Source organism: Sinorhizobium sp. BG8, from assembly GCF_016864555.1.
Taxonomy (GTDB): Bacteria; Pseudomonadota; Alphaproteobacteria; order Rhizobiales; family Rhizobiaceae; genus BG8.
Window position 1 is genome coordinate 3,604,631 of sequence record NZ_CP044011.1, and the last position, 56,897, is coordinate 3,661,527.

Genomic DNA, 56,897 nt, shown 5'->3' on the forward strand with positions numbered 1-56,897 from the left:
CGACGGTGCTGCGCATCATGGCAGGCCTCGACAAGGAATTCACGGGCGAGGCCTGGGTGGCCGAAGGCGCAACGGTCGGCTACCTGCCGCAGGAGCCGCAACTCGATGCGTCGAAGACGGTCCTCGAGAACGTCATGGAGGGGGTAGCCAAGAAGAAGGCCATCCTCGACCGCTACAACGAACTGATGATGAACTATTCCGACGAGACCGCCGACGAAGGCGCAAAGCTCCAGGACATCATCGACAGCCAGAACCTCTGGGACCTCGAAAGCCAGGTGGAAATGGCGATGGACGCGCTTCGCTGCCCGCCCGGCGATTCCGGTGTCGAACAGCTTTCGGGTGGTGAGAAGCGCCGCGTGGCGCTCTGCAAGCTGCTCCTGTCGCAGCCCGACCTGCTGCTGCTCGACGAACCAACCAACCACCTCGACGCCGAGACGATCGCCTGGCTCGAAAAGCATCTGCGCGAGTATCCCGGCGCCGTGCTGATGATTACCCACGATCGCTACTTCCTCGACAACGTCACCGGCTGGATTCTCGAGCTCGACCGCGGTCGCGGCATCCCCTACGAGGGCAACTACTCCGCATATCTGCAGGCCAAGGCGAAGCGCATGGCCCAGGAAGGTCGCGAGGAAGCAAGCCGACAGAAGGCGCTTTCGCGCGAACAGGAGTGGATCGCTTCCAGCCCGAAGGCCCGCCAGGCAAAGTCCAAGGCCCGTATCCGCGCTTATGACGAGCTGGTGAAGGCAGCAGCCGACCGTCGCCCGGGCGATGCCCAGATCGTCATCCCGGTTGGCGAGCGCCTCGGACAGGTGGTCATCGAGGCAGAGAACCTCACCAAGGGCTATGGCGACACGGTTCTCATCGAGAACCTCACTTTCAAGCTGCCGCCCGGCGGCATCGTCGGCGTCATCGGTCCGAACGGCGCGGGTAAGACGACGCTCTTCCGCATGATCACCGGGCAGGAGAAGCCGGACAGCGGCGAAATCCGTGTCGGCGAGACGGTCGATCTCGGCTACGTCGACCAGAGCCGCGACGCGCTCGATGGCAACAAGACCGTCTGGGAGGAGATTTCCGGCGGCAACGACATCATCAAGCTCGGCAAGCACGAAGTGAACTCGCGCGCATACTGCGGCGCCTTCAATTTCAAGGGCGGCGACCAGCAGCAGAAGGTCGGCACGCTCTCGGGCGGCCAGCGCAACCGCGTCCACCTCGCCAAGATGCTGAAGGCCGGCGGCAACGTGATCCTGCTCGACGAACCGACCAACGACCTCGACACGGAGACGCTCGCCGCTCTGGAAGACGCGTTGGAAAACTTCGCCGGTTGCGCGGTCATCATCAGCCACGACCGCATGTTCCTGGACCGGCTCGCCACCCATATTCTCGCCTTCGAAGGCGATAGCCATGTCGAGTGGTTCGAAGGAAACTTCGAGGACTACGAGCAGGACAAGATCCGCCGCCTCGGCGCCGACTCGGTCAATCCGAAGCGTGTGACCTACAAGCGCCTGACGCGCTAACCCGCGACAGAAGCTTCCGCGGCCGCAACACGCAGGCCGCGGAAGTGAAAGCTATAGCTCCCACCGTGGACGCGAGTACGCACGCAAATTCTTCTCATCCATAGACAGAAGAAAGCCTGCGAACAGACGGTTATTATTCAATCTTCCGCAGTCACGAAACTAGATCAGCCGAACATGCTGGGCATTCCCCGTGCCGGGCACAGTCGAGCATCGCGGGCGATTAACCCATTGCCGCGGAATCGAAACGGCGGATGAATGCATCCGCCGTCTCTCACCAATTCAATTGATTGCTGACCTTTTCCGGCCGGATCAAGCCGCCCGGCGGTAGCCCGTTCCCGGTGCAGCCGAGGCTGCACCGCTGGTGCGGAATGCGCTGAGCTGGGTCGCGATCGAGGCGGCTTCCTGCGTCAGCGCCTGGCTTGCAGCATTGGCCTGCTCCACCATTGCCGCGTTCTGCTGGGTAATCTGGTCCATCGCGTTGACAGCCGTGTTGACGGCCTGGAGGCCTGTCGCCTGCTCTGCCGTGCTGGCGCGAATGGCGCTGAAAACGGAACTGACCTCTACGACCTGCGTCACGATGAGACGGAGCGAGTCCGCCACCTCGTTCACCGAGCGCACGCCGTCCTCGACCTGGCCATGCGACTTGGCGATGAGGTTCTGGATGTCCTTCGCCGCATCGGCGCAACGCTGGGCAAGCGCCCGGACTTCGGATGCGACGACGGCAAATCCGCGCCCGGCCTCGCCGGCACGCGCCGCCTCGATGCCGGCATTGAGCGCGAGCAGATTGGTCTGGAACGCAATTTCGTCGATGACGTCGATGATGTTCGCGATGCTTGCGGAGGACTGTTGTATCTCCTGCATTGCCGACATTGCCTCGGAGACGACTTCGCCGCTGCGTTCGGCGTTTTCGCGGGCGGCCGTGACGAGGGCGTCAGCCTCCTTGGCGCTCTGCGCCGTCTGGCGCACGGTCGTCGTCACTTCCTCAACGGCCGCTGCCGTCTCTTCGAGATTTGCCGCCTGGCGTTCGGTGCGTTTGGCGAGATTATCCGAAGCAGAAGCGATTTCCTGGGCACTGAGGTGGATCGCCCCGGCACCGGTGCTGATGCTGCCGATCGTCTGCGACAGTGCGGCGACGGCGTGGTTGAAGTTGTCCCGCAGCGTCAGATAGGCGTCAGGCAGATCGCCCTCGATCTGCGCCGTCAGGTCACCGGCGGCGATGCGTTGCAGGGCCGCACCGAAGCTGTCGCTCACGCGCTTGCGTTCTTCGGCGATGACTTCCGCCTGAACGGCCTGCTGCTTTGTCGCGTCGGACGCGTTCATGTAGACCGAGATGGACAGGTCCATATCGAGGAAGACCGCCTTGATGAGCGCGTTCAACTTGCTGGCCGCCATCTCCGCGGTCACTTCCTTCTTGGCGAACAGGCCGCCCTTCGGCCACATTTCCGCCAATGCCTTCGTCAAGAAGTGTTCGATGATCAGCGCATAGCCGCCGATGTACCAGCGCGGCTCAAGGCCGATCCGTTCGTGGATCCGGCCGATCGACAGGATCTTCGCAACATAGTCCGCGCTGAAGTTGCCCGCGGAAATATTCGCCCAGTGGCCGAGCTGCGCATTTTTCGCCCGCGCCATGTGATCGTTCGAGGAAAAAAGGTGACTGACCTCCGGCGTTGCCCGGACGATTCCGTAGAAGGTGTCGAGGGCGGCCGGCAGTTCGCGCTCGATGAAAGGTTTGAGGGAACGAAGTTCGCCGCGGGCGGCGGCATCGAGACCGATGTATTCCAGCCGGCGGTTGATATCCTGATCGGGGGCGGAAGGCGTGGTCACAGCATTCATCGGCGTTCCAGACACAAAAATGGGAATCGCACTTCAGGAAGTGAAGCGTTCGTTCGTGGGCATGGCCTTTACGGGAGTGTCCTCCCATCCAATGCCGGTCATCGGCTCGGGTCGACGCTTCATCCGCATCGACTGCTCGGCTCTATGATCGACAGGTAATACAGCTAGGGTAAACCGCGAGTTAAGACGCAACTCCAGTTTGCGGCGTGCCGGTCGGCGATCGCGGCGGACTGACGGTCAAGGCGCATGCCCCGGCCGTCCGCATTCAGGGGGTCAGGCTGCCCGCGAAATGGATCGGAAGACCGCGCGCGCGGCGGTCAGTCGCGCGTTGCGACAGGGCACCATGCTCAGGATTTCCGAGGCGAAGCTCTGGGCGTTTTCGCGCGCTTTTTCAAGGTTCGAGACCTTCGTGGGGTCCATGGTGTAGAGCGTGCCGCCGCTTTCGAAGATGTCGCGGAAAGCCACCCGCTCCACGATCGAGGTATCGAGCACGGCTACGCCTCTTTCCGCAAGTACCGCCTTGATCGCGGTCATCGCACGGGTGGTCACCAGGCTGTTCATCCGCGTCAGCACAACCGAATGGTTGACCCGTACACCGGCCTTGTCGGCGAGCTGGCGCAGAAGTTCGAGAATGAGCGCCCCACCCTTGGCATCCATGGCGCAGCCCTGGATGGGGATCAGCACATGGTCAGAAAGACCGATGGCAGTGGCGACGAGCGCGTCGCGCACGCCGGCGAGATCGATGATGTAGTAGTCTGTCGTGTCGCGGTTTTCGCGGATATGCGACTGGAGCGAGCCAACCGACACTTCCGAGATGACCTGGATATTGCGCTGCGCGCCGGAGACTTCGTGCCAGCTGGTGATCCAGCGCTGTGGATCGGCGTCGAGAATGGTGACGCGATACCCCTGCGCCGCCAGTTCCGTGGCGAGAATGAGGGCCGCGGTGGTCTTGCCTGCGCCGCCCTTTGCGTTGGCAAATGTGATAACCGGCATGTCTTCCTCTTTTCATGTCGAGCGAGCGTGGTCATCGCTCCCAAAGGGCAACCTGGGAAATGGCGCCCGGTTAACCAAACTTTACAGAAGATGGTTAACGAAAAGGAAACATCGCACTGGCGAAGATTAATGAGGCCCAACCCTCATTTTGCCCAAGCCGGCAAGAAAAGGCCCGGAAAACAGAGGTTTCCGAGCCTTCCGGGAGTATTAACAGGCGATGATCAGATGCATTCCGCAAAGAGCTTTTTTGCCGCCTCGAGCGTAAGCTCCACGGGATTTCCGCCCGCCGTCGGATCGACGATCGCCATCTCCGACATCTCGTCTATCCTGTCGGTGCCGACGCCGAGAGCGGAGAGCTTGTCAGGCACGCCAAGCTCCTCTCGCAGCTTCAGGACATACTCGTAAAAGCCATCGAACCCGCCGATGATTCCGAGATAGGAGGCAGCCCGGCCGATCCTTTCCTCGATCGCCGGACGGTTGAAGCGGAGGATCGGCGGCATCACCACGGCGTTGGTCATGCCGTGGTGCGTGTTGTAGAGCGCCCCGATGGGATGCGACAGGGAATGGATGGCGCCGAGCCCCTTCTGGAATGCCACCGCGCCCATGGCCGCGGCAGACATCATGTTGGCGCGCGCCTCGATGTCGGTCCCGTCCCTGTAGGCCCGCGGCAGGAATTCCTTGACGAGGCGCATGCCCTCGAGAGCAATCCCCTGCGACATCGGGTGGTAGAACGGCGAGCAATAGGCCTCCAGGCAATGGGCGAAAGCGTCCATACCGGTACCCGCCGTGATCACCTTCGGCATGCCGACGGTCAGTTCCGGATCGCAGATCGTCACCGAAGGCAGGAATTTCGGATGAAAGATCACCTTCTTCGTATGCGTCTGCGAATTGGTGATGACGCTCGCGCGGCCGACCTCCGAGCCGGTACCGGCCGTGGTCGGCACCGCAACGATGGGAGCGATCCCATCGGAATTGGCACGCGTCCACCAGTCGCCGATATCCTCGAAATCCCATACGGGCCGCGTCTGCCCTGCCATGAAGGCCACGGCCTTGCCGAGATCGAGTCCCGAGCCGCCTCCGAAGGCGACCACGCCGTCATGACCGCCGGCCTTGAATGCTGCCACGCCGGCGTCAAGGTTTCTGTCGTTCGGGTTCGGGTCGACGTCGGCGAAGATCGCCCTGCCGAGACCGGCCGCATCGAGAATGTCGAGCGCGTTCTGCGTAATCGCCATGGGCGCGAGGCCTCGGTCGGTGACCAGAAGCGGCTTCCTGATGCCGACCGCCTTGCAGTGATCGGCCAGTTCCTTGATACGCCCTGCCCCGAACTTGATGGCGGTCGGGTAGCTCCAGTTGGCAGTGATGGTCATGCGAGTGCTTTCCTGAGATGGTAGGACTTCGGACGTGTGAGGTTGTGGAATCCGATGACGGAGAGCGATCCGCCGCGACCGGTTTCCTTGACGCCGGTCCAGCAGAGCGCCGGGTCGAGATAGTCGGCGCGGTTCATGAACACCGTGCCGGTTTCGAGATCGCGGCCGAGCCGGGCCGCACGCTCGGCGTCCTTCGTCCACAGCGACACCGTCAGCCCGTACTGGCAGTCGTTCATCAACGCCAGTGCTTGCGTATCGTCCTTGACCTTCATGATGCCGACGGCCGGGCCGAAGGTTTCCTCGCGCATGAACGCCATCGAGTGGTCGACGTCGACCAGCACCTGCGGCGCGAGGTAGGCGCCGCCGTCGTCCTGCGGGAACAGCTTCGGATCGACCAGTGCCTTCGCGCCCCTGGCCACCGCATCGGCGATCTGCTCGCGCACGCTTGCCGCAAACCGCCGGCTGGCCATCGGCCCCAGCGTCGTTTCCGGATCGAGCGGGTTGCCGAGCCGGTAGTTCGAGACCCAGGCGACCGACTTCTCCACGAAGGCGTCGTAGAGCGATTCATGGACATAGATCCGCTCGATGCCGCAGCAGCACTGGCCGGAATTGTAGGTGGCCCCGTCCATCAGCGTGTCGACGGCCGCATCGAGGTCGGCATCCTCCATCACATAGCCCGGATCCTTGCCGCCGAGCTCGAGGCCGAGCGGCGTGAACGTCCCGGCCGCCGCCCGTTCGATCGACCGTCCTCCTTCCACCGATCCGGTGAAGTTGACAAAGTCGAAGCTCTTCGCCGCAATCAGCGCCGCGGTCGTCTCGTGGTCGAGGAAGACGTTCTGGAACACCTCCTCCGGCACCCCGGCCTCGACGAAGGCCCGGACCATCCGCTCGCCGACCAGGATCGTCTGGCTGGCATGCTTGATGATCACCGTGTTGCCGGCCATCAGCGCCGGCGCCACCGTGTTGATCGCCGTCATGTAGGGATAGTTCCACGGCGCGATGACGAACACCACGCCATGCGGCTCGCGCTCGATGCGCCGCTCGAAGCGGTCGCTCTCCTCGATGACGATCGGCTTCAGCGAGTCCGCCGCAATCGCCGCGACATAGTTCGACCGCTCGTTGAAGCCCTTGAACTCGCCACCGTAGCGCACCGGCCGGCCCATCTGCCAGGCGAGCTCCGGAACGACCTCGTCCACCATCTCGTTGAGCCGCGCCACCCCCTTCAGCACCAGCTGCACGCGCTCCTCCAAAGGCCGCTTCGCCCACCCCTTCTGCGCCTGGCGCGCACGCGCGACAACACCCTTCGCCGCTTCAAGAGGCAGGGCCTGACGCTCGGCGTAAACCGAGCCGTCAACGGGGGATATGCATTTGATCATGGTCATGATCGTCTTCCTATCAGTTGCATCAAAATTCCAGTATCGCGACGGACGGTGCCCCCATCCACTGGCCAGGATCCGACGGACACGCGCAGGAGAGCGGACGCCCATCGCACCTTTTCCCGGCATCAATGATCTCGCATCGGCGCAACGGTTCCCAGGCCTCGCGGAGCCGAACCGGCGCACGAGGCCGAGGCGTCGGCAGTTTCATGCCCTCTCGAAACCGCGCGCCACCTCCCAGTCCGTTACACGGCGATCATACTCCTCCTGCTCCCACGCGGCAGCGCGCGTGTAGTGGTCGATGACGTCCTCGCCGAATGCTTCCCTGAGCATCTTCGAGCCCGTCATGAAGCCGGCGGCGTCCCGGAGCGTCTTGGGAATTTCACGCACGCCCTTTCCGCCATAGGCGTCGCCCACGAAGGGCGCTTCGAGTTCGAGCTTCTGCTCGATGCCGGAAATGCCGGCAGCGATCAGCGCTGCCATCGCGAGATAGGGATTGAGATCGGAGCCACCAACGCGGCATTCGATGCGGATCGCCTTGGTGTCTTCCCCGCAGAGGCGGTAGCCGGCCGTGCGGTTGTCCTTGCTCCAGATTGCCTTCGTGGGAGCGAACGTGCCCGCCATGAACCGCTTGTAGGAGTTGATGTAGGGCGCCAGGAAGTAGGTGATCTCGCTTGCATGAGTGAGCAAACCGGCAACATAGCTGCGCATCATGTCCGACATGCCATACTTGGCTTCGCTGTCATGGAACATCGGTGTCTTGCCGTCCGCGCTCCATAGCGACTGATGGATGTGGGACGACGAGCCGGCGGCGGCATAGTTCCACTTTGCAAGAAACGTGATCGCCTTGCCGCGCGACCAGGCGATCTCCTTGCAGCCGTTCTTGATGATGGCATGGCGGTCGGCCATGGTGAGCGCGTCGGCATAGCGGACGTTGATCTCCTCCTGCCCGGCAGAGGCCTCGCCCTTGGAATTCTCGACCGGTATTCCCGCGCCCTGGAGGCCGTTGCGGATCGCCCGCATCACGTCCTCTTCCTTGGTCGTCTGGAAGATGTGGTAGTCTTCGTTGTAGCCGCTGGCGAGGCGGAGGTCCTTGTAGCCGGTCTCACGCGCGTCGTCATAGCTCTGGTCGAAGAGGAAGAACTCGAGTTCGCTCGCCATGTACGCCTTCAGGCCCATGGCCTCCAGCCGCTTCACCTGTTTTTTCAGGATGGCGCGCGGCGAGTGTGGCACCTCCTCGTGGGTGTGATGGTCGAGGACGTCGCAGAGCACGAGCGCCGTGCCCTCGAGCCACGGAATGCGGCGCAGCGTCGAGAGATCCGGCTTCATCGTATAGTCGCCGTAACCTGCCTCCCAGCTCGTCGACTTGTAGCCGGAGACGGTTTCCATCTCCATGTCGGTCGCCAGCAGATAGTTGCAGCTATGGGTCTCGTGGTAGGCGGATTCGACGAAATATTCGGCATGGAACCGCTTGCCCATCAGCCGGCCCTGCATGTCGACCTGGCAGGCGAGCACGGTATCGATGCGCCCTTCGGCAACATCCTTCTTCAGATCGTCGAACGAATAGCTTGCGCTCATGGTTTTTGTCCTGTGATTGGAGGGGCAGGCTATCTGTGTGCCGCCAAAGGAAAGAAGCGGAGGCCGGACGAGGCCTCCGCCCTGGATCGCCGGCTCAGGTTTCCCCGACCGCCCTTTCGGCGGCTGCAATCTCTGCCTGGCGGCGCGCGACTTCATCGCCGATCGGCGGACCGCGGAAGCGGCGCTTCTCGAAGCCGAACCAGATGATACCGGTCAGGACCAGGAAGCCGACGGTGATGTAGAGCGCCCAGTCGTTCGGCGGCTGGATGCCGAGAACGAAGATCAGGATCATCGCGATGATGGAAAGCACCGCAAAGAGCTTGAACACGCCCTGGCCGAGGTCAAACGGTCCCATCTTGTCCCACTTCGAGGTACCCCAGGCGAAAAGGCCGAGCGTGATCGGAATCGCGAAGGAGAAGAAGAGGAAGATGACGGTGCAGGACACGACGATCGTGTACACCGGCGTCTCGCCGATGGAGACCAGCGACGAACCCCAGACGAACAGGACCGAGAGGATCGAACCCGTCCAGATCGCGGCAACCGGCGTGCGGTAGGCGGGGCTGACCTTCGAGAGCGCCTTGGAAGCCGGCAGTCCGCCGTCGCGCGAGAACGCGAAGATCATGCGCGACACCGAGGTAACGGTCGCAAGGCCGCACAGCCACTGGCTGATGAAGATCGCGAGATAGAGCAGGTCCTTGATCGCGGGATTGACCTGCGCATCCATGGCCCAGAAGAACACGTTCCAGCCCTGGCCTGCTGCTTCGTCCATGTTCGGGATCATCAGCACGAAAGAGCACAGCATGATGTAGCCGAACAGTGCCGACCACAGCACCGACGAAATCATCGCGCGCGGAACCGAATGGGCCGCCTTGAGGGTTTCCTCGGAGGTGTGCGCCGAGGCGTCGTACCCGGTGATCGTGTAGATCGGCAGCAAGAGACCGAGCAGGAAGACCCACGTTCCCGAGGTTTCAGGCCACACGCCGCCGCCCGCATCACCGGAATAGTTCGAGAAAGTGAACAGGCGGCCGATCTCGAAGCTGTCTGCCGCGAGAAGGCAGACGATCGCCAGAAGTATGGAGGTTACGAAGATCAGGTAGCCGGAAAAGTCAGTGAGCTTGGCGGTGAGACCGATGCCCATGTGGTTCACCAGCGCCTGGAGGCCGGTGATGATCGAGAGGAAGACGATCCGGGTGAGCGTCGTATCCTCGAGGCCGAAATAGGTCGCGCCAAAGGAACCCATGAAGAAATAGTAGGTGCCGACGTTGATTGCGCCGAGAACCGTGACAAGGCCGAGAAGGTTGAACCAGGCCGTCAGCCATCCGGTAAACCGGTTGCCGAGGATCGAGCCCCAGTGGTAGAGGCCGCCCGCCGTTGGATAGGCCGAGCTGATCTGCGCCATTGCGACCGCGAAGACGAGAGAGATGAAGCATCCGACCGGCCAGCCGATCCCGATCGCCGCCCCCCCGGCGCCGGCGGTGGCCTGTGCCAGCGAGTTGATGCCGCCGGAAAGGATGCAGATGATCGAGAAGGAGACCGCGAAGTTCGAGAACTGGCTCATTCGCCGCTCGAGCTCTTGGGCATACCCCATCGAATGCAGGACCTGCATGTCCTGCTTTTTGTCTGTATCTGTGTAGTCTGACATGTTTTTCCCCTGTTCTGACCTGTCTTCCAGCGGAATTGCCGGAAGTGACGTAAGCCAGCGCACGTGCAACCACGAGCGCCTCTCCGCGGACATGCCGCTCCCCGGGTCTTTTTATTTTTGCGACGATGCCGGCACGCTTTCGACAAGCAGGCCCGTCAGATAGTCGGCCATGACCCCTTGGCCGACGTCATCCCTTATGAGATCGTTTCTTATTTCAATCATGACATTGAGCAGGCCATTTGCCAGCCCATGTTCCTTCAACGTATGCGTGACGCCGTCTTCCGGACCATACGGTTCGTTGCGGCGAACATTGTAGAGCTCGTCCCCTGCCGCCGCCTCAAGCATCAGATCCGCCAGCCTGCGGTCCTCGTCGTGCAGGATGCCGATCTCCACGGCACGCGCCTTTCCGAAATAGACCGGCGTGAAGCTGTGGATGGTAACGACGATGGGCGCCCTTCCCGCGGCAATCCGTTCTCGAACCAAGTCCGCCAGTCGATCGCGAAAGGGAAAGTAGAGCGAGCGAGCGCGCTCTTGCCTGTCCGTTTCGCTCAGTCCGGCATTTCCGGGGATCTCGTAGACCTCGCTTGTCTCCGGCATGGCGCCGGGCGAGTCCGGCGGCCGGTTGCAATCGTACACGAGTCGCGAAAAACGTTGGTAGACAAGAGTGGCAGAAAGGCTCCTCGACATGCTGCGGGCGACCGCAAGCGCACCCGGATCCCAGGCGACATGGCTTTCGAGCGCCTCGGGAGAGAGCCCGAGCGTTCCAAGTTTGGCAGGCATCTGACGCGAGGCGTGTTCGCATACCAGGATGAACCGGCTGCTCGCCTCGGCATTCTCGACGGCGACGGGATCGCCCTCCTGCGTGCTCAGAATTCCCATGCCTGCGGCACCCCCCACGCTGCTAGCCAGAATTGCTGAAGAGAATTCTTCACCATTTTTCGTCTGTCAACAGATCATGAAAGTTTCTCTTCAAAAAATGATTTGACTCGAATTGTGACAGCGATGTTTAATTTCAGAAAATGCCGGCAAAGACCGGCAGCAGGGGAAGAATTTGACATCGACCACGACGTCCATGACGGTGTCCGACGTGATAAGTGCCCATTTCGATGCGCTTACGCGTGCCGAAAAGCAGTTGGCAGAATCACTTCTGGACAACTACCCGGTTTCGGGCCTCGGCAGCATCACGACTGTCGCCGAGAATGCGGGCGTGTCGACTCCGACCGTGGCCCGCATGGTGCAGAAGCTTGGCTTCCGCGGGTTCCCCGAATTCCAGGCGCGCCTGCACCACGAGTTGGAAGAGACCCTTTCGAATCCGATCGTCAAGCACGACCGCTGGGCGGCGAACGTGCCGGGGACGCACGTTCTCAATCGTTTCGCCGACGCCATCATGAACAACATGCGCCAGACGCTTTCTCACATAGAGACCGTGGATTTCGACGGCGCGGCTACCCTGATCGCCAACCGCAAGCGCAATGTCTACATCGTGGGCGGGCGCATCACCAAGGCGCTGGCCGACTACCTCTTCACGCACCTGCAGGTAATCCGCCCGGGCGTGACCCAGATCGCGTCCAATCCAAGCTCCTGGCCGCACTACGTGCTGAACATGAAGGCCGGCGACGTCCTGGTGATCTTCGACATTCGCCGCTACGAACAGGAGATGGAGACCTTGGCGCGGATCGCCCGGGAGCGCCAGGTGGAGATCGTGCTCTTCACCGATCAGTGGGCCTCGCCGGTCGCCAAGACAGCCTCGCATGTCTTCCGCGTCCACATCGAGGCGCCCTCGGCCTGGGATTCCTCCGTCGTCACCCTGTTCATCGTCGAGGCGCTCATCGAGGCCGTCCAGAGTTCCGCCTGGGACGAGACACGCGAGCGGATGAAAATCTTGGAAGGCCTGTTCGAGGCGAGCAAACTGTTTCACAAGCCGCGGGAGCCACATTCGGCACCGGAAAGCATTTCGTTAAAAAAACCTGTTTAAAAACTGTCACATAAGCTTCATCTAGCCCCAGTATCAGCTTCACCGAAGCTGACTGACACAAAAAGGAGAACACCCGCGATGTCACATGCCGAAAGACTTATTTCGCTTTCCACGGCCATCCTGATGGCGACGACGGCGATCGCTGCAGCGGAGCCTAGCGCCGAGCTGATCGCAGCTGCCAAGAAGGAAGGCAAGCTGACCACGATTGCCCTGCCCGCAACCTGGTGCGGCTATGGTGACATCATTGCCGGCTTCAAGGCCAAGTATCCGGAAATCACCGTCAACGAACTGAACCCGGATGCCGGTTCGGGCGACGAGATCGAAGCGATCAAGGCCAACAAGGGCAACACCGGCGACCAGGCTCCCGACGTAATCGACGTCGGCCTGTCCTTCGGTCCCTCCTCCAAGGCCGAAGGCCTGATCCAGCCCTACAAGGTCTCGACCTGGGACTCGATCCCCGACAGCGCCAAGGATGCCGAAGGCTACTGGTACGGTGACTACTACGGCGTGCTGTCCTTTGTCGTGAACACCGACATCGTCAAGGAAGTCCCGAAGGACTGGGCCGACCTGACCAAGGCTGACTACGCCAACGCCGTTGCGCTTGCAGGCGATCCGCGCACCTCGAACCAGGCCGTTCAGGCCGCCTACGCTGCCGGCCTCGCAAAGGGTGAAACCGATGCGGCCAAGGCAGGTGAAGCAGGCCTCGCGCACTTCGCCGAAATCAACAAGGCCGGCAACTTCGTTCCGGTCATCGGCAAGTCCGCTTCGCTCGCCCAGGGTTCGACCCCGATCGTGATCGCATGGGACTACAACGGTCTCGCATGGCGCGACACGCTTGCGGGCAACCCGCCGCTCGAAGTGGTCGTTCCGGCCACCGGCGTCGTCGCTGGCGTCTACGTCCAGGCGATTTCGGCCTACGCACCGCATCCGAATGCCGCAAAGCTGTGGATGGAGTACCTCTACTCCGACGAGGGCCAGCTCGGCTATCTGAAGGGCTATTGCCATCCGATCCGCTTCAACGATCTCGCCAAGAACGGCAAGATCCCGCAGGATATGCTCGCCAAGCTGCCGCCGGCAGAAGCCTATGAAAAGGCCGTCTTCCCGACGCTCGAAGAGCAGGCCGCCGGCAAGGAAGTCATCACCGGCAAGTGGGACAGCGTCGTCGGCGCCAACGTCCAGTAATCCGTCCGGACGCATTGCCCTCCCGCTTCACGGCGGGAGGGCATTTCATTCTTTTCGGCGGGCCGATCGCATGGGTTGCGCCTGTCTGATTTCCGCTTAAGCTCACATTTTTCAAATTCCTCTTTGCCGGACGATCCCAGTCTCATGAGCACTTCCGCCTTGATAGACCGCCGCACCGTGATCGATTGGCTCGGCATAGCGCCGTTCATGATCTTTGCGTTCCTGTTCCTGATCCTGCCGACGCTCTATTTGGTGACCGGTGCGTTCTTTACGCCCGAGGGGCAGTTCACCTTCAAGAACATCACGGACCTCTTCGAACCCAGTATCCTCAGTGCCTACTGGATCAGCATCAAGGTATCGTTCGCCTCCTCCCTTGGCGGCGCCGTGATCGGCTTTTTCCTTGCCTGGGCCATCGTGCTCGGCGGATTGCCGCGCTTCGTGCGCTCTGGCCTGCTTACCTTTTCCGGTGTGGCCTCGAACTTCGCGGGCGTGCCGCTGGCCTTCGCCTTCATCGCGACGCTCGGGCGGACCGGCCTCGTGACGATCCTGCTGCGCGACATGTTCGGCTTCAATCTCTATTCCACGGGCTTCAATCTGCTGTCCTTCTTCGGACTGACGATCACCTACATGTTCTTCCAGATCCCGCTGATGGTGCTGATCCTCACCCCGGCGCTCGACGGAATGAAGCGCGAGTGGCGGGAGGCCTCCGAAATCCTCGGCGCCTCCACCTGGCAATACTGGCGGATGATTGCGCTGCCGATCCTCTGGCCGAGCCTGCTCGGCACGACATTGCTGCTCTTCGCCAACGCCTTCGGCGCAATCGCGACCGCCTACGCCTTGACCGGTTCCTCGCTCAACATCGTGCCCATTCTTCTCTATGCGCAGATCCGCGGCGACGTCCTGCACAACCCTAACCTCGGCTACGCGCTGGCGCTCGGCATGATTGTCATCACCGGCCTTTCCAACGTCCTCTACATCTGGCTGCGTTCGCGCGCCGAACGGTGGCAGAAATGAGAGCAACCCGCTTCCTCGCCTGGCTCGCCATTGCCATCGGCGTCATCTACTTCGTCGTTCCCCTGATCGGCACCTTCGAGTTCTCGTTGCGCATGCGCCGCGGCGAGTATTCCTTCGACGCCTATCAGTCGGTCTTCTCGGACATGCAGTTCCGCGCGACCTTTGGCTTCTCCATGCTGATGGCGCTGTTCACGATCATCTTCGGGATGCTGCTCGTCGTACCCACGGCCTACTGGGTTCGCCTGCGCCTCCCGCGGATGCGTCCTGTCGTCGAATTCATCACGCTGCTGCCGCTCGTCATTCCGGCGATCGTCATCGTGTTCGGCTACCTCCGGCTCTACAACTCCTCTTCCTTCCTGCCGCTGACAAATTCGACCTCCGGCACGAACCTGCTGCTGGTGCTCTCCTACGTGACGCTGTCCCTGCCCTACATGTACCGTGCGGTGGATACCGCCATGCGCATGATCGACGTCGCTACGCTGACCGAGGCAGCCGAGAGTCTCGGCGCGAAATGGCCAACGATCATGTTCCGCTGCATTTTTCCGAACGTCATGAGCGGCGTGCTCTCCGGCGCCTTCATCACATTCGCCATCGTCATGGGCGAGTTCACCATGGCATCGCTTCTGAACCGTCCGGCCTTCGGCCCCTATCTGCAGCTCGTCGGAGCGAACAAGGCCTATGAGCCGTCCGCGCTGGCGATCATCGCGTTTGCGATAACATGGCTCAGCATGGGCCTGCTGCAGCTCGTTTCCCGTTTCCAGAAAACCGCGCCCGCCAAGGCCTGAGGACTTTTCCCTTATGACTTTTCTAACCCTGAGCAATATCCAGAAATCCTTCGGCCCCGTGCAGGTGGTGCGCGACTTCAACATGGGGATCGAGAAGGGAGAGTTCGTCTCGTTCCTCGGCCCGTCCGGCTGCGGCAAGACCACGGTGCTGCGCATGATCGCCGGCTTCGAGACGCCCTCGGGCGGAACGATCACCGTCAACGGCAAGAGCCAGGCGAACCTCAAGCCGAACCAGCGCAACATCGGCATGGTTTTCCAGGCCTATGCGCTCTTTCCGAACATGAACGTCTTCGACAACGTCGCCTTCGGCCTGAAGGTGGCCGGACGCCCGAAGGACGAGATCGAGGCGCGCGTGAAGGAAATGCTCGGGCTGATCAAGCTCGACCACCTCGCCGACCGCTTCCCCTACCAGATGTCCGGCGGCCAGCAGCAGCGTGTGGCGCTCGCCAGGGCCCTCGCGCCGAAGCCGCAGGTGCTCCTCCTCGACGAGCCGCTGTCGGCGCTCGACGCAAAGATCCGCGTTTCCCTGCGCGAAGAGATCCGCATGATCCAGCAGCAGCTCGGCATCACCACCGTCTTCGTGACGCACGACCAGGAAGAGGCGCTGTCGATCTCCGACCGCATCGTGGTGATGAACGCCGGCTGTGCCGACCAGATCGGAGCTCCATCGGAGATCTACAACCGCCCCGCCACCCGCTTCGTCGCCAATTTCGTCGGCACGCTGAACCTGATCGAGGCCAAGGTGATCGACCCCGCGGCGAACCGGGTGTCCATCGGCGACCAGGGCGTGACGCTGCGCGAACCACTGGGACCGGTCAAGGTCGGCGATACGGTTTCCCTGGCGCTTCGTCCCGAAGCCGGATCGATTGCCGAGGGGGCCAAGGGCGATACGGTGCTGACCGGCGAAGTCGTGTCCAGCAACTTCCTCGGTTCGGTCATCCGCACCCGAATGAAGGTCGGCGGCAACATCATTTCCTTCGACATGTTCAACAGTCCCGGCCTTACCCCGCCATCCGTCGGCGACATCGTGAACCTCAAGTTCATCGCCAGCGACCTCCTGATCATCCGGGAGTAGTTCTTTCGCGGACGGCAGCCCTTCCCGGAAAAAATGCCGCCGATTCGACAATCTTTGGCGGCCTCCTTATTGATCGGCCGCCGGAGAATGAATAATCTCCGGTTGTTCTCAGGGCGGGGCGGAATTCCCCACCGGCGGTATCGGGAGAAATCCCGGAGCCCGCGAGCGCTTCCCCAAAAGGGAAGGTCAGCAGATCCGGTGCGATGCCGGAGCCGACGGTCAATAGTCCGGATGAAAGAGAGCAAGCAGGCGGGCATCCCGACCAAGGGAGTTCCACGTCCACCTGCGTGTTCGCCCAAGGGGATCATTGAAAAATGGCTCAACCCTTGAAAGGCCTAGCATGAATATCAATGCCACTCCCTCCACCCGCATCGCCATCATTCGTGCGCGCTGGCACGCCGAGATCGTCGATCGCTGTGTCGACTCCTTCCGCGCCGAATGGGTCCGCCTCGGTGGGCTCGAGAGCGAAGTCGAGATCTTCGACGTCCCTGGCGCACTGGAAATTCCGCTGCACGCGCAGACGCTTGCGAAAACCGACCGCTTCAGTGCGATCCTTGGCACGGCCTTCGTGGTGGACGGCGGGATCTATCGTCACGACTTCGTCGCCGGCACCGTGCTCGACGCGATGATGCGCGTCCAGCTCGACATCGGTGTTCCCGTGCTTTCGGCCGTTCTCACCCCGCACCACTTCCAGGAGTCCGAGGCCCACATCGCATTCTTCCGCGATCACTTCGTTATCAAGGGCAAGGAAGCCGCCAATGCATGTCGGCAGATCCTCGATGCCCGCGCGCGCATCGCTCTGGTCAACGCCTGAGCCGCTTCCAGCGGGCCGCGTCTTTCCGCGACCCGCAACTTCTCCTTGTATCACCGCACGAAGAACCGGAATCCGTTTACCAACAATCGGGCGCAAGCCGCTGATCGGATTCAAAAAACCGAAGCGACAGCCCATCGACGCAAAACGCCCGGTGTTTCCACCGGGCGTTATCTTTACCTTCAGATCGAGGTTGGGCCCTGGATCAGGCCTTGCCCGCATCCAGCCGGTCGATTGCCTGGACGTTGCCGGCAGACGCGCCGTTGGGATCGAATTCCGACTCCAGCCACTTGTCGACGATGGCCTTGGCAAGCTCCGGGCCGATGACCCGCGCGCCCATGGTGATGATCTGCGCATTGTTGGACTTGGCAGCGCGCTCGGCGGAATAGGTATCGTGCGTCAGCGCCGCACGGATGCCCGGCACCTTGTTGGCCGAGATGCTGACGCCGATGCCGGTGCCGCAGATGAGAATGCCGCGCTCGTATTCGCCCTCGACGATCTTCTCAGCGAGGTTCTTCGACAGGTCCGCGTAGAAACCCGACTGGCTCAGGTTGCCGACGGTCACGTCGCTCTTGCCGGCAAGATGGGCTTCGATGATGTCGAGAAGCGGCTTGCCTGCGCTGTCTGCTCCGATTGCGATTTTCATGGGTCTTTCCTTTCTGGTCGATGGGTTCGTGGGCAGCGGTTAGATTGCCGCGGCAACTCGTTTGAGGATGTCGATATAGCCCGCCGGTTCCCAGGCGGAGCGTCCGATGAACAATCCGTCGATCGACGGCATGTTGATGAGTTCGGCGCAGTTGCCGGGGTTGACGCTGCCGCCGTAGAGAACGGGCACGCGCCGTCCGAGCACGCGCTCGGCAACTGATGCGATCTTGGCCTGCCGTGCATCCGCATAATCGGCCGTCGCGGGAATGCCGTTCACGCCGATCGCCCATACCGGTTCGTAGGCGAGCAGGATCTCGCTGTTTTTCTGGTCACCCTCGAGAAGCGAAAGCGCGCCTGTGACCTGCCGCTCGAGCACCGCATCCGCCTCGCCTGCCTCGCGTTCGGACAGCGTCTCGCCGATGCAGATCAGCGGGATCAGGCCGTGGCGCACGGCGGCGGCCGTCTTGAGGCCAACGGTCCGGTCCGTCTCGCCGAAATGCTCACGGCGCTCGCTATGGCCGAGTTCGACGATGTCGAGATTGCAGTCCTTGAGCATGAGCGGCGAGATTTCTCCCGTCCAGGCCCCGGCGTCGTCCCAGTGCATGTTCTGCGCGCCGACCTTCACGCTGGACTGGGCCAGCGTTTTCTTGACTTCCCTGACGGCGGTGAAAGGTGGAATGACGAAACGCTGGATCCGCGCATCCCGGTCGCCATCGGCGGCCGCGAGCGCCTCGGCAAAGGCCATCGCTTCGCCGAGCGTCTTGTTCATCTTCCAGCTCGTACCTACCCATAGGCCGGTCTTGCTCATGCTGAATTCTCCGATTCTTCACTGTGTGTCGAAATGAGTTTCACGTCGCCGTCGGCAAGTGCCGCCGAAGCCTCCGGCGTAATCTTGCCGCCGGTCAGGACCGCCTCGAAGAGGTCGAGGTCGGCAAGGAAATGCAGCGCCTGGCGGGAAAACTTGTCGTGATCGGCAAGCAGGTAGCTGCGCCGTGCCGAGCGGATCATCTGCCGCTTGATCTGGATGACTTCCTGGTCCTGGTGGAAGGCCTGCGTTCCCTCGATGGCGGAAGAGGACAGGAAGGCGATGTCGGCGCGCAGCGACTTCAACGCCTCGTCCGTCACGATCCCGAAGAAACCGTTGAATTTCTTGCTGTATGCGCCTCCGAGCGCGATCAGCTGGATGCCCGCGACACCCGACAGTGCGGTGATGGCCGAGAGATTGTTGGTAATGACGGTGAGAGGCCTCACCTCGGTCAGCAGCGACGCCATCGCGCCCGCGGTGGAGCTGTCGTCAAGAATGATGATCTGGCCGGGTTCGATGAGCGAGACTGCATGGCGGGCAATCGCACGCTTCTCGGCCGCTGCCATGCGCTCGCGATAACGGAAATCGCTTTCGAACTGGGGGCTCGACTCGATGGAGGCGCCACCGTGAACCTTGCGGAGCAACCCCGCCTGCTCGAGATCGTCGAGATCGCGATGCACCGTCATTTTGGAAACGGCGAAACTGTTGGCGAGGTCCTCGATCGAAGCACTGCCGGCCTCGAGCAGGATGTCCATGATTTTCTGACGTCTGTCCTCGGGTCTCATGTCGCTCGCGGCGTTCCGGCATCATGCCATCGCCGCTCTCCTCGCATTGCGGGTTCAGTTTCACCGCACGAGGAGAATGTAACATCAATTTGTGATATTTCAATGTTACATTTGCACAGGATGTGACATTCTCATGTGACACTTCCAGCGTGCACCCTGCCCGCTCACCGCTCCAGATTCTGCAGGTAAATGGAAAGGAGCTGGATCTGTGAAGAGATCCCGAGCTTGCGATAGACGTTGCGGCGATGGACCTTGACCGTGCCGGTGGATATCCCGAGCCTCAGCCCGATCGACTCCGAGGAATGTCCCTGGAGGACCAGTTCGATGATACCCGCCTCGCGTTCCGTCAGGTTGAGCTTGCGCCAGACCCTGTCGGCGGCGCTTGCCGGTTCGGCACGCCGCCCCCTGGCGCCTCCCCCCAGTGTTCCATCGAACTGGGCCCCGAGATTCGGCCAGGCACGCCGTGCGAACGCCGAGACGAGAGGCTGCGCGTAGCCGAGCATCGCGAATTCCCCTGCCGGGAACACTCCCGTGCCCTCTCTACGCATCAGCGAGAGAACGACGGTTATCCCGCCATCGAGCGGCACGAAGAAGCCGACCTCCTCGGAAAGCCGGGTCTGTGAATAGTAGCTGCGGAAATACTCGCTGGAAAAGAAGCGGTCCGGCGCGAGCTCGCGCATCCGGAACAGTCCCTCCCGGCCCTGCCGCGCCGTATGATAGAAAGGATCGAGAAGATAGGGGCCGGCCTGGTAGAGGCTGACGAAAACCTCGTGATCGCCGGCATCGAAGGTGCTGAAGAGGTCGAGCGGCCGTTCCTTGTCGCGATAGGCAAAGACGACCACATCGTCGAAGCGAACGACGGATTGCATCATCCGCAGGAAAACGCCGCCGGCGTCGGTTGCCGCCTGGAGATCGACCATTTCCGTGATGGCCGAAAACAATGGTGCAAAATCAACCCGCATGTCCCCTCCAGACCCCGTCTGCCATGCATTGGGCGGGTCCCCTACCTCTTGAGAGGCATACTCCTTCCACGCGCCATTCTCCGCAACTATACCACTCCCGGGGTATATACCACGAAGCACTTTCGCAACTAGCATCTCTGGCATACGGTGGCGGAGCGGCCGAGATCGCTCAAAGACCAGAAAAACCGTGGGGAACTGACGTGATTTCCGCTTCAACGAACGACATCGAGTTCCGTTCGGTGACCAAGCGCTATGGCGCCGTGACCGCCGTGTCGGACATCAATTTTGCCGTACCGAAGGGTGCATTCGTCGCCCTGCTCGGCCCGTCGGGATGCGGTAAGACCACGTGCCTCAGGATGATCGGCGGCTTCGAGCAGCCCACGGAAGGCGAAGTGCTGATCGGCGGCTCAGTGGCGAACGGCGTCCCGCCCTACCGGCGCCCCGTCAACATGGTCTTCCAGCAATATGCGCTCTTCCCCCATTTCGACGTCGAGGCGAACGTTGCCTACGGCCTGAAGCAGCTTCGACCGCGACTTGCCGCTGCAGAAATCTCGAAGCGCGTCGGTGAGGCATTGGAGATGGTCAGGCTCGGCGGATTTGCCAAGCGCCGCATACACGAAATGTCCGGCGGCCAGCAGCAACGGGTGGCCTTGGCACGCGCGCTGGTCAACAAGCCCTCGGTGCTTCTTCTCGATGAGCCGCTTGCCGCGCTGGACAAGAAGCTGCGCACTGCCATGCAGATCGAGCTCCAGACGCTTCAACGTGAACTCGGCATCACCTTCGTGCTCGTCACGCACGACCAGGAAGAAGCGCTGTCGATGAGCGATGTCGTCTGCGTCATGAACGCGGGCCGCATCATGCAGTTTGCGACCCCGCAGCAGGTCTACGACAACCCGGCAGATCTTTTCGTCGCCGATTTCGTTGGCAAGACCAATCGCGTTGCCGCGACCCTCGAACCGGGCTCCGTGGTGAGGCTTGCGAACGGCGCCGCACTTGCGGGCGCGCGGGCGGTCGAGCAAGCAGCCGGCGCGGTGACGGTTGCCCTCAGGCCAGAGGCTATTCGCCTGTCGCGAGCCGCTTCGGGCAAGACGTCCATACTTGAAGGCACCGTGACGCACCGCATCTTCCTCGGCTCATCGGCCGAGTATTCCGTCTCGGTCGCAGGACTTGGCGACATGCTCGTCACGGCCGAGCGCCACGGCCTTTCCGACAGAGACCTCGTCGAACCGGGCGAAAAGGTCATCCTGGAGTTTGATCCCGGCGCAGCGCACATCTTTCCCGCCTGAGGGAACAGGCACGACACAACCAAAAACAAGGGAACAGCGTTATGTCGAAATGGTACAGAGAGAATGCCCCGATCAGCGCCTCCGGCCTGATGGACGAACTGATGCGGCTGAAACGCGGCTCGGTTACGCGGCGCCACTTCCTCGGCGTCACCGGACTTGGTCTCGCAGCAGCGGTCCTCGCCCGCCAGCCGGGCCTCTTCAACTCCACCGCATATGCGGCGGATCTCGGCTCGACCATGTCTCTGGCCACGTGGCCCAACTACCACGATCCGGCAACCTTCGAGAACTTCACCGCAGCGACCGGCGTCGCCGTCGAGGTCAACGTCTTCGGTTCGAACGAGGAAATGCTGGCGAAGCTCCAGGCGGGCGGCACCGGATGGGACCTCTTCGTGCCCACCAACTACACGATCTCGACCTATGCCAAGCTCGGCCTGATCGACCCGATCGATCTCGCCCAGGTCCCGAACTTCGACCCGAAGTCTCAGAACATCCGTTTCACAGCGGAAGGCACTGTCGACGGCACCGTCTACGCCCTCCCGAAGAACTGGGGAACGACGGGCATCGCCTTCAACTCCGACAAGATCAAAGCGCCGGTCACCAGCTGGAAGGACTTCTTCGACGTCGCGATGGGCGAAGCCGATGGCCGTGCCATGGTGCACGACTACCAGCTGACCACCATTGGAAACGCCCTCGTTTCGCTCGGCTATTCCTTCAACTCGGTGCAGCCCGAAGAATTGGCCAAGGCCGAAGAGCTGCTGATCAAGGTCAAGCCGCACCTCTACGCCATCAACAGCGACTACCAGCCTTCCATGCGCGCGACCGACGCCTGGCTCACGATGTGCTGGACCAATGACGGCGCACAGCTCAACCGCGACATGCCGGAGATCAAGTTCGTGCTCGGCAAGGACGGCGGCGAGATCTGGTCCGACTTCTACGCCATACCGAAGAGCGCCGCCAACAAGCCGGCGGGCTATGCTCTGCTGAACTTCCTCATGGATCCGGCCAACGCGGTGAAGGAACACATCGCCAACGGGGCTCCGACCACTGACAGCCGCGTGCTGGCGCTGCTGCCGGCCGAGGTCACGAGCAACAAGATCGTCTATCCGGACGAGGCATCCCTCACGCCGCTCGAATTCGGCGCGGCGGTCACGCTGACCGATCCTGCCCGCGCCGAACTGATGGCACGCTTCAAGGCCGCCTGACGGCTGGCCAGTTCTCCCCTTGGGGGAGGAGCGGCCCGCAAGGGCCCGGTGAGGGGAATCGTCACGAGGAGATTCCCCTCATTGCCTCGCAGGCATCGGATGTTCGGCCTCCCAGCGGAAGACCTGATGACCGACTGGTACAACATTGAAAAGACGGGTTCCCTCCAGGGCACCGGAAACAGAAGCCTCAAGACAGCAGAAGACCTGTGCTTATGCCCCTGACGATGACCGCGAAGAGAAATCTCGTCACGACGTCGCTGCTTGCGCCGGCTGTACTGTGGCTGTTCATATTCCTGGTGCTGCCCTTCATCGCAATGCTGGTGTTTTCCTTCGGAGAGCGTGCGCCGGCAGGCGGATACCAGCCTGCCCTGACGCTTGCACAATACGCGAACCTCCCGGCCCGCGCCGCCGCCTTCTGGAACACGCTGTTGCTTGCCCCGGCAGGCGCCCTCCTTTGCCTGCTCGTCGCCTACCCCGCCGCCTACTACCTCGCGGTCAAGGCCAATCCGCGCTATCGGCTCCTGCTCGTCTCTCTCATCGTCGTGCCCTTCTGGACGAGCCTGCTGGTGCGCACCTATGCCTGGATGTACATCCTCGGCTCCCGCGGGTTGCCGCACCTTCTCGACCTGATCGGCATATCCGACGTGCGCCTGCTGAACACGCCTGGCGCCGTGCTGCTCGGCATCGTCTACGGCTACCTGCCGCTGATGATCATGCCGATCTATGTCAGCCTCGAGAAGCTCGACCGGCGCCTTCTCGAAGCCTCCGCCGATCTCGGCGCAAAACCCGTCTCGACCTTCCTCGGCGTGACACTGCCTCTCTCCCTTCCCGGCGTCATGACCGGTGTCGCACTCGTCACGATCCTGCTTCTCGGAGAATATCTGATCCCGCAGCTGCTCGGCGGCGGCAAGGTGTTCTTCATCGGCAATGCGCTCGTCGACCTCTTCCTCCAATCGCGCAACTGGCCCTTCGGCTCGGCGATCGCCGTCACCCTCGTCGTCATCGTTGTCATCGTGCTGACGATCGCGATGCGGATCGCCTGGAAGGTTTCCGGCAGCAGACAGGTGGATCTCGTCTGATGCGCGCCCTGATTTCCGCAGTCTATCTGTTCCTGTACGCTCCGATCGCGCTCGTGGTGCTGTTCTCGTTCAATGCCGGGCGCAACGCCAGCGAGTTCACGGCATTCTCGACCGTCTGGTATGCCAAGGCGCTGGGCAACACGTTCCTGACGACCGCCCTTGCCAACAGCCTGATCGTGGCCTTTTCCAGCGCCACCCTAGCCGCGATCTTCGGCACCATGGCGGCGCTCGGCATGCAGCGGTTGGGCGGCCGCATGCGCACGGCGCTGGACGGTCTCATGGCGGCCGCCATCGTCGTGCCGGGCGTGGTCATCGGCATTGCAACGCTGGTTGCGCTCGTGGAGGTCTTTGCCTTCGTCAATCCTGTCATCGCCGGGATCTGGCCGGGAGACAAACCACCGCAGCTCGGTCTCGGGTATGGTTCGATCATCGCCGCCCACGGGCTCTTCTCGATGGCGCTCGTCGCCATGATTGTGAAGGCGCGGATCGCCGGTCTCGGCCGGGACATCGTGGAAGCTTCGGCCGATCTCTATGCAACGCCCTGGACAACGTTCCACCAGATCGTGCTGCCGCAGATCCTTCCCTCGGTACTTGCGGGCTTCCTGCTCGCCTTCACCTTTTCATTCGACGATTTCATCGTCGCCTTCTTCGTGGCCGGCTCGAATACGACGCTGCCGATCTATGTCTTCGCCTCAATCCGACGCGGCGTAACGCCGGAAATCAATGCGATTGCCACGATGGTGCTGGTCGCCTCCTTGATCCTGATCCTCATCGCCCGCTTTCTCATGCGGGAGAAGAAACAGAAATCGCCTGCCGTGGAGTAAAGCCGATGATCCTGAAGGACCGTGTTGCCATCGTCACCGGAGCGGGCTCCGGTATCGGCCGGGCTGGAGCCGAAATCATGGCGCGCGAGGGAGCCCTCGTCTGCGTTCTCGACCGCGATTCCGCCGCGGCCACACAGACCGTGCATCTGATTGCGGATGCTGGCGGAGAAGCCGAGGCGCTCGTGCTCGACGTTACCGACGATGCGGCACTGGAAGCGGGAATAGGCTCCATCCTCTCCCGGCACGGCCGTATCGACATTCTGCACAATCACGCCGGCGCCCAGGTTTCCGGCGATCTCGAACACGTCGAGGTCGCAGGCTTCGACCGCTCGTGGGAACTGAACGTGCGCGCCCATTTTCTTGCCTCGCGGCTCGTCGTGCCCGCAATGAGGGCGCAGGGCTCCGGCGTCATTCTCAATACATCCTCCTCGTCAGGCGTCATCTACGACCGCGAGATGATTGCCTATACCACCACGAAACACGCCGTGATCGCGATGACACGGCAGATGGCCGGCGACTACGCCAGGTACGGGATTCGCGTGAACGCGCTTTGTCCGGGCTGGGTGGATACACCCTTCAATGCGCCCTTCATCGCCCAGATGGGAGGACGCAGCGAGATCGAAACCTATATTCGCAACAAGGTGCCCATGGGGCGATGGGCCGATGTCTGCGAAATCGCGGAACCGATCCTCTTCCTCGTCTCCGACCGCTCCTCCTACATGACCGGTCAGATCCTGGTCGTGGACGGCGGCGAATCGATCGTGTGAAGCTCACCCCTTCCCCGGCGTCTTCAGCCTTCGCCGTGTCTCGGTCGGGCTCTCGTGATAGTGCGCGCGATAGCTCCGGGAGAAGGCCGACGACGAATTGAAGCCGGTCATTGCGGCGATGTCGGCGAATTCGATCTTGGTCTCGATCACCTTCCGGCGCGCCGCGTTCAGCCTGAGTGCGAGGTAATGCTGGTGCGGAGCAACGCCCATCGTCTCATGGAACAGATCCTGGAGGTGGCGGGCGCTGATGCCGACGCGGCGTGCGAGGCGCGCAAGCGTTACCGGTGCCTCCACGGTCTCCTCCATAAGTCGCACCGCCTGGCTGACGCGCTGGTCGGCGACGCGCATGTTGCCGAGTGCCGGCACCTGCAGGAGACCGCCGGTGCGTTCGTGTTCGTAGATGAACAGGCGCGAGACCTCGAGTGCCAGTGAATAGCCCTGCCGGCGGCGGATGATCTCCAGCATCAGATCCAAGGTCGGCAGTGAACCTCCCGTGGTGATACGTTTGCCGTCGATGACGTAGCGCTCCCTCAACACGGAAATCTGCGGATAGGCAGCCGCGAAATCCTCCATGTCCTCCCAGTGGATCGTCACCGAGGAACCGTCGAGTAGGCTCGCTTCCGCCAGCAGCCAGCTCCCTGATTCGATCCCGGCCATCATCGTGCGGTAGCGAGCCGTGCGGGACAACTGCATCCGGAGTGCCGGCGTGGCGCTCAGCTTCCATTGGTAGCTCGACAGGATGAACAGTGGAAAGGTTTCCTTCTCCGGTCGAAAGGGACCGTCGACCGGCACCGGAATGCGGCTGCGGGTCTCGATCGGCGCCCCGTCCGGCGAGAAGATCTTCCAGCTGTAGAGATCCTGCCCGGAGATGCGATTGGCCGCGCGCAGCGGCTCGATGACCGATGCGACGAGGATCAGGTTGGTCTCCGGCAGCACCAGGATATCGAGATCGAGCGTCTCGGATGACGGATCAAGCACGACCGAAACTCCTCCAGCGATTTCCATCCTTGTAAAGAATGATGCCGATTTTGCAAAGCACGCGTGGCGTTATTGGCTCGTAATGGCTCCAGAAGAAAAATTCGGGAGAGACAGCATGCCCCTAGCCATGAACCGCGATGTCTTCATCACCTGCGCCGTTACCGGTTCGGGCGACACGGTGGCGAAATCCAAGCACGTGCCGATCACGCCGAAGCAGATCGCCGAATCCGCGATCGAGGCGGCAAAGGCTGGCGCAGCAATCGTTCACTGCCATGTGCGCGATCCGGAAACCGGTGCGCCGAGCCGCCGCAACGACCTCTACAAGGAGGTTACCGACCGCATCCGCCAGGCGGAAGTCGACGTGGTGCTGAACCTGACGGCCGGCATGGGCGGCGACATGATTTTCGGCAATGTCGAAAAGCCGCTTCCATTGAAGGAACAGGGCACCGACATGGCGGGCGCCACGGAGCGCGTGAGCCACGTTGCCGAATGTCTGCCGGAAATCTGCACGCTCGATTGCGGCACGATGAATTTTTCGCTCGGCGACTATGTGATGACGAACACGCCCTCCATGCTGCGTGCCATGGCGAAGCAGATGACCGATCTCGGCGTGCGCCCGGAAATCGAAGCCTTTGATACCGGTCATCTCTGGTTCGCCAAGCAGCTCGTCGAGGAAGGCCTGATCGAGGATCCGGTGCTGATCCAGCTCTGCATGGGAATTCCGTGGGGCGCTCCCGACGACCTCAACACCTACATGGCGATGGTCAACAACGTGCCGTCCAACTGGACCTTCTCGGCTTTCTCGATCGGCCGCAACGCCATGGCCTACCCGGCAGCGGCGGTCCTGGCCGGCGGCAACGTTCGCGTCGGCCTCGAAGACAACCTCTATATCGGCAAGGGTCAGCTCGCTACCAACGCGCAGCTCGTCGAGAAGGCAGTTTCCGTCATCGAGAACATGGGCGCCCGCGTCATCGGACCGGCAGAGGTACGCGAGAAGCTCAAGCTCAGGAAGCGTTGAGGACACGGATTGCGGATGGCGCGGCGAACGGCCATCCGGGCGAACTTCCCCCCAATTGAGGGAGAGGAAGGCAACCGGAGGGACCGCCTCGCCATCCAGGCAAGCAGGCATTCGGAACAAGAGCCGTAGCGGCAACCTCCTGCCTCTCTCCGTTGGGGAGACGGTGGCCCGAAGGGTCGGATGAGGGGCTACGGCACACCAACAAAGACGATGGGAACGACCATATGAACAAGATCAACAAGGCAGCCTGCATCGGCGGCGGCGTCATCGGCGGGGCCTGGGCCGCCCGTTTCGTGCTTGCCGGCATCGACGTCAAGATTTTCGATCCTCATCCGGAAGCAGAGCGCATCATCGGCGAGGTCATGGCGAACGCCGAGCGCGCCTATGGCATGCTGACCATGGCCCCGTTGCCGCCGAAGGGCAGGCTCACCTTCGCAAAGAGCATTGAAGAAGCGGTTCAAGACGCTGACTGGATTCAGGAAAGCGTGCCCGAGCGGCTGGAACTGAAGCGCGGCGTTCTCACCCAGATTGACGCCGCAGCACGTCCCGACGCACTGATCGGCTCCTCCACCTCGGGCCTGATGCCGACCGATCTGCAGCGCGACATGAAGCATCCCGAACGCATGTTCGTGGCGCACCCCTACAATCCGGTCTACCTGCTGCCGCTTGCCGAGCTCGTCGGCGGTGAGAAGACTGCCAGGTCGACCCTGGAAGAAGCCAAGGCCAAGCTGGCGCCGATCGGCATGAAGGGCGTGATTATCCAGAAGGAGATCGAAGCCTTCGTCGGCGATCGCCTGCTGGAGGCCGTCTGGCGCGAAGGCCTGTGGCTTATCAAGGACGACATCTGCGACACCGAAACGCTCGATGACGTGATCCGCTATTCGTTCGGCATCCGCTGGGCGCAGATGGGAATGTTCGAGACCTATCGCATCGCCGGCGGCGAGGCGGGCATGCGCCACTTCATCGCCCAGTTCGGTCCCTGCCTCTCCTGGCCGTGGACAAAGCTGACGGATGTGGTCGACCTGACCGACGAACTCGTCGACAAGATCGCCAACCAGTCGGATGCACAGTCCGGCGCGCGCGGCATCCGCGAACTCGAACGCATCCGCGACCAGAACCTCGTCGGCATCATGCAGGCGCTCAAGGCCGGCGACGACGGTCGTGGCTGGGGTGCAGGCAAGCTCCTGACAGAGTTCGAGGACCACCTCTGGGCAAACGCGAAGAAGCCGGAGGTGGACCTTGGCGACGCCAAGGCGCTGCACCTGGTGGACACCAAGGTCAGCGCCGCCTGGGTCGACTACAACGGACACATGACGGAGCACCGGTACCTGCAGGTGTTCGGCGACACCTCCGACGCCTTGCTGCGCCTGATCGGCGTCGATCTCGAATATGTCCGGGACGGCCACAGCTACTACACGGTAGAGACGCACATCCGAAACCTCGGAGAGGCCAAACTCGGCGATGCGCTCTACGCCACATGCCAGATCCTTTCATCGGATGAAAAGCGCCTGCACATCTTCAGCACGATCTACAATGCCGCGACGAAAGAGGCCCTCGCGACAGCCGAGCAGATGATGCTGCACGTCGACAGCAAGGCCGGCAAGGCAGTGACCGCACCGGAAAAGGTGCTGGCGAAACTACAGGCGATCACGGAGGCCCATGCGGCGCTGCCGAAGCCGGAGGGCGTTGGCCGCGCGGTCGGACAGAAGCGATAACCGAGTAACCGGGACCCAGTGTCCAGCCCCTGCCCGCCGTGTCGCTTCATTGCCCGACAAGGAGAGAGACCCGGAGCTGGACATGCCGGGTCCCGAAAAAGAGCGACGGCAGCGCTCTCGCGCGCTGGATGGCTGGAAGAGATATAGCGAGCAGGCGTTTGCTCGTTGCGGGGGAGATGCCGCGAGACGACGATGATGAAGCCCGCAGGACGGGCTTCTCTTGAAGAAATACGAGGGAGAACAACATGAATTTCGCACTCACAGACGAGCAGCAGATGATCGTCGACACGGTCCGCAGCTTCGTGGAGACCGAGATCTACCCGCACGAAAACGAGGTCGAGCGCACCGGCTTCGTGCCGCCGGAACTGGGCCAGGAAATTGCGCGCAAATGCAAGGAGATCGGCTTCTTCGGCTGCAACTTCCCGGAGGAAGTGGGCGGCGCAGGGCTCGACCACACGTCGTTCACTCTGGTGGAACGCGAACTCGGACGCGGCTCGATGGGCCTCACCGTCTTCTTCGGACGCCCTTCCGGCATCCTGATGGCCTGCAATGAGGAGCAGCGCGAGAAGTATCTCCTGCCGGCCGTGCGCGGCGACAAGTTCGATGCGCTGGCCATGACCGAGCCGGATGCGGGCTCGGATGTGCGCGGCATGAAGTGCTTTGCCCGGCCCGATGGCGACGACTGGATTGTCAACGGCACCAAGCACTTCATTTCCCACGCCAATATCGCCGACTTCGTCATCGTCTTCATCGCGACCGGCGAGGAGCAGACACCCCGCGGCCCGAAGAAGAAGATCACCTGCTTCCTCGTCGACCGCGGAACGCCCGGTTTCGAGATCCGTGAAGGCTACAACTCGGTCTCGCACCGCGGTTACAAGAACTGCATCCTGACGTTTGACGATTGCCGCCTCCCCTCCTCGCAGATCCTCGGCGAAGTACACAAAGGCTTCGACATCGCCAATGACTGGCTCTATGCGACGCGCCTGACTGTCGCCGCAACCTCCGTCGGCAGGGCGCGGCGCGCGTTCGACTATGCGCTTAGCTACGCTGCCGAGCGCAAGCAGTTCGGCAAGCCGATCGGCGCCAACCAGGGCGTTTCCTTCAAGCTCGCCGACATGATCACCGAGATCGACGCCGCCGACCTTCTGACGCTCTCGGCCGCATGGCGCCTCGATCAGGGCCTCCCGTCGAACCGCGAGATCGCCTCTGCGAAAGTCTTCGCCACCGAGATGCTCGCCCGCGTCACCGACGAGGCGATCCAGATCTACGGCGGCATGGGCCTGATGGACGACCTGCCGCTCGCGCGCTTCTGGCGCGACGCCCGCGTCGAGCGAATCTGGGACGGCACCTCCGAAATCCAGCGCCACATCATCAGCCGCGACCTGCTGCGGCCCCTTGGAGCGTGAACCTGACATGACACGTTCCCTCGACCGCCTGATCCGGCCCAGCTCCATCGCCGTCTTCGGCGGCAAGGAGGCGCGCCGGGTCATCGAGCAATGCGACAAGATGGGCTTTGCCGGAGAGATCTGGCCGGTCCACCCGAGAGAGGACGAGATCCTCGGCCGCAAGTGCTACCGCTCCGTCGCCGAACTGCCCGGTGCGCCGGATGCCTCCTTCGTTGGCGTCAACCGCCAGCTCACCATCGAGATCATCCGCGAACTCGCAGCCCGCGGTTCCGGCGGCGCAGTCTGCTATGCATCCGGCTTCCGCGAGGCCGTAACCGAACTCGCCGATGGTGACGACCTGCAGAAAGCGCTCGTCGAAGCGGCCGGGGACATGCCGATCCTGGGCCCCAACTGCTACGGCTTCATCAATATGCTGGACGGCGCGCTGCTGTGGCCCGACCAGCACGGCATGGTGCGTGTCGACCGCGGCGTCGCGATCCTCACCCAATCTTCGAACATCGCCTGCAACATATCGATGCAGATGCGCGGATTGCCGCTCGCCTACATCCTGACGGCCGGCAACCAGGCCCAGACGGGGCTCTCGGACCTCGCCTGCGCCGTGCTCCAGGATCCGCGCGTGACGAGCGTCGGCCTGCACATCGAGGGCTTCGACAATGTCGAAGCGCTTCAGAGACTGGCGCGCCTCGCCCGTGAACTGAAGAAGCCCGTCGTCACTCTCAAGGTTGGAAAGTCCGAACAGGCCCAGCTTGCCACCGTCTCGCACACCGCGTCGCTCGCCGGCAATGACGCCGTTTCCTCCGCGCTGCTGTCGCGCCTCGGCATCGGCCGGGTCGAGACGCTGCCTGAGCTGCTCGAAACGCTGAAGCTGCTGCACCTGAGCGGCCCGCTTGAAAGTTTCGACATATCCTCGATGAGCTGCTCGGGCGGCGAGGCCTCGCTGATGGCGGATGCCGGCGTCAAGCGCAAGATCGTCTATCGGGCACTTCGGGAAGAACAGCGCCAGCCCCTGCGCGAAAGTCTCGGACAGATGGTCACCATCTCCAATCCGCTCGACTACCACACCTTCGTCTGGGGCAATCGGGAAAAGCAGACCGCCGCGTTTACCGCCATGATGCGGGGCGACTATGCGCTGAACCTGGTCGTCCTCGACTTCCCGCGACAGGACCGCTGCGACGCCGCCGACTGGGTCACCACCTGCGATGCCGTTATCGACGCCTCGAAGGCGACCGGCGCCGTCGCCGGGATCGTCGCGAGCATGGGTGAGAACATGCCGGAGGAAACCGCGCTGTCGCTCATGGCCGCCGGGGTCGTGCCGTTCTCCGGGATCGAGGAAGCGCTCGCTGCCGCGGAGACGGCCGCCACGATCGGCGCGGCCTGGGCGAGGCCGATGGCTCAGCCGCTCGTGGCAGCCCCGGCAAACGGCGGCGAAACCGTGACGCTGACGGAACACGAAGCGAAGCTTGCCCTTGCTGCCTACGGTCTTTCCATCCCGGAGGGTCGGGTCGCCGAGACTGCCGAGGATGCCGCCAGGCAAGCCGAAAGGCTCGGGTTCCCGGTCGTGCTGAAGGGGCTGGGTGTCGCCCACAAGACGGAGGCAGGCGCGGTTAGGCTCAACCTCGCGGATGTGCCGGCCGTTCTCGAGGCCGCGAAGGCCATGGCCGGCGTCGCTTCCGGCTATCTCGTGGAAAAAATGGTGGGCAAGCCCGTCGCCGAGCTGATTGTCGGGGCGATGCGGGATCCGGTTGCCGGCCCCGTGCTCACAATCGGTGCGGGCGGAATCCTGGTGGAATTGCTGGAGGATTCGGCAATTCTGACGCTGCCGACAGATGAAAAGGCGATCCGCGAGGCCATTTCCGGCCTCAAGATCGCAAAACTCCTCGGAGGCTATCGCGGAGCGCCCGCGGGCGACGTCGACGCGCTCGTTGCCGCCGTCGCATCAGCGGCATCGTATGTCGTTTCAAACGCTTCAATAGTCGAAGAACTCGATATCAATCCTATCATGGTGCTTCCGCAAGGTGACGGTGTCGTCGCAGCTGATGCCCTGATCCGTCTGAGAAAGTGAGCCCATGTCCGGACCGATCCTGAAACGCCGCGAAGGCGGCATACTGGAAGTTACGATCGACAGGCCGAAGGCGAACGCCATCGACCTCGTGACCAGCCGCATCTTGGGCGAGATATTCCGTGATTTCCGCGACGACGAAACTTTGCGCGTTGCCATCATCACCGGCGCCGGCGAGAAATTTTTCTGTCCCGGATGGGACCTGAAGGCAGCGGCGGCCGGCGATGCGGTTGACGGCGACTATGGCGTCGGCGGCTTCGGTGGCATGCAGGAACTGCGCGACCTAAACAAGCCGATCATTGCAGCGGTGAATGGCATCTGCTGCGGCGGCGGATTGGAGATCGCTCTCTCCACAGACATGATCCTGGCAGCCGAGCACGCTACCTTTGCCCTGCCGGAAATCCGCTCGGGCACGGTTGCGGACGCGGCCTCGATCAAGCTGCCGAAGCGCATTCCCTACCACATCGCCATGGACATGCTGTTGACGGGCCGGTGGCTGGACGCGACGGAAGCGCACCGCTGGGGCTTCGTCAACGAGATCCTGCCCGCCAACAGGCTGCTCGATCGCGCCTGGGAACTGGCAAGGCTGCTCGAGAGCGGCCCGCCGCTTGTCTATGCGGCGATCAAGGAAGTGGTTCGCGCCGCCGAGGGCGAGACGTTCCAGACCACGATGAACAAGATTACGCGCAGACAATTCAAGACCGTGGACATACTCTACTCCAGCGAGGACCAGCTCGAGGGCGCCCGCGCCTTCGCGGAGAAGCGCGATCCCGTCTGGCAAGGGCGGTAACAGAAGACACGAGGGTGGCCACCGGCTGCCCGGATTACTCGGCCGAACCGCTCCGGCGGCCGGCCATCGGATCGAGGAACTGAAAGGACGACGGCAAGGGAACAATACCCGCAAGACTGGAAATGATGCGACCCCGAGGCTGCACGAAGGGTTGCCACAGACGACAAAAACAGAAATTCTGCCAATCACAACAATCGGCTACCAGCCAGAGATAAGGGAACAGGGGAATGACTGACTACAAGAACCATCTGATAAACCAGGTCATGAGCGGCAAAATGAACCGTCGCGAGTTCATGGGCCGTGCAGCTGCATTCGGCATCACGCTCGCCGCTGCAGGCACGATGTTCGACACCGCAGCCAAGGCACAGGAGCCCAAGCGCGGCGGTCATCTGAAGCTTGGACTTGAAGGCGCTGCCGCAACCGATTCAAAAGACCCGGCAAAAGCCCTTTCGCAGTTCATGTTCGTCGTCGGTCGCTGCTGGGGTGACATGCTCGTCGAATCCGAGCCGCTGACCGGTGGCCCCGTCCCCGCACTCGCAGAATCTTGGGAACCCTCTGCCGATGCCGCGACCTGGACCTTCAAGATCCGCAAGGGCGTCAAGTTCCACAACGGCAAGGAACTGACCCTCGACGACGTCATCAAGACGCTGCAGCGCCACACCGACGAGAAGTCGGAGTCCGGCGCGCTCGGCGTGATGAAGTCGATCAAGGAGATCAAGGCGGACGGAGACAATCTGGTTCTGGTCCTGACCGAAGGCAACGCCGACCTGCCGCTGCTCCTCACCGACTATCACCTCGTCATCCAGCCGAACGGCGGCCTGGACGATCCGAATGCCATGATCGGCACGGGTCCCTACAAGGTAGCGAGCTTCGAGCCCGGCGTGCGGGCGACCTTCGAGAAGAATGCGGACGACTGGCGCACCGATCGCGGCTTCGTGGATTCGGTCGAGCTCATCGCGATGAACGATGCCACCGCTCGTATCGCCGCCCTTTCGTCCGGCCAGGTCCACTACATCAACCGCGTCGATCCGAAGACGGTAGCGCTTCTCAAGCGCGCGCCGACGGTCGAGATCCTCAACACCTCGGGCCGCGGTCACTACGTCTTTATCATGCATTGCAACACGGCGCCGTTCGACAACAACGACCTGCGCCTGGCGCTGAAGTACGCAATGGACCGCGAAACCATGGTCCAGAAGATCCTTGGCGGCTACGGCAAGGTGGGCAACGACTTCCCGATCAACGAAACCTATGCGCTCTTCCCCGAGGGCATCGAGCAGCGTGCCTACGATCCCGACAAGGCGGCGTTCCACTACAAGAAGTCCGGTCATAGCGGTCCGGTTCTCCTGCGCACGTCCGATGTCGCCTTCCCGGGCGCCGTGGACGCGGCTGTTCTCTACCAGGAAAGTGCGAAGAAGGCGGGCATCGCCATCGACGTCAAGCGCGAGCCCGGCGACGGCTACTGGACGAACGTCTGGAACGTCCAGCCCTTCTCGACCTCCTACTGGGGCGGTCGCCCGACGCAGGACCAGATGTATTCGACGGCCTATCTTTCGACCGCCGACTGGAACGACACGCGCTTCCTGCGCCCGGACTTCGACAAGATCCTGCTCGAGGCCCGCTCCGAGCTGGATGAAGCCAAGCGCAAGGAAATGTACCGCTCCATGGCAATGATGGTGCGCGACGAAGGCGGCCTTATCCTGCCGATGTTCAACGACTTCGTGAACGCGGCCTCCAAGAAGGTCAAAGGTTACGTCCACGACATCGGCAACGACATGTCGAACGGCTATGTCGCAACCCGCGTCTGGCTCGAAGACTGATGGCCGGCGGACCGGCGCACGGTCCGGAGCTGACGACGCTTGGGGCTGCGGGTGAAGGCCCGCAGTCCGCAGGCATTGCCGGATCGGGTGCGTCCAGCGGCCAGTCCATGCTCGACGGTTCGGCACCGTCGGGCTGGGCGAAGTTCAGCAAGGGCAACCCGCTTGTTGCCCTCATCCTGCAGCGTCTCGCGCTCAGCGTCGCTCTGCTTTTCGCCGTATCGCTGTTGATCTTCGGCGGTGTCGAAGCCCTGCCGGGCGATTTTGCGACCACCTACCTCGGACAGTCGGCAACCCCGCAGGCGGTGGAGAACATCCGCAAGGACCTGGGGCTCGATCAGCCCGCCACGACCCGCTACATCAAATGGCTGGGCGGTGCGCTGCAGGGCGATTTTGGAACCTCCTGGGCTTCCAAGAACTCGGTCAGCGAGCAGATCGGTAACCGCCTCGGCAACTCCCTGTTCCTTGCCTTCTTCGCGGCGATCATCTCGATACCCCTCGCCGTCGGCCTCGGCATGCTCGCGGTTCATTTCAGAAACCGCATGCCGGACAAGATCATCAACGTGATCTCGCTTGCGGCGATCTCCCTTCCGGAGTTCTTCGTGGGCTACCTGCTCATCCTCTTCTTCGCCGTGCAGATGGGCATCGCAACATTCCCGGCGACGGTCTACGAGGATATGTCGCTCGGCCAGCGGCTCTCGGCAATAGCATTGCCGACGGCAACCCTGGTGCTGGTCGTTCTCGCCCACATGATGCGGATGACACGCGCCGCCATCATCAATGTGATGTCCTCGGCCTATGTGGAGACGGCTGAACTGAAGGGTTTGAGCGGCCTGCGCATCATCGCCAAGCATGCAGCACCCAACGCACTGGCTCCGGTCATCAACGTCATCGCGCTCAACCTCGCCTATCTCGTGGTCGGCGTGGTGGTCGTCGAGGTGGTGTTCGTCTATCCCGGCATGGGACAGTACATGGTTGATGCGGTCACGGTGCGCGACATGCCCGTGGTTCAGGCATGCGGACTGATCTTCGCCGCCTTCTACATCTTCCTCAACATGATGGCCGACATCCTGGCGATCGTCGCAAATCCAAGATTGAGGCATCCACGATGAGGCTGTCTTCCATTCCCATCAGTGCGTGGATTGGCATGGCAGGCATCGCCATCGCCCTGATCTGCGCCATCTTCGCCCCCTGGATCGCCCCCTACAGCGAAAGCGAGATCGTCGGAGACATCTGGCTGCCCATGGGAGGCGACTACCTCTTCGGCACCGACAATCTCGGCCGCGATCTCTTTTCGCGACTGATCTACGGCGCCCGCACCACCATCTTCGTCGCGCTCGCGGCGACGGTGCTCTCCTTCTCGCTCGGCATGTTGCTGAGCTTCATCGCGGCCGTGACGGGCGGGCTGATCGACCAGCTGTTCTCGCGGTTCAACGACCTGATGATGGCGATACCAACCCTCATTTTTGCGCTGGTCGTGCTTGCCGTATTGCCGCAGCAACTGTGGATCCTGATCCTCGTGATGGCAGTGCTGGACTCGACCCGCGTCTACCGCATCGGCCGCGCCGTGGCTCTTGATGTGGCGGTGATGGAGTTCGTCGAGGCGGCACGGCTTCGCGGCGAAGGTACTGGCTGGATCATCTTTCGCGAGATCCTGCCGAACACGCTTTCGCCATTGCTTGCGGAGTTCGGCCTGCGCTTCGCCTTCTCCATCCTCTTCCTGTCGACACTGTCGTTTCTCGGTCTCGGCATCCAGCCGCCCGCGGCCGACTGGGGCGGCATGGTCAAGGACAACAAGGACGGCATCATTTTCGGCATCTCCGCCGCACTCGTACCGGGTGCCGCCATTGCCTCGCTTGCCATCTCCGTCAACCTCGTCGTCGACTGGCTGATGAAGCGTACCTCGAGCCTGAAGGGAGGGCGTGGCGATGCCTGATCTATTGTCTGTGCGAAATCTCAAGATCGAGGCCACCAGCTATCCGCCGGGAGAGCCGCCGAAAACGGTAACGCTGGTCGAGGGTGTCTCCTTCGACCTCCAGAAGGGCAAGGTCCTTGGGCTCATCGGCGAGTCCGGCGCTGGAAAGTCGACGATCGGGCTGACTGCGCTTGCCTATGGGCGCGGTGGGGTTCGCATCACCGGAGGCGAGGTTAAGCTCAACGGCCAGGACCTCCTGAAACTTGGCCATGCCGGAATCCGCTCGGTCAGGGGAGCCAAGGTCTGCTACGTCGCGCAATCGGCGGCAGCCGCCTTCAATCCCGCCCACCGGCTCGGTGAGCAGGTCATCGAGGCATCGCTGAAACACGGCATCATGACCAGGCCGGAGGCGGAAAAGCGCGCGCTCTATCTGTTCCGTGTCCTCGGCCTGCCAAACCCGGAGACCTTCGGCCAGCGCTACCCGCACCAGGTGTCCGGTGGCCAGCTGCAGCGCGCCATGACCGCCATGGCGCTCTGCCCCAATCCGGAACTCATCGTCTTCGACGAGCCGACGACTGCGCTGGACGTGACGACCCAGATCGACGTGCTCGCAGCGATAAAGCATGCGATCGAGGAGACGCACACGGCGGCACTCTACATTACCCATGACCTCGCCGTGGTCGCACAGGTGTCCGACGACATCATGGTGCTGCGGCACGGCAAGACGGTCGAGTACGGGCCGGTGAAGCAGATCATCGAGGCGCCGACCCAGGACTATACACGGGCCTTGGTCAACGTCCGGGGAACCCGCCGCGACGAGGCGGTCGACCAGACTGACACGCTCCTCAAGATCGAAAACATCACCGCCGGCTATTCGAACGGCTTCAAGGTTCTGCACGACGTTTCGCTGCACATACCGAAAGGCCAGACACTTGCTGTCGTCGGCGAGTCCGGATCGGGGAAGTCGACGCTGGCGCGTGTCATCACCGGCCTGCTGCCGCCCGTGGATGGCCGCATCACCTTCGACGGTCAGGTATTGCCGCGGGCTCTCAAGGGCCGCTCAAACGACCAGCTTCGCCGGATTCAGATGATCTACCAGATGGCCGACACCGCGATGAATCCGCGGCAGACCGTGCGCGACATCATCGGCCGGCCGCTGAGCTTCTACTATGGCATGCATGGCAAGGCGAAGACCGATCGGGTGAAGGAATTGCTCGACCAGATCGAAATGGGCGGTCGGTTCGCCGACCGGTATCCCGCCGAACTGTCCGGTGGCCAGAAGCAGCGTGTCGCCATCGCCCGGGCGCTTGCCGCAAAGCCCGAACTCATCCTTTGCGACGAACCGACATCGGCGCTCGATCCGCTCGTGGCGGAAGGCATTCTCAAGCTGCTGATGAAACTGCAGGAGGACACGCAGGTCTCCTACATGTTCATCACCCACGACATCGCCATCGTCAGGGCGATCGCGGACTCGGTGGCGGTGATGCATCGCGGCAACCTGGTCCGCTTCGGCCCCAAATCGAAAGTGCTTTCGCCACCCTTCGACGACTACACCGACCTCCTGCTGAAGTCTGTGCCCGAAATGGAGATCGGCTGGCTGGAGCGGGTGCTTGCGACGCGACGGATGGAGAGTGCCGGCAACTGAGGGTTTTCGCTGCTTTGCACAATTTCGGTTGCATTAGCAATGCCGAACACTCTTGAGAAGACACTCCTAATTTTGCGTGTTACAGTGCCCGCTTCCAGGAGGGCACGATGTCACATTTGCGTTGTGCGGCAATTGCTGCGCTCGGTGTGGCGCTTTACGGCTGGATGCCAACATTGGCTGCAGAAACAGTCGGCGAGGCAGTTCACATCAAGACTGAGGTCTCTGGCTCTAACGGTCCGATAGCGGTCAAGGATCCCGTCTATCGGGACGAACGCATACGAACGTCCAGATCGGGTCTCGGCCAGTTCACCTTTCGCGACGGAACGAAGCTCGCCGTCGGATGGGGCTCTTCCGTCGTCATCGACAAGTTCGTCTATGACGACTCACGCTCTTTCAAAAAGCTTACAGTAGCAGCCGCAAAAGGTACATTCCGCTGGGTCAGCGGAAAGTCGAAACATACGGCCTACGAAATCGTGACCCCTGCCGGCACAATTGGTGTGCGCGGGACGGTCTTCGACTTCTATGTCGGCGCCGACGGAACCACCGCCATCGTCCTGCTGAGCGGTGCCGCCGATTTTTGCGGCCCCGGGGGCTGTCGCGAGCTCAAGCGTCGGTGCGAGTGCGTGGTTGCAAAGCGCAACGGCGAGCTGTCGGACGTCAGGCGCATCAACCGCAGCATCTTTGCGGCTCTCGACAATCCCCGTGCCCTTCCCTTTCTTTCCGGGGACCAGGAGCTTCTCGGCCGGGTGGGCGGATCAGGCTGCGGGCTTCAGAACGAAGTGAGAATTCGGACCGACAAGAAAGAAAGAAACATCCGCCAACCCGAACCGCGTCCTGATCCCGACAAGCCGGACGACAAACCGACGAAGCCGGACAAGGATAAACCGACCAAGCCGGACAAGGACAAGCCGACCAAGCCCGACAAGGATAAGCCGACGAAGCCTGACAGGGATAAACCGACGAAGCCCGACAGGGATAAACCGACGAAGCCCGACAGGGACAAGCCGACCAAACCCGACCGGGACAAGCCGACAACGCCCGACAGAGACAAACCGACAACGCCCGACAAGGACCCGCCATCGGACCGTGATCCTCCTGGCGACAGCGACGGCGGTCCCACTCAAGGCGGCGACGCGGACTGAGGCGAACTATTCGGCCGAGATGCCGTGTGCACGGCCCGGCTCATGGATGAAGTGCTCGCCTCTCCGGGAGATCCGGCGATAGAAGTCCGGCAGGCCCATGCCAATTGTCTCGGCACGAACCTTCGCGCCGCGCAGGATGTTGCGGGTCGTCGGGGAGCGCAAGCGGAGCGCTTCGACGAGCCGGCCGTGGATCCCCTTCAGTTCCTCGAATTCCGCGGACTGTGCCAGGCTCTCGTCACCGACGACGGCAAAGACCTTGGTGCGGGTGCTCTTGCCCTTGAGTGCCAGCGCGCCTGCTTCGAGCAGGGCGCAATCCGACAGGCAATCCGCTGTGGATTCAGAGATCAGGATGTCGAAGCCGACGTCCTTGCAGGCGGCCTCGATCCGCGCGGCAACGTTGACGGTGTCGCCGACCGCCGAATAGTTGAACCGGGTCTCGGCGCCCATGTTCCCGACGCATGCAATTCCGGTGTGAACACCTATCCCGATGCCGACGGTCTGCTCGCCGCCGAAGCCGAATGCATCGTCCGCATTCAGCCGGGCAAGCGTCTCGCGCATGGCCAGTGCCGCGCGAACCGCTTTCCTGGCATGGTCGGCCACATCCACGGGCGCGTTCCAGAAGGCCATGATCGAATCCCCGATGAACTTGTCCAGCGTGCCCTCGTTGGCAATGACGTGGCGGCTGAGAGCATCGAGAAAGGTATTGAGGAAGGCGACGACGGCGGTGGGCGACAGCCGTTCGCTGATCTCGGTGAAGTTCCTGACGTCGACGAACATCACGGTCAGTTCGCGATCGTCCCCGCCGAGGCGCAGGGCATTGCGGGTGTGTTCGATACGGTAGAGGAGCGACGGCGACAGGTAGTGCCCGAATGCCCGCCGGACTTCACGGCGCTCCCGGTCGGTCACCAGGAAGCGGAAGGCCGTCGCCGCGAAATGCGTGATGGACCCGCTGACGATCGGCGCAAGCGGATCGAACAGGAGTCCGGCATAGGAAAATGCCAACCAGGAGGCGACGAGAGCGAGCGCGGTGATCAACAGGCCGACGACGAGCGCGATCGCCGGGGTGAGGAATGTTGTCAGCAGCACGAGGATCGTGCCCGCCACCGCGATCGACAGGATCTCGAGCCCGTCAGCCCAATCGGGCCGCGAGAGATAGCGCCCCGAGAGGATCTGCTCCACGGCCTGCGCGTGCAGCGAGACACCGGGCACGTTTTCCCCCAGGGCATCGGTACGCACGTCCTGCAGGCCGGCGGCAGACGTTCCGACGAAAACGATACTGCCCTGGAGCGCTGTGAGCACGTCGTCGGCGATCCCGCCGGGCGCCAGAACCTTCCTTGCGGAGATGTATCGCTCCGTCGTGTCCGGCGAGACATAGAGCCAAAGCTCGCCCGCCGCCGTGACGGGCACCACGAAATCGCCGACCTTGATGAGAGTTATCGTGTCCGGGATATCAGGCGCGCCCGCCAGTATGTAGGTCGAGGCCCCCTGCGCGACGCGCAGCGCTTCGAGCGTCAGGTTCGGATAAAGCTGTTCACCGTCGCTGAGCAGCAGCGGAACGGCACGCACGACGGCCGAGGCGCTTCGAGGATTGAGACTGATGTGGCCGATACCAGCAGCATTGGCTTCGAGCTGGGGTCTGAGTGGCGTTGCAGCCCTCAGTCGCGGCGGCGCACCGAAGGGAGGCTCGCCCGTGAAGGCAAAACCCGCCTTCATTTCCGGGCGAAAGTTCCCGTCATTCGACAGGGCGAAGCCGAGAACGACAGGTTTTCCGGCGATGGATTGCGCAAAAATCTCGTCATTATCAGGCAATCCTCCGAGTATCGAAGGATCGACACCCGGAACCTCGCGAACGACCGCACGCGGCGACAGCCGATCCGGCTCCGAGAAGAGAACGTCGAATGCGATTGCCGCGACGCCGGCCTCCGACAGCCGGTTCACCAGTTCGGCGAGCCGGTCTCTCGGCCATGGCCACTGACCGATCTCCTTCAGCGATGCCTCATCGATGTCGATGACGCGGACGGGCATGTGTTCGAAAGCCCGCGGCCTCAGGCGCTGGTACTCGTCGAAGACCACGTCGCGCGCCTGCCTCAGCAGCTGCGGGTCGCTTGCCCGCAGCATGGTGAGTGCCGCTACGATGAGAAGGCCGACAATGACGCCAACTTGCTGCGCGCGTGTCATGACTGCGGAATCAGCGCCTCCTGTGCCGGAGCCAAACGACGGCGAGCATCAAACCAGGATGACGGTATCTTCCTTGGCATGCGTACCGAGGAACCGGCATGCTGCATTTTTCTTCAGAGCGATGCAATCACCAAAGCAGTTCCAGCAGAAAATGCCGGCACAACAGTATTGACGAAAGGAAGGCCGACCGTGGGCATCAGTAAATCCGCCTCACCGGTGAAACCTTCACGTCCCGATCAGTATCGATCGCCTGTGCTGCATTGCTGTCACTGTGTCCTCAGCCGGATTTTTCCATCAGTGTGCCAGCCCTGGTCTTTTGCCCCCTACTGCTCCGTGCATAGCACGTCGCCGACACGTGCTGCAGAACCGCTCTCGACAAGCACGCTCCCCTCGCCTCGCGCGATACACTTTCCCTTTTCTGCGGCTCCGCTGCGGAAATGCACGATCGGCTGCCCTTCGATCGTGATGCCCGGCACGACCTCGTAGAGTTCGGGCGGACAGTTTGCGACATCGGAGAGCCGAAGCGCCGGCGCACCGCCGATCATCACGCTTGCCGCGCCCGAAAGCGCGCAGGCCGGCATGGGAGCGACTGGATCGTCCCCGGCAAAGGCTACCGCAGCGGCCGTCACGAAGATCCATGACGCGATTGCAACAGTGCTCGAGCTCATTTCCCGCTATTCTCCTGCCGACTCACCCGCCTCTGCGATCATTCGCGACAAAGCCCGCCCTTGCACACGGAAATGCCCATGAAAGACCGTCGATTTAGCGTCATCGAGAATGAGTGGATCACTCTCCAGGACGGGACCCGTCTTGCCGCCCGCATCTGGATGCCGGAGGGAGCCGAGGCCGATCCGGTGCCTACCGTGTTCGAATTCCTCCCTTACCGCAAGGGCGACGGGACCAGCCCGCGCGATGAATCCACCTATCCCGTCTTTGCGGCGGCAGGCATTGCGGGCGTGCGGGTGGACATCCGCGGTTCCGGCGAATCCGACGGCGTCATCGACGGTGAATATACGCCTCTGGAGCTTGCCAACGCCTGCGAGCTGATCGCCTGGATTGCCGCCAAGCCATGGTCGAACGGCAATGTCGGCATGATGGGAATTTCCTGGGGCGGCTTCAACTGCCTCCAGGTCGCGGCCTTGAAGCCGCCTGCCCTGAAAGCCGTCATCTCGATCGCATCCACGGTGGATCGCTACAACGACGACATCCACTACAAGAACGGCACGCACCTCTCCGCCCAGCTATCCTGGGCGGCAACCATGCTCGCCTACCAGTCCCGTTCGCCCGATCCCGCTATTGTCGGCGACCGCTGGAAGGCGATGTGGCTGGAACGGCTCGAGAATGAACCCTTCTTCCTCGAGGAGTGGCTGCAGCACCAGCGGCGCGACGATTTCTGGAGGCACGGCTCCATCTGCGAGGATTTCGAAGGCTTCCCTGTGCCGGCGCTCGTGATTGCCGGTTGGGCGGATGGTTATCGCAACACGCCCGTGAAGGCTGTCGAGGGCCTCGGAGGCAAGGCAAAGGCATTGATCGGACCGTGGATCCATAAATATCCGCACTTCGCCTGGCCCAAGCCTCGCATGGACTTTCATGCCGAAGCGATTGCCTGGTGGAACCGGTGGCTCAGAGGCGAGCAGAACGGCGCGGAGGGTTGGCCCCAGATGCGCGCCTACATTCAGGACGGCGCACGCCCCTCGCGCAATCGCGAGTTTGATCCCGGCTTCTGGGTCGCCAAATTGGAATGGTCAGAACCGGAGATGGATTGCTTCTATGTCGAGCAGTTCGGCACGCTGACGCCCGGCATGCCCATCGCCGGGGCGCATGATCACGATCGTTACCTGCGCTCGCCACTGGATACGGGCACCATGGCTGGCGAATGGTTCACGCTCAAGCCGGATGCGGAAATGGCTCTCGACCAGCGGACCGACGACGCCGGCTCGCTGGTATTCGAGACCGCCCCACTGAAGGAAGCACAGGATTACCTCGGCAGGCCGGTTGTGGACCTCGAGCTCGCTTGCGATGACGAATGGGCAAATCTCTGCGCCCGCATCGTCGACGTTCACCCTGACGGAACTGCCACGCGCGTGACGTTCGGCGTCCTCAACCTCGCGCACAGGGAAGGCAACGACAAGCCCAAGGCGCTGGAGGCGGGCAGGAAGACGAAGATACGGCTGCTGCTCGACGCGATGGGCTATCGCTTCCGCGCGGGGCATCGCATCCGGCTGTCGCTCTCGACGTCCTATTGGCCCAAGGTGCTCCCGCCCCCGACCGATCCCGGCGTAACCATCGACCTTGCCTCGCTGGGCCTCGCGCTTCCGCGGCTCGGCGACCATCAGGTCGTTGCCGTCCCTGAGCCGGCCAATCCCGACCCGCTGCCGAAGTACCGTGAACTCACACCCGCGGAAACAGCGCGCGGGGTGGAGCGAGACCTGACCAACGGCTTGACGGAGTATTCGATCTACGAGGACACCGGACTGTTCGAGCATCCCGGTTTCGGGCTTGCGACGCGGCAGCTGCGCGACGAGCTCTGGTCGATTGCGGACGGCGACCCGCTTTCGATGACGGGAACCTCCACATGGACCTGCGACATGCAGCGCCCGGGCTGGTTCGTCCGCACGATCTCGACCGCCACCATTGCCTGCACCGCCACCGACTGGCTGATCTCCGCACATGTCCGGGCATTCGAGGGCGATACCGAGATCTTCGAAAAGACCTTCAGCAAGAAGATCGCCCGGGACTTCATGTAGCAAACGGGCGCCGCCGTGCCGGTTGCGATGCATGGCAGCGCGCAGCGTGATATGCTCGCCGCATGCGACCGAGCACCCGTTACGCACAGAGTGGCGACCTCAGTATTGCCTATCAGGTGGTGGGCGACGGGCCGCTCGACCTCGTCTACGTGCCGGGCTGGGTCTCCAATCTGGACCATGCGTGGGAATTTCCGCGCATGGTGCATGTCTTCAATCGGCTGAGTAGCTTCGCGCGGCTGATCCTGTTCGACAAACGCGGCACGGGCCTCTCGGATCGCAACGTCGGCTATCCGACGCTCGAGCAGCGCATGCAGGACGTCAGGGCCGTCATGGACGCGGCGGGGTCGCGGCGCGCGGCGCTTGTCGGCACCTCCGAGGGCGGCAACATGTGCATGCTCTTCGCGGCCACCTACCCGGAGCGGACCGCCGCGCTGGTCCTGTACGGCTGTTTTGCCAAGGGGCTCTGGGCGCCGGACTATCCATGGGGAAAGACCCGCGACGAGGTCGAGCAGGAACTTGCCATGATCGCGCGCGACTGGGGCGGCCCCTTCGACATGAGCAATGCCGCCCCCACGCTCCAGCACGACCAGGAGGCGCGCAACTGGCTCGCCGGTTACTTCAGAAACTCGGCCTCGCCACAGGATGCAATCTCGCTCTGGCGCTGGAACACCGAGATCGACGTTCGTGACATACTCAGTGCAATCCATGTGCCCACCCTCGTGCTGCACCGGGCCGGCGACCGCTGGGTGAACGTCGCGGAGGGCCGTTTCGTCGCCGACCGGATCGGCGAAGCCAGATGGGCGGAACTGCCGGGAGACGACCATGTCATCTGGGCGGGAGATGTTGACCGGACACTGGATGAGATCGAAGAGTTCCTGACGGGCGTGCGACCTGCGCCGGCATACGAACGTGTCCTCCTCACCGTTCTCTTCACCGACATCGTCGGCTCCACCGCAGTGGCGGCCAACCTCGGCGACGAAGCCTGGAGGGCGCTTCTCAAACGCCACGACGATGCCGTGCGCGAAGAACTGCAGCGCCATGGCGGCACTGCGGTGAAATCGCTCGGCGACGGATTTCTCGCGACCTTTCAGGGTCCGACGAAGGCAATCCAGTGCGCCGGCGCAATCCGCGACCGCGCGGCCGCCCTCGGTCTCGACATTCGCGCAGCGCTCCACACGGGCGAGTGCGAAAGACACGGCGGGGACCTCAGCGGTATCGCCGTGCATCTCGCCTCGCGGCTTCTGCCACATGCGGGGGCGGGAGAAATCATTCTTTCACGGACAGTGAAGGACCTCGTTGTCGGATCGGGCGTCACGTTCGAGACCCGGGGCGAGGTTGCGCTGCGCGATGTCCCGGGTATCTGGCAGCTCTACGTCGCACGCATTCCACCGGAATAGGCATCGCTGGATTTCATCGCAAATGAAAGATCGCCGGCGCCGAGCCTATCGGCGCGACAGGCGTCTCAAGGCCTCGAGCGCCCGCTCCGCATCCGCAGCCGGCACGAAGATGTGGTCATGATGGTAGGCGGCGACCACGTTGGCGCTCACGCCCTCCCCGGTCAGCGCGGCGGAGACAGCAGCGGTCAGGCCGACCGCCTCGAGCGAGGAATGAACCGTGAGCGTGATCATCCGCATCGGAGCGCTTGCGGCGAGCTCTTCGGCGACGGCCACCTCGGCCGGAAGGATCAGTGTCAGGCCTTCTCGTTCCCGGAAGTAGCAAAGCACACGAGGGTCACTCGTGCGAGCGACATCCTCATGCGGCACCGTACAGAAAACGAATTCGCCACCCGCGAGCGACGGTTCCAACTCCGCAAGAAGCCTGTCGAGGTCGGTGATACCGTTCATGTCGAGCGAGTTCCGGCCATTCTCGAAACGGCCGCGCACAATGCCGAGAACCCCTCCCGCGCCCCCTCGCTCATATGGCGTGCCCGCAGCCAGGCATGGATCATCTGCGGCTCCTCCCTGAACTCGACCGGAACGCCTGCCGCTCCAAGCCGCGTCGCATAGTGGCGCGCATCGTCACGCAGCGGGTCGAAGAAGGCCGCAGTGATATAGGAAGGCGGCAGTCCGGCGAGATCCTTCGCAAGCAGCGGGAACGCATAGACATCCCCCTTCGGAGCCTTCACGACATCGCGGTAGTAAGAGACGTCCGCCGTCGTCAGGCCGGGAGCCTGCGCCATCTCGGCGTAAGATCCGGAGACAAGATCACCGCCGAGCGCGGGATAGATGAGCACCTGGCCGGCGATGGGCCCTGCTCCCACATCCCTGGCGTTCAGCACGATCCCTGCCGTGAGATTGCCGCCCGCACTGTCGCCGATGACGACGACCGGACGCGAGGAGGCGAGAAGATCGAGGAGAACTGCCCAGCAATCCTCGAAAGCCGCCAGCCAGACATGCTCGGGCGCCAGGCGATAATCCACAGAGACAAGTTCCGCCTTGGCCGCGTGAGCGATCTCCGCGCAGATGGAATCATGGCTGTTCAGCGAGCCGACCACGAAGCCACCTCCGTGGATGTAGAGCAGCCGCGTCTGCGTGCTCACCACGGACGGGCGGTAGTAGCGAACCGGAACCCTTCCCGCCACCAGCCCGTCTGCCTTGTGCATTCCCGGAGGCGGCGGCGCGTCGAATTCGGCGCACAACGCGTCGTACCAGCCGCGTTGCTGCGCAATCGAGCCATGAACGGCGTCCGCCGGATAAAACGCCTCGCAGCGCGCGTGAAAGGCGAGAATTCCCGGCTCCGTCGGCATGGGTCTATGCGAATCCTGGGTCATGTCGGATATCTCGTTTGCCAACGCCCGGTGCGACGAGCTCCAAACGCCTGGCCGTGACTAAAGTTCTGGTCTCTCCGGCAATATTCAATGCCGCTTTCGTGGTCGCCGATGATCCACCAGCGCCGGTGACTGATCAGGTTGCGTCCAATCCACATCGCACGCACCCCTTGCACCGCATCGATCGCTCTAGAATGTCGGCGGCGTGCAGGCGCTGATGACCTCGCATGCGACGGGACCGACGCATCGGAAACGATGCGGCCGGCGGCTTTCGAAATAGTACGCGTCGCCAGGCCCAAGGATGCGCCGCTCGTCGTCGACGGTCACTTCGAGTCTACCGGATAGCACGATACCACCCTCTTCCCCTTCATGCACGAGCGGCACCTTCCCTGTGTCAGAACCAGGCTGGTAGCACTCCTTGAGGATCTGCAGGCTTCTGCCGAAGAGGTTGTCACCGATCTGCCGGTAAGAGATGGGCCCCTTACCGATCTCGACGAGTTCGTCCGCCCGGTAGAAGGCCTTCCTCGGCCGTTCCGGTTCGAAGGCAAAGAACTCCGCAAGTCCTATGGGGATGCCGTCTAGGATCCGCTTGAGAGCACCGACCGACGGATTGGTGGAGTTGGACTCGATCAGCGATATCGTCGAATTGGTGACCCCCGCGCGCTTTGCCAGTTCGCGCTGCGAGAGATCATGCATCATACGAATATGGCGCAACCGGCTCCCTATATCGACCGACATGACGACTCCCTGTTGAGCTTGTTCGAAATATCGAAAACCTAGTTTTCCAACTTCATATTTTTCAATGGGTTGATGTCAACAAGAAAAGGACTTGTTCGCACCGGCAAATCATGGCGTCAATCCTCCCACCAGAGGAGTTTTTCATGAACGTTCATAACAAGCCCAATGCACCGGTACTCGACAGCTACTGGATGCCTTTCACCGCCAACCGCCAGTTCAAGGCTGCCCCGCGCCTCCTCGCAAGCGCCGAGGGCATGCACTACACCAGCGTCGATGGCCGCACCATTCTCGATGGAACGGCCGGTCTGTGGTGCGTCAACGCCGGCCACGGCCGTCGCCAGATCGCCGCAGCCGTCGAGCGCCAGTTGACCACCATGGACTTCGCTCCTTCCTTCCAGATGGGGCACCCGATCGCTTTCGATTTTGCAGAACGTCTCGCCGAGATCGCTCCGGGCCCGGCCGGCGCCAAGCTCGATCGCGTGTTCTTCACTGGTTCGGGTTCGGAATCGGTCGACACGGCGCTCAAGATCGCGCTCGCCTACCAGCGCTCGATCGGCCAGGGCACGCGCACGCGCCTCATCGGCCGCGAACGCGGCTATCACGGTGTCGGCTTCGGCGGCATCTCCGTCGGCGGCATCGTCAACAATCGGCGCGTCTTCCCGCAACTGCCGGGTTCCGATCACCTTCGCCACACCCATGACCTTGCCAAGAACGCCTTCGTGAAGGGCCAGCCGGAACACGGCGCGGAACTGGCAGACGACCTCGAAAGACTGGTCGCCCTCCACGGCGCCGAAACGATCGCTGCGTGCATCGTCGAACCCGTCGCCGGCTCCACCGGCGTTCTGATCCCGCCGAAGGGCTACCTGGAGCGGCTGCGCGCGATCTGCGACAAGCACGGCATCCTCCTGATCTTCGACGAAGTGATCACAGGTTTCGGCCGCCTGGGCGCTGCCTTCGCCACCGATTACTTCGGCGTGACGCCAGATCTGGTGACGACCGCCAAGGGTCTCACCAACGGAGCCATTCCGATGGGCGCCGTCTTCGCCAGCCGCAAGGTGCACGATGCCCTGATGAACGGTCCGGAAAGCCAGATCGAGCTGTTCCACGGCTACACCTACTCCGGCCACCCGGCCGCCTGTGCCGCTGGTATCGCGACGCTCGATATCTACCGTGACGAGGGCCTGCTGACCCGCGCGGCGGACCTGCAGGAAACGTGGCATGAAGCGATGCATTCGCTGAAGGGCCTGCCGCACGTGATCGACGTGCGCACGATCGGGCTGATCGCCGGCATCGAGCTTCAGTCGCGCGACGGCGCACCGGGCGCTCGCGCCTACGACGTCTTCGTCGATTGCTTCGAGAAGGGCCTGCTTATCCGCGTGACCGGCGACATCGTCGCTTTCTCTCCGCCGCTGATCGCGGAGAAGAAGCATGTGGAAGAGATCGTTTCGATGTTCGCAGACGCCTTGAAGCGCGCCGCGTAAGCGATTCCGCTTTCTAACTAAAAAGCCTCCGGGCGCCGCGGATCTCAGCGGCGCCCGGAGGCTTTTGAGCCGATACTTACGCTGACGCGACGTACGTCTTGCATCCCGCCTGCCCTCTATATTAACTGCCGCAATGGCGTTCACCCTCAGGCAGTTGCAGTATTTCATCGCCGTCGCGGAACAGGGCTCGATCACCCGCGCCGCGCAGAACCTCTCCATCTCCCAGTCTTCGATCACCGAAGCCATCAAGGAACTGGAAAGTGACCTCGGCGTGGAACTTTTCGAGCGCCATCCCCGCGGACTGACGACGACCCACAACGGTCATCAGTTCCTCCGCCACGCCACCAAGATCCTCGCCGACGTTTCGGACGCCCGGCGCTCCTTCTCAGAAAATCCGGCGACCGAGAAAGGACAGCTCAATCTCGGCGTCACGTCGCTCGTCGCCGGTTACGTGCTCTCGGATCTCTTGGCACGCTACCGCCGTGCTTTTCCTGGCATCAATGTGAGCGCCATCGAGGACAACGGTTCCTACCTGGAACACCTGCTCATCGGCGGCGAGCTCGATGTGGCCGTCATGGTGATCTCCAACCTTCGCGACCGCATGGCGCTCCAGGCGGAGATTCTGGAAACGTCGCCCTATCGGCTGTGGCTTCCACTCGGCCATCCTCTCGTATCGGCGGACATCATCTCGGTCAGCGATATCGCCAAAGAGCCGCTGATCATGCTGACCGTGGACGAAATCGAGGAGAACACCGGCAAGCTTCTGACCGCTCTTGGTGCCCGTCCGCATGTCGCCTTCCGCACGCGCTCGGTCGAAGCGGTGAGAAGTCTCGTTGCGACAGGCGCGGGCATCGCCCTCCTGCCCGATCTTGTCTACCGCCCCTGGTCGCTGGAAGGCGACCGCATCGAGAGCCGGGACGTTTCCGGCTCCCTTCCCGTCGTCCAGGTCGGCATGGTCTGGCGAAAGGGTTCGAGCCTGCCCCAGTCGGCACGCGATTTCGTGGGGATTGCCGAGGCGCTGAGAAGCGGGCGCGGACGCTAGGCGGAAAGACCGCCCATATCGCTGCGCGCCGAAGCGTCAGTGCCGGCCGACGAGTTTCGGCGCACGCGACACGGAGCGGAGAGCCTCGGCGAGCCTGCCGACCTGGGAAGGCAGAAGGCCCGCGATGTTGATGCGGCCGCTTGCAGTTCCGTACACGCCAAATTCCTCGCGCAGCCGGTTCATCTGATGACTGTCGAGCGGCAGCAGCGAGAACATGCCCTTCTGATTGCGCAGCGCCTGATATTCGGCTGGCGCCCGAAGATCCAGGAGCATGTCGGACAGGTCCCTGCGGATTTCGGCGACACGGCGACGGCACGCTTCCAGTTCAGAAAGCCACGTTTGCGGGCTTTCGAACAGGCAAGACGCGATGGCAGCTCCGTGTTCGGGCGGCATGGAATAGTTCGCCCGCGTTATTCTCTCGAGCGTGGCACGGATGTTCGAAAGGAGCCCCGCGTCGGGCGCGATAACCATCGCCGCGCCCGTCCGCTCACAGTAGAGGCCCATGTTCTTGGAGCAGCTTGCGGCAACGAGAACGGTGTCGAGGACGTTGGAGAGCAGGCGCAGACCTGCAGCGTCATGCTCAACCCCGTCGCCGAAACCCTGATAGGCCATGTCGACCAGGGGCACGAGACCCCTGCCCTTGCAGAGCTCGGCGAACTGCCGCCACTGTTCGATGGACGGATCGATGCCCGTGGGATTGTGGCAGCAGCCGTGGAGAAGGACGACGTCACCCTCCTGCGCCGCGTCGAGGTCTGCGATCGCAGCCTCGATATCCAGTCCCGCCGCGCCCTCTTGCCAGCGGAACGATCTCACCCGCAGTCCTGCCGCCGTCATGATCGGGCGATGGTTCACATAGCCGGGATCGGTGCTCCATACCGTCGCATGGGAGAGACTAGCGCGATGAAATCGGCAAGCACCCTGAGTGCGCCGGTCCCACCGACCGTCTGGATGGTGCATTGGCGACCGAGGGTCTCGGCACCTTCGCCGAGCAGAAACCTCGAAATCCCCGCGTTGAACGCCGCGTTCCCGGAGAGCGCCCGATAGGACTTGGAAGTGGCAGCGGCAGCGAGACGGGCCTCGGCCTCCCGCACGGCACGCATGACCGGGGTCTGTCCCGAGGCGTCGCGATAGACACCCACGATAAGGTCCATCTTCTCAGCCCGGCGATCTTGCCCGAATGAGTTGATCAGGGCCCACAAGGGATCGGGTTCGGCGATTTGCAGAGTGGCGAGCATTGGTTCCCTCGTAGGCTTGAATTCAGTAACGGTTTGCCAGGATCACGCCCGTCGTGATGACGAGAATGCCAGCGGCGGTCGGAAGGGTGAGCCCCTCCCCAAGAACGGGAATCGCCAGGAGGCTTGCCAGGGCCGGCGCGAGCGACCCGATAGCCGAGCTTCTGGAGGCGCCGAGCCTGGAGACAGCAAAGGCATAACCCACGGTCGAGACGAGGCCGACGCCCACTCCCTGGACCAGAACGAAGGGGAGTGCCTGGTGCAACGTGAACTGACCGAGATGGGTGGTGGCCGCGCCTGTGATCATCATTGCGACAATGACGGTCAGCGAGCAGACGGACAGAAGCAGTCCATTGGATATCGCATCGACGCCGGTCCGCTTGAGGCCGATCGTGTAGGCGCCCCACACGAGGCTTGCGAGCAGAAGGAAGCCGACGCCGCGCATCATCTCCGCGGTGATCGCATGCCGTTGACCGGCAACGATTCCGGCGACACCTGCAAGGATCAGCGCAAGTGGAAGCCAGCGTTTCCTCGGCACGCACCTTCGTTCGAACAGGTAGCTCAGCAAGGCGACGGAAAGGGGTGCAGTACCCGCGATCAGGGCGCCGACATAGGCGGTTGAAGTCGTCCGCGCCCCTTCCGAGACGATGAGGAAAAACGGCACGCCCCCGAGCAACACCAATGCCGCGTCCCTCAACGAAACTCTCCGAAGCGCTGAAAGCCTCGCCGGGAGAGCAGGGAGAAGCGCGATGATGGGGATCGCAAAACGAATGACCGCGACGTCGGCCGGGGCAAGCGGCGATGCACCGATGGCCCGCATGCTCAGCGCAAAGCCCGCCCAGGCCATCACGACGACGAAGAGAACGATGTAGCCGGCCGTCGCAGGGCCAAACAGTCCATTTGCGGGTTTGGGCAAGTCTGACGCGAGATCGGTCATTGCGGGGCCTCAGTGTTGGATGGCCTCCATGTTATGCTTCTATGAGTGCTATTTTCTTGCTACTTCACTGTCGGTTAGAACGAAATTTGGCAGAATCTGCTAAAAATGGAGGACGAATGGACGACAAAGACAGGCAGATCATCTGGGCGCTACAGAAAGAGGGCCGGCTTTCCAATCAGGAGCTTTCCGAGAAGGTCGCCCTGTCTCCGTCGCCGTGCCTGCGCCGGCTACGCCTTCTCGAGGAGGCCAAGGTCATCAAGGGTTACACCGCGATCGTCGACGAGGAAGCCTACGGCCTGCCGATCACCGCCTTCGTGCGCATCAGGCTCGAACGCCATTCCGAGGCATCAGTCGCGGCCTTCGAGCGAAAGGTGCGCACGATCGACAGCATTCAGGACTGCTACGTAATGACCGGCGAGGCCGACTATCTCCTTCGCGTGCTGGTCGAGAGCCTCAAGGACTACGAGCAGTTCGTGCGAACCCAATTGCACAACATCGAAGGCATTGCGGCGATCGACACGAGCTTCGCCTACGGAACCGTCAAGAGGGCGACGGTCTTTCCCCGGCTCTAGTCGAGCCTGGGCTGTCGGGGGAGTGACGTTCGCATTGGCGGCGACGTCCCAAGCGCCCCCACGAGGGCGACGGATGTTGTTGAAGTCATCGGTCTCTCTTGCCGTCGGTGTTCACGTCGAGCGGGCTGTTCCAGTCTGCGCCGCCCGGAGCGGTGACCTCGCAAACAAGCCCAGCCGGGTCATAGGAAATCTGCACCTCACCCTTCAACTCGACAGACAGGAGACTTTCGATCAAACGGGAACCGAAACCTCTGCGGGAGGGCGCGGTGACCGGCGGCCCACCCGTCTCCTGCCATCTGAGCTTCAACCGTGCCGGTGCATCGCCATCGAGGGACCACACGATGGAAACCCTTCCCCCAGCTACCGACAACGCTCCATACTTGGCGGCATTCGTCGCCAGTTCGTGCAGCGCGAGGGAAATGGATACCACTGTCTTTGGGGCTAGCTGGATCTCGGGTCCGGAGATATCGAAGCTGTCTATCGGGTAAGGAGCGATCGCCTCGCCGATCACTGCCCTGAGTCCCGCGTGCTCCCAGGTTCCGCGGGTCAGTAGATCGTGGGCTCTCGACAATGAACCAAGCCTCGCATCGAACGTGTCGGCGGCGTTTCGATTGGCATCCTCGCGCCCGAATGTCTGCCGTGCTATCGCCGCCACCGTTGCCAGCACGTTCTTCACGCGGTGGTTCAACTCCCCGACCAGCATGGCCTGCAAGCGCTCGGCTTCCTTCCGCGCAGTTATGTCGCGGGCGATTTTCGATGCACCAATTATCCGGCCATAGGCGTCATAGATCGGCGATACGCTGAGCGATACATCGACGGCCCCTCCGTCCTTGCGACGGCGGATTGTTTCATGCGGTTCGACCCTTTGCCCGGCACGGATACGCTCGATGATAAAGGGCTCTTCGCCTCCCCTATCTTCCGGAACGAGTATCGTGACGGGTTTGCCTATGACCTCCTCGGCAAGATAGCCATAGAGTTTCTCGGCGCCGGAATTCCAGCTCATGATTGTCATGTTGAGATCGGTGCTGAGGATCGCATCGTCGGACGACGCGATGATTGCGGCGAGCCGGCGCTCGACCTCCTGGGCGCGCTTTCTCTCCGATATGTCGACGACCGCAGCCACGGTCTGCCGGATGTGTCCTTCGCGATCCCGAATTGCCGACACGGAATTGGCGACCCAGACCAGTCCGCCGTCCTTGCGCACGTAACGCTTCTCGATCTCGAAACTCTCGCCAGACTCGGTCAGGCGTTTGAACAGGACAAGATTTCTCGGCAGGTCCTCAGGATAGGTGATGTCCTGCATCCGCAGCTTCAGGAGCTCGGCCTCAGTGTAGCCGACGATCTCGCAGTAGCGATTGTTGACGAAAACGAAGCGGCCGCTCAAGTCGGTCTGGGCGAAGCCGCCCGCGGTTTGCGAGAAGATTGCCTGCAGCCGTTCCTCGCTCTCCGTGAGCGCATTTACCGAGATCAGGCGCTCCGTCGTTTCATTCACAATGCACAGAACGCCCCGGATCGAACCTTCCTCGTCGCGTACCGGCGAATAGGAGATGTCGAAATAGACGGTCTCGGGATACCCGTGCCGCTGGATGTAGAATGGCCGATCCTTGGCGAAGACCACCTCGCCATGGTCGAGGACGCGCCGCAGGAGCGGTTCGAGATCGCCCCACAACTCGCCCCAGTTTTCCCGCGCCGGACGTCCCAGCGCGCGGGGATGCTTGTCTCCGATTGTGGGCGCGTAGGCATCATTGTAGAGAGCGACAAAATCCGGCCCCCAGAACATGACGATCTGGGCGCGAGCGGGCAGCATGATCTCCACGGCGTATTTCAGGCAGGATGGCCATTCCGACATCGGGCCGAGACTGGTTGCAGCCCAGTCAAAACCGTGAATGCGAGACGCCATTTCACCGGGCTGAAATTCCGATCTGAAGCTTTGCAGGGCGTAATCCTCTCCCTAACGGCGATGTCGATTCAACGACTTGTGCCTGCCAAACGTCAATAGCAATCATCGGAAACTGTCGCTGCGCGTGACAATATCTGCCGCGCAGGCTCGGGTCGGTCAGCCGTAAATCTCCTAATTCCGTGAAAAAAGTGGATTGCTGCTGATTTTCAAGGCCGTCTTAACGCCCCAGACACACCTCTCCAAGAGGCGCAGTCGGTCGCTTGGCTGGCTCAACTTAGGTTCGAAAACGATCAATTATCGATCGATATCGGAATTTCCGATATTGTAATTCTGTTTAATGAATTTGCGAAAGCGGCAAAAAGGGGCACGGTGGTATCGGGAACAATACCGCACCAAAGCGGACCAAAACGGGAGATTATTATGAAGCGTCTACTTCATTCCTGCACCGCGCTTACACTTTCGCTTGCCTTCGGCGCACAGGCACTCGCCCAGGAGCCACTCAAGGAACTGGGCAAGGGTGAAGGCGAGGTCTCAATCGTTGCCTGGGCCGGATATATCGAGCGCGGAGAGACCGACAAGAACTACGACTGGGTCACCGAGTTCGAGAAGTCGACCGGCTGCAAGGTCAGCGTGAAGACCGCTGCGACCTCCGACGAAATGGTCGCGCTGATGAATGAAGGGGGCTTCGACCTCGTGACCGCCTCCGGTGATGCCTCGCGTCGCCTTATCGCCGGCAAGCGCGTCCAGCCGATCAACACCGACCTGATCCCGAGCTGGAAGACGGTCGACGAGCGCCTCCAGAGCGCCCCGTGGAACACGGTGAACGGCGTCCACTACGGCACGCCGTATCTGTGGGGACCGAACGTTCTCATGTACAACACGGAAGCCTTCAAGGACGCGCCGCCGAAGAGCTGGAATGTCGTCTTCGAAGAGACGACCCTCCCGGACGGCAAGTCGAACAAGGGACGCATCCAGGCTTATGACGGCCCAATCCATGTAGCCGACGCCGCCAACTACCTGATGTTCCACAAGCCGGAACTCGGTATCAAGGATCCCTACGAGCTCAACGAAGACCAATACAAAGCGGCACTTGATTTGCTGCGCACCCAGCGTACGCTCGTCGGGCGCTACTGGCACGACGCCATGATCCAGATCGACGACTTCAAGAATGAGGGCGTGGTGGCCTCCGGTTCGTGGCCGTTCCAGGTCAACCTCATGCAGGCTGAGAAGCAGCCGATTGCCTCCACCTTCCCGGAGGAAGGCGTGACCGGGTGGTCGGATACGACCATGCTGCACGCGGACAGCCAGCATCCGAACTGCG

50 protein-coding genes and 1 riboswitch (2 of these 51 running past the window's edge) are annotated in these 56,897 nt (G+C 62.4%); of the genes, 29 read left to right on the forward strand and 21 right to left on the reverse strand.

The window, feature by feature from the left end; translation table 11 throughout:
- Positions 1-1,514, forward strand: the 3' portion of a protein-coding gene (ettA, locus tag F3Y30_RS16940; protein WP_203423869.1) for an energy-dependent translational throttle protein EttA. Its footprint begins 136 nt before the window's first position; only the last 1,514 of its 1,650 coding nucleotides appear in the window; its start codon lies off the left edge, out of view; it ends in the stop codon at positions 1,512-1,514.
- Positions 1,515-1,823: 309 nt separating this feature from the next.
- On the opposite strand, the gene F3Y30_RS16945 is transcribed toward ettA, so the two are convergent.
- A complete protein-coding gene (locus tag F3Y30_RS16945; RefSeq protein WP_203423870.1) occupies positions 1,824-3,347 on the reverse strand; it encodes a globin-coupled sensor protein in 1,524 nt (507 codons plus the stop codon).
- Between the two features lie 19 nt (positions 3,348-3,366).
- Between F3Y30_RS16945 and F3Y30_RS26625 the strand changes: the two genes are divergently transcribed.
- Positions 3,367-3,495 carry a hypothetical protein gene (locus tag F3Y30_RS26625; protein WP_281435390.1) on the forward strand — a complete coding sequence of 43 codons (129 nt, stop codon included), beginning with the start codon at positions 3,367-3,369 and terminating at the stop codon, positions 3,493-3,495.
- Between the two features lie 125 nt (positions 3,496-3,620).
- Here F3Y30_RS26625 and F3Y30_RS16950 read toward each other — a convergent pair whose 3' ends face one another.
- The 6 genes from F3Y30_RS16950 to F3Y30_RS16975 form a co-directional block, all read right to left on the reverse strand.
- The gene (locus F3Y30_RS16950) at positions 3,621-4,340 is read right to left on the reverse strand and encodes a ParA family protein (protein WP_203423871.1); all 720 of its coding nucleotides are present in this window, start codon (positions 4,338-4,340) and stop codon (positions 3,621-3,623) included.
- Positions 4,341-4,561: 221 nt separating this feature from the next.
- Positions 4,562-5,707, reverse strand: a complete 1,146-nt coding sequence (locus F3Y30_RS16955; RefSeq protein WP_203423872.1) for an iron-containing alcohol dehydrogenase — start codon at positions 5,705-5,707, stop codon at positions 4,562-4,564.
- Positions 5,704-7,089 carry an aldehyde dehydrogenase family protein gene (locus F3Y30_RS16960; RefSeq protein WP_203423873.1) on the reverse strand — a complete coding sequence of 462 codons (1,386 nt, stop codon included), beginning with the start codon at positions 7,087-7,089 and terminating at the stop codon, positions 5,704-5,706. The genes F3Y30_RS16955 and F3Y30_RS16960 overlap by 4 nt, the downstream gene beginning before the upstream one ends.
- Before the next feature lie 201 nt (positions 7,090-7,290).
- Positions 7,291-8,661, reverse strand: coding sequence for a glutamine synthetase family protein (locus F3Y30_RS16965; protein WP_203423874.1), 1,371 nt, complete (start codon positions 8,659-8,661; stop codon positions 7,291-7,293).
- Between the two features lie 94 nt (positions 8,662-8,755).
- Positions 8,756-10,303, reverse strand: a complete 1,548-nt coding sequence (locus F3Y30_RS16970; RefSeq protein WP_203423875.1) for an amino acid permease — start codon at positions 10,301-10,303, stop codon at positions 8,756-8,758.
- 111 nt (positions 10,304-10,414) lie between these two features.
- Complete coding sequence (locus tag F3Y30_RS16975) at positions 10,415-11,182, reverse strand: N-formylglutamate amidohydrolase (RefSeq protein WP_203423876.1); 768 nt, start codon at positions 11,180-11,182, stop codon at positions 10,415-10,417.
- A gap of 193 nt (positions 11,183-11,375) precedes the next feature.
- On the opposite strand from F3Y30_RS16975, the gene F3Y30_RS16980 reads away from it, so the two are divergent.
- The 6 genes from F3Y30_RS16980 (at position 11,376) to F3Y30_RS17005 (ending at position 17,148) form a co-directional block, all read left to right on the forward strand.
- Entirely contained in the window at positions 11,376-12,278 is a 903-nt protein-coding gene (locus tag F3Y30_RS16980) for a MurR/RpiR family transcriptional regulator (RefSeq protein ID WP_203426659.1), read from the forward strand.
- A gap of 78 nt (positions 12,279-12,356) precedes the next feature.
- Positions 12,357-13,460, forward strand: a complete 1,104-nt coding sequence (locus F3Y30_RS16985) for an ABC transporter substrate-binding protein (RefSeq protein ID WP_203423877.1) — start codon at positions 12,357-12,359, stop codon at positions 13,458-13,460.
- A 144-nt stretch (positions 13,461-13,604) separates the two neighbouring features.
- Positions 13,605-14,474: an ABC transporter permease subunit gene (locus F3Y30_RS16990; RefSeq protein WP_203423878.1), complete on the forward strand. Its 870-nt coding sequence runs from the start codon at positions 13,605-13,607 to the stop codon at positions 14,472-14,474.
- Entirely contained in the window at positions 14,471-15,259 is a 789-nt protein-coding gene (locus tag F3Y30_RS16995; protein WP_203423879.1) for an ABC transporter permease, read from the forward strand. Before F3Y30_RS16990 ends, F3Y30_RS16995 begins: the two co-directional genes overlap by 4 nt.
- Before the next feature lie 13 nt (positions 15,260-15,272).
- On the forward strand, positions 15,273-16,334 hold the full coding sequence (locus F3Y30_RS17000; RefSeq protein WP_203423880.1) for an ABC transporter ATP-binding protein: 1,062 nt from the start codon (positions 15,273-15,275) through the stop codon (positions 16,332-16,334).
- A gap of 100 nt (positions 16,335-16,434) precedes the next feature.
- A riboswitch (FMN riboswitch) is annotated at positions 16,435-16,581 on the forward strand.
- Between the two features lie 93 nt (positions 16,582-16,674).
- Positions 16,675-17,148, forward strand: coding sequence for a 6,7-dimethyl-8-ribityllumazine synthase (locus tag F3Y30_RS17005; RefSeq protein WP_203423881.1), 474 nt, complete (start codon positions 16,675-16,677; stop codon positions 17,146-17,148).
- Positions 17,149-17,350: 202 nt separating this feature from the next.
- On the opposite strand, the gene F3Y30_RS17010 is transcribed toward F3Y30_RS17005, so the two are convergent.
- From F3Y30_RS17010 to F3Y30_RS17025, 4 genes are all read right to left on the reverse strand, one after another.
- A complete protein-coding gene (locus F3Y30_RS17010) occupies positions 17,351-17,791 on the reverse strand; it encodes an RpiB/LacA/LacB family sugar-phosphate isomerase (protein ID WP_203423882.1) in 441 nt (146 codons plus the stop codon).
- 39 nt (positions 17,792-17,830) lie between these two features.
- Positions 17,831-18,598, reverse strand: a complete 768-nt coding sequence (locus F3Y30_RS17015; protein WP_203423883.1) for a triose-phosphate isomerase — start codon at positions 18,596-18,598, stop codon at positions 17,831-17,833.
- Positions 18,595-19,380 (reverse strand): DeoR/GlpR family DNA-binding transcription regulator, encoded by a 786-nt coding sequence (locus F3Y30_RS17020; protein ID WP_203423884.1) that lies wholly within the window; start codon positions 19,378-19,380, stop codon positions 18,595-18,597. The genes F3Y30_RS17015 and F3Y30_RS17020 overlap by 4 nt, the downstream gene beginning before the upstream one ends.
- 164 nt (positions 19,381-19,544) lie before the next feature.
- On the reverse strand, positions 19,545-20,342 hold the full coding sequence (locus F3Y30_RS17025; protein ID WP_203423885.1) for a helix-turn-helix transcriptional regulator: 798 nt from the start codon (positions 20,340-20,342) through the stop codon (positions 19,545-19,547).
- Positions 20,343-20,542: 200 nt separating this feature from the next.
- Between F3Y30_RS17025 and F3Y30_RS17030 the strand changes: the two genes are divergently transcribed.
- The 5 genes from F3Y30_RS17030 (at position 20,543) to F3Y30_RS17050 (ending at position 25,500) form a co-directional block, all read left to right on the forward strand.
- Complete coding sequence (locus tag F3Y30_RS17030; protein WP_203423886.1) at positions 20,543-21,628, forward strand: ABC transporter ATP-binding protein; 1,086 nt, start codon at positions 20,543-20,545, stop codon at positions 21,626-21,628.
- 41 nt (positions 21,629-21,669) lie between these two features.
- Entirely contained in the window at positions 21,670-22,830 is a 1,161-nt protein-coding gene (locus tag F3Y30_RS17035; RefSeq protein WP_203423887.1) for a spermidine/putrescine ABC transporter substrate-binding protein, read from the forward strand.
- A gap of 212 nt (positions 22,831-23,042) precedes the next feature.
- A complete protein-coding gene (locus tag F3Y30_RS17040) occupies positions 23,043-23,909 on the forward strand; it encodes an ABC transporter permease (protein ID WP_203423888.1) in 867 nt (288 codons plus the stop codon).
- Entirely contained in the window at positions 23,909-24,733 is an 825-nt protein-coding gene (locus tag F3Y30_RS17045; RefSeq protein ID WP_203423889.1) for an ABC transporter permease, read from the forward strand. The genes F3Y30_RS17040 and F3Y30_RS17045 overlap by 1 nt, the downstream gene beginning before the upstream one ends.
- A gap of 5 nt (positions 24,734-24,738) precedes the next feature.
- Entirely contained in the window at positions 24,739-25,500 is a 762-nt protein-coding gene (locus F3Y30_RS17050) for an SDR family oxidoreductase (protein WP_203423890.1), read from the forward strand.
- A gap of 3 nt (positions 25,501-25,503) precedes the next feature.
- Here F3Y30_RS17050 and F3Y30_RS17055 read toward each other — a convergent pair whose 3' ends face one another.
- On the reverse strand, positions 25,504-26,478 hold the full coding sequence (locus F3Y30_RS17055) for a GlxA family transcriptional regulator (protein WP_246752773.1): 975 nt from the start codon (positions 26,476-26,478) through the stop codon (positions 25,504-25,506).
- Between the two features lie 115 nt (positions 26,479-26,593).
- On the opposite strand from F3Y30_RS17055, the gene F3Y30_RS17060 reads away from it, so the two are divergent.
- From F3Y30_RS17060 to F3Y30_RS17105, 10 genes are all read left to right on the forward strand, one after another.
- Positions 26,594-27,496, forward strand: coding sequence for a 3-keto-5-aminohexanoate cleavage protein (locus tag F3Y30_RS17060; protein WP_203423892.1), 903 nt, complete (start codon positions 26,594-26,596; stop codon positions 27,494-27,496).
- A 224-nt stretch (positions 27,497-27,720) separates the two neighbouring features.
- Complete coding sequence (locus F3Y30_RS17065; protein WP_203423893.1) at positions 27,721-29,211, forward strand: carnitine 3-dehydrogenase; 1,491 nt, start codon at positions 27,721-27,723, stop codon at positions 29,209-29,211.
- A gap of 245 nt (positions 29,212-29,456) precedes the next feature.
- The gene (locus F3Y30_RS17070; protein ID WP_203423894.1) at positions 29,457-30,617 is read left to right on the forward strand and encodes an acyl-CoA dehydrogenase family protein; all 1,161 of its coding nucleotides are present in this window, start codon (positions 29,457-29,459) and stop codon (positions 30,615-30,617) included.
- 7 nt (positions 30,618-30,624) lie between these two features.
- Positions 30,625-32,679 (forward strand): acetate--CoA ligase family protein, encoded by a 2,055-nt coding sequence (locus F3Y30_RS17075; RefSeq protein WP_203423895.1) that lies wholly within the window; start codon positions 30,625-30,627, stop codon positions 32,677-32,679.
- 4 nt (positions 32,680-32,683) lie between these two features.
- A complete protein-coding gene (locus F3Y30_RS17080; protein ID WP_203423896.1) occupies positions 32,684-33,466 on the forward strand; it encodes a carnitinyl-CoA dehydratase in 783 nt (260 codons plus the stop codon).
- Positions 33,467-33,693: 227 nt separating this feature from the next.
- Positions 33,694-35,283 (forward strand): ABC transporter substrate-binding protein, encoded by a 1,590-nt coding sequence (locus F3Y30_RS17085; RefSeq protein ID WP_203423897.1) that lies wholly within the window; start codon positions 33,694-33,696, stop codon positions 35,281-35,283.
- Positions 35,283-36,392: an ABC transporter permease gene (locus F3Y30_RS17090; protein WP_203423898.1), complete on the forward strand. Its 1,110-nt coding sequence runs from the start codon at positions 35,283-35,285 to the stop codon at positions 36,390-36,392. The genes F3Y30_RS17085 and F3Y30_RS17090 overlap by 1 nt, the downstream gene beginning before the upstream one ends.
- Positions 36,389-37,216 (forward strand): ABC transporter permease, encoded by an 828-nt coding sequence (locus tag F3Y30_RS17095; protein WP_203423899.1) that lies wholly within the window; start codon positions 36,389-36,391, stop codon positions 37,214-37,216. Before F3Y30_RS17090 ends, F3Y30_RS17095 begins: the two co-directional genes overlap by 4 nt.
- Positions 37,209-38,840, forward strand: coding sequence for an ABC transporter ATP-binding protein (locus F3Y30_RS17100; protein WP_203423900.1), 1,632 nt, complete (start codon positions 37,209-37,211; stop codon positions 38,838-38,840). The genes F3Y30_RS17095 and F3Y30_RS17100 overlap by 8 nt, the downstream gene beginning before the upstream one ends.
- 107 nt (positions 38,841-38,947) lie before the next feature.
- Positions 38,948-39,982: a FecR domain-containing protein gene (locus tag F3Y30_RS17105; protein WP_203423901.1), complete on the forward strand. Its 1,035-nt coding sequence runs from the start codon at positions 38,948-38,950 to the stop codon at positions 39,980-39,982.
- Positions 39,983-39,988: 6 nt separating this feature from the next.
- On the opposite strand, the gene F3Y30_RS17110 is transcribed toward F3Y30_RS17105, so the two are convergent.
- A complete protein-coding gene (locus F3Y30_RS17110; RefSeq protein ID WP_203423902.1) occupies positions 39,989-42,160 on the reverse strand; it encodes an adenylate/guanylate cyclase domain-containing protein in 2,172 nt (723 codons plus the stop codon).
- Positions 42,161-42,483: 323 nt separating this feature from the next.
- The gene (locus tag F3Y30_RS17115; protein ID WP_203423903.1) at positions 42,484-42,828 is read right to left on the reverse strand and encodes a PAAR domain-containing protein; all 345 of its coding nucleotides are present in this window, start codon (positions 42,826-42,828) and stop codon (positions 42,484-42,486) included.
- Between the two features lie 72 nt (positions 42,829-42,900).
- Here F3Y30_RS17115 and F3Y30_RS17120 point away from each other — a divergent pair, with 72 nt between their 5' ends.
- Together F3Y30_RS17120 and F3Y30_RS17125 are read left to right on the forward strand one after the other, a co-directional pair.
- A complete protein-coding gene (locus tag F3Y30_RS17120; protein ID WP_203423904.1) occupies positions 42,901-44,907 on the forward strand; it encodes a CocE/NonD family hydrolase in 2,007 nt (668 codons plus the stop codon).
- A gap of 62 nt (positions 44,908-44,969) precedes the next feature.
- A complete protein-coding gene (locus F3Y30_RS17125; RefSeq protein WP_203423905.1) occupies positions 44,970-46,304 on the forward strand; it encodes an adenylate/guanylate cyclase domain-containing protein in 1,335 nt (444 codons plus the stop codon).
- A gap of 45 nt (positions 46,305-46,349) precedes the next feature.
- Here the strand turns inward: F3Y30_RS17125 and F3Y30_RS17130 are convergent, their stop codons facing one another.
- The 3 genes from F3Y30_RS17130 to F3Y30_RS17140 all read right to left on the reverse strand — a co-directional run bounded on the left by F3Y30_RS17130 (position 46,350) and on the right by F3Y30_RS17140 (position 48,412).
- Positions 46,350-46,751, reverse strand: a complete 402-nt coding sequence (locus F3Y30_RS17130) for an ACT domain-containing protein (RefSeq protein WP_203423906.1) — start codon at positions 46,749-46,751, stop codon at positions 46,350-46,352.
- Positions 46,748-47,677, reverse strand: a complete 930-nt coding sequence (locus F3Y30_RS17135) for an alpha/beta hydrolase (protein ID WP_203423907.1) — start codon at positions 47,675-47,677, stop codon at positions 46,748-46,750. The genes F3Y30_RS17130 and F3Y30_RS17135 overlap by 4 nt, the downstream gene beginning before the upstream one ends.
- 186 nt (positions 47,678-47,863) lie before the next feature.
- On the reverse strand, positions 47,864-48,412 hold the full coding sequence (locus tag F3Y30_RS17140) for a cupin domain-containing protein (RefSeq protein ID WP_203423908.1): 549 nt from the start codon (positions 48,410-48,412) through the stop codon (positions 47,864-47,866).
- Between the two features lie 143 nt (positions 48,413-48,555).
- Here F3Y30_RS17140 and F3Y30_RS17145 point away from each other — a divergent pair, with 143 nt between their 5' ends.
- Positions 48,556-49,893 carry an aspartate aminotransferase family protein gene (locus F3Y30_RS17145; protein WP_203423909.1) on the forward strand — a complete coding sequence of 446 codons (1,338 nt, stop codon included), beginning with the start codon at positions 48,556-48,558 and terminating at the stop codon, positions 49,891-49,893.
- 133 nt (positions 49,894-50,026) lie between these two features.
- On the forward strand, positions 50,027-50,935 hold the full coding sequence (locus F3Y30_RS17150; RefSeq protein ID WP_203423910.1) for a LysR family transcriptional regulator: 909 nt from the start codon (positions 50,027-50,029) through the stop codon (positions 50,933-50,935).
- Between the two features lie 36 nt (positions 50,936-50,971).
- Here the strand turns inward: F3Y30_RS17150 and F3Y30_RS17155 are convergent, their stop codons facing one another.
- Genes F3Y30_RS17155 through F3Y30_RS17165 form a run of 3 tightly spaced genes read right to left on the reverse strand, consistent with a single transcriptional unit; the run spans position 50,972 to position 53,104 of the window.
- Entirely contained in the window at positions 50,972-51,787 is an 816-nt protein-coding gene (locus tag F3Y30_RS17155) for an aminotransferase class I/II-fold pyridoxal phosphate-dependent enzyme (RefSeq protein WP_203423911.1), read from the reverse strand.
- Positions 51,784-52,170, reverse strand: a complete 387-nt coding sequence (locus F3Y30_RS26630; RefSeq protein WP_203423912.1) for an aminotransferase class I/II-fold pyridoxal phosphate-dependent enzyme — start codon at positions 52,168-52,170, stop codon at positions 51,784-51,786. The genes F3Y30_RS17155 and F3Y30_RS26630 overlap by 4 nt, the downstream gene beginning before the upstream one ends.
- A 22-nt stretch (positions 52,171-52,192) precedes the next feature.
- Positions 52,193-53,104 carry a DMT family transporter gene (locus tag F3Y30_RS17165; protein WP_203423913.1) on the reverse strand — a complete coding sequence of 304 codons (912 nt, stop codon included), beginning with the start codon at positions 53,102-53,104 and terminating at the stop codon, positions 52,193-52,195.
- A gap of 116 nt (positions 53,105-53,220) precedes the next feature.
- Between F3Y30_RS17165 and F3Y30_RS17170 the strand changes: the two genes are divergently transcribed.
- The gene (locus F3Y30_RS17170) at positions 53,221-53,676 is read left to right on the forward strand and encodes an Lrp/AsnC family transcriptional regulator (protein ID WP_203423914.1); all 456 of its coding nucleotides are present in this window, start codon (positions 53,221-53,223) and stop codon (positions 53,674-53,676) included.
- 85 nt (positions 53,677-53,761) lie between these two features.
- On the opposite strand, the gene F3Y30_RS17175 is transcribed toward F3Y30_RS17170, so the two are convergent.
- Positions 53,762-55,576, reverse strand: coding sequence for a PAS domain-containing sensor histidine kinase (locus F3Y30_RS17175; protein ID WP_203423915.1), 1,815 nt, complete (start codon positions 55,574-55,576; stop codon positions 53,762-53,764).
- Between the two features lie 420 nt (positions 55,577-55,996).
- Here F3Y30_RS17175 and F3Y30_RS17180 point away from each other — a divergent pair, with 420 nt between their 5' ends.
- Positions 55,997-56,897 carry the 5' portion of an ABC transporter substrate-binding protein gene (locus F3Y30_RS17180; RefSeq protein ID WP_203423916.1) on the forward strand. Its footprint extends 260 nt past the window's final position, so the window shows 901 of its 1,161 coding nt (coding positions 1-901); its start codon is at positions 55,997-55,999; its stop codon lies beyond the right edge, outside the window.

Excerpts from the sequence above, each read along its gene's own strand:
- F3Y30_RS17150 (WP_203423910.1), top strand. The coding sequence starts at position 50,027 with ATGGCGTTCACCCTCAGGCAGTTGCAGTATTTCATCGCCGTCGCGGAA.
- F3Y30_RS26630 (WP_203423912.1), bottom strand. The coding sequence starts at position 52,170 with ATGCTCGCCACTCTGCAAATCGCCGAACCCGATCCCTTGTGGGCCCTG.
- F3Y30_RS16955 (WP_203423872.1), bottom strand. The coding sequence starts at position 5,707 with ATGACCATCACTGCCAACTGGAGCTACCCGACCGCCATCAAGTTCGGG.
- F3Y30_RS17035 (WP_203423887.1), top strand. The coding sequence starts at position 21,670 with ATGTCGAAATGGTACAGAGAGAATGCCCCGATCAGCGCCTCCGGCCTG.
- F3Y30_RS17090 (WP_203423898.1), top strand. The coding sequence starts at position 35,283 with ATGGCCGGCGGACCGGCGCACGGTCCGGAGCTGACGACGCTTGGGGCT.
- F3Y30_RS17020 (WP_203423884.1), bottom strand. The coding sequence starts at position 19,380 with ATGAGACCCGAGGACAGACGTCAGAAAATCATGGACATCCTGCTCGAG.
- F3Y30_RS16990 (WP_203423878.1), top strand. The coding sequence starts at position 13,605 with ATGAGCACTTCCGCCTTGATAGACCGCCGCACCGTGATCGATTGGCTC.
- F3Y30_RS17095 (WP_203423899.1), top strand. The coding sequence starts at position 36,389 with ATGAGGCTGTCTTCCATTCCCATCAGTGCGTGGATTGGCATGGCAGGC.
- F3Y30_RS17125 (WP_203423905.1), top strand. The coding sequence starts at position 44,970 with ATGCGACCGAGCACCCGTTACGCACAGAGTGGCGACCTCAGTATTGCC.
- F3Y30_RS16980 (WP_203426659.1), top strand. The coding sequence starts at position 11,376 with ATGACGGTGTCCGACGTGATAAGTGCCCATTTCGATGCGCTTACGCGT.
- F3Y30_RS17010 (WP_203423882.1), bottom strand. The coding sequence starts at position 17,791 with ATGAAAATCGCAATCGGAGCAGACAGCGCAGGCAAGCCGCTTCTCGAC.
- F3Y30_RS17175 (WP_203423915.1), bottom strand. The coding sequence starts at position 55,576 with ATGGCGTCTCGCATTCACGGTTTTGACTGGGCTGCAACCAGTCTCGGC.
- F3Y30_RS16985 (WP_203423877.1), top strand. The coding sequence starts at position 12,357 with ATGTCACATGCCGAAAGACTTATTTCGCTTTCCACGGCCATCCTGATG.
- F3Y30_RS17080 (WP_203423896.1), top strand. The coding sequence starts at position 32,684 with ATGTCCGGACCGATCCTGAAACGCCGCGAAGGCGGCATACTGGAAGTT.
- F3Y30_RS26625 (WP_281435390.1), top strand. The coding sequence starts at position 3,367 with ATGGGAATCGCACTTCAGGAAGTGAAGCGTTCGTTCGTGGGCATGGCC.
- F3Y30_RS17115 (WP_203423903.1), bottom strand. The coding sequence starts at position 42,828 with ATGAGCTCGAGCACTGTTGCAATCGCGTCATGGATCTTCGTGACGGCC.
- F3Y30_RS16975 (WP_203423876.1), bottom strand. The coding sequence starts at position 11,182 with ATGGGAATTCTGAGCACGCAGGAGGGCGATCCCGTCGCCGTCGAGAAT.
- F3Y30_RS17000 (WP_203423880.1), top strand. The coding sequence starts at position 15,273 with ATGACTTTTCTAACCCTGAGCAATATCCAGAAATCCTTCGGCCCCGTG.
- F3Y30_RS17065 (WP_203423893.1), top strand. The coding sequence starts at position 27,721 with ATGAACAAGATCAACAAGGCAGCCTGCATCGGCGGCGGCGTCATCGGC.
- F3Y30_RS17045 (WP_203423889.1), top strand. The coding sequence starts at position 23,909 with ATGCGCGCCCTGATTTCCGCAGTCTATCTGTTCCTGTACGCTCCGATC.
- F3Y30_RS17130 (WP_203423906.1), bottom strand. The coding sequence starts at position 46,751 with ATGAACGGTATCACCGACCTCGACAGGCTTCTTGCGGAGTTGGAACCG.
- F3Y30_RS17140 (WP_203423908.1), bottom strand. The coding sequence starts at position 48,412 with ATGTCGGTCGATATAGGGAGCCGGTTGCGCCATATTCGTATGATGCAT.
- F3Y30_RS17120 (WP_203423904.1), top strand. The coding sequence starts at position 42,901 with ATGCCCATGAAAGACCGTCGATTTAGCGTCATCGAGAATGAGTGGATC.
- F3Y30_RS17170 (WP_203423914.1), top strand. The coding sequence starts at position 53,221 with ATGGACGACAAAGACAGGCAGATCATCTGGGCGCTACAGAAAGAGGGC.
- F3Y30_RS16950 (WP_203423871.1), bottom strand. The coding sequence starts at position 4,340 with ATGCCGGTTATCACATTTGCCAACGCAAAGGGCGGCGCAGGCAAGACC.
- F3Y30_RS17070 (WP_203423894.1), top strand. The coding sequence starts at position 29,457 with ATGAATTTCGCACTCACAGACGAGCAGCAGATGATCGTCGACACGGTC.
- F3Y30_RS16960 (WP_203423873.1), bottom strand. The coding sequence starts at position 7,089 with ATGACCATGATCAAATGCATATCCCCCGTTGACGGCTCGGTTTACGCC.
- F3Y30_RS17135 (WP_203423907.1), bottom strand. The coding sequence starts at position 47,677 with ATGACCCAGGATTCGCATAGACCCATGCCGACGGAGCCGGGAATTCTC.
- F3Y30_RS17165 (WP_203423913.1), bottom strand. The coding sequence starts at position 53,104 with ATGACCGATCTCGCGTCAGACTTGCCCAAACCCGCAAATGGACTGTTT.
- F3Y30_RS17005 (WP_203423881.1), top strand. The coding sequence starts at position 16,675 with ATGAATATCAATGCCACTCCCTCCACCCGCATCGCCATCATTCGTGCG.
- F3Y30_RS16965 (WP_203423874.1), bottom strand. The coding sequence starts at position 8,661 with ATGAGCGCAAGCTATTCGTTCGACGATCTGAAGAAGGATGTTGCCGAA.
- F3Y30_RS17145 (WP_203423909.1), top strand. The coding sequence starts at position 48,556 with ATGAACGTTCATAACAAGCCCAATGCACCGGTACTCGACAGCTACTGG.
- F3Y30_RS17105 (WP_203423901.1), top strand. The coding sequence starts at position 38,948 with ATGTCACATTTGCGTTGTGCGGCAATTGCTGCGCTCGGTGTGGCGCTT.
- F3Y30_RS17025 (WP_203423885.1), bottom strand. The coding sequence starts at position 20,342 with ATGCGGGTTGATTTTGCACCATTGTTTTCGGCCATCACGGAAATGGTC.
- F3Y30_RS17075 (WP_203423895.1), top strand. The coding sequence starts at position 30,625 with ATGACACGTTCCCTCGACCGCCTGATCCGGCCCAGCTCCATCGCCGTC.
- F3Y30_RS17085 (WP_203423897.1), top strand. The coding sequence starts at position 33,694 with ATGACTGACTACAAGAACCATCTGATAAACCAGGTCATGAGCGGCAAA.
- F3Y30_RS17100 (WP_203423900.1), top strand. The coding sequence starts at position 37,209 with ATGCCTGATCTATTGTCTGTGCGAAATCTCAAGATCGAGGCCACCAGC.
- F3Y30_RS17040 (WP_203423888.1), top strand. The coding sequence starts at position 23,043 with ATGCCCCTGACGATGACCGCGAAGAGAAATCTCGTCACGACGTCGCTG.
- F3Y30_RS16995 (WP_203423879.1), top strand. The coding sequence starts at position 14,471 with ATGAGAGCAACCCGCTTCCTCGCCTGGCTCGCCATTGCCATCGGCGTC.
- F3Y30_RS17060 (WP_203423892.1), top strand. The coding sequence starts at position 26,594 with ATGCCCCTAGCCATGAACCGCGATGTCTTCATCACCTGCGCCGTTACC.
- F3Y30_RS16970 (WP_203423875.1), bottom strand. The coding sequence starts at position 10,303 with ATGTCAGACTACACAGATACAGACAAAAAGCAGGACATGCAGGTCCTG.
- F3Y30_RS17015 (WP_203423883.1), bottom strand. The coding sequence starts at position 18,598 with ATGAGCAAGACCGGCCTATGGGTAGGTACGAGCTGGAAGATGAACAAG.
- F3Y30_RS17110 (WP_203423902.1), bottom strand. The coding sequence starts at position 42,160 with ATGACACGCGCGCAGCAAGTTGGCGTCATTGTCGGCCTTCTCATCGTA.
- F3Y30_RS17050 (WP_203423890.1), top strand. The coding sequence starts at position 24,739 with ATGATCCTGAAGGACCGTGTTGCCATCGTCACCGGAGCGGGCTCCGGT.
- F3Y30_RS16945 (WP_203423870.1), bottom strand. The coding sequence starts at position 3,347 with ATGAATGCTGTGACCACGCCTTCCGCCCCCGATCAGGATATCAACCGC.